This window comes from Selenomonas ruminantium AC2024 (genome assembly GCF_000687995.1).
Taxonomy (GTDB): domain Bacteria; phylum Bacillota; class Negativicutes; order Selenomonadales; family Selenomonadaceae; genus Selenomonas_A; species Selenomonas_A ruminantium_B.
On the sequence record NZ_JIAC01000001.1, the window covers coordinates 1 to 57,671 of the forward strand.

Consider the following 57,671-nt stretch of genomic DNA (forward strand, 5'->3'; position numbering starts at 1 on the left):
GAGACGTGCTTCTTCCTTGGCCAGTTCATTCAAGCGGCCAAAGTCCGTGGCGTTCTCCGCCATTTGCAGCTGCACCACCTTCAGTTCCCCTTCCTTACTGGCGATAATGCCTTCGATTTCCGCGTACTCCTTCTGCTCCTTGAATGTGAACTTGCGCTTGGCAGGCGGCGCCGTCTTTTCCTCGGCCGCCTGCTTTTCCTTCGGCTTCTTCACGGCAGGTTCTGCTATGGCTTCAGTCTGTGCAGTTTCCTCAGCCAGCCTTTCCTTGTAATAGGAATAGCCGCCCGCATACATGCGCAGATTGCCGTCAGCTTCATAGGCAAAGACTTTGTTTGCCAGCCTGTCCACAAAGAAACGGTCATGGGATACAAAGATGATAGCGCCATTGAAATCATCGATAAAACTCTCGAGCACCGCCATGGTTTCGATATCCAAATCGTTGGTCGGTTCGTCGAGCAACAAGACATTCGGTTCTTCCATCAATACCCGCAGCAGGTAAAGCCGCCGCTTCTCGCCACCGGACAGCCGCCCAATCGGCGTCCACTGCAAATCACCGGGGAATAAAAACCGCTCCATGAGCTGTGATGCCGAAATCCTCGTGCCATCTGCCAGCGTGATAAAATGCGCGGCTTCCTTCACATACTCGATGGCGCGCAGACGCTCGTCCATGTCCACCGCCCGCTGGGCAAAATAACCGATTTTGACCGTCTGCCCAATGGTCACTGTGCCAGACGTCGGCGCCAGCTGTCCGGCAATGATATTCAATAAGGTAGTCTTCCCTGTTCCATTAGAGCCCAGAATACCAACACGGTCGTTGCGCAATACCGTATAGGTAAAATCCTTGACAATCGTACGCCCGTCCACTTCATAATGCACATGGTCCAGTTCAATAACCGTGCGCCCTAAACGGCTGCCGGCCAAACCGATTTCCACCGTGCTGTTATCGATATTTACACTTTGCGCTTTGACTTCCTCATAGCGCTGAATGCGTGCCTTCTGTTTGGTTGAACGGGCCTGTGCTCCGCGGCGCAGCCATTTTAACTCATTGCGCAGGAAATTCTGCCGCTTGGCTTCCGTGGACTGCTCCCGTTCCAGACGCGCCGCCTTCTGTTCCAGATACTCCGAATAGTTCCCCGTATAAGTGTAGGCATTGCCTTGTCCAGTTCCAAAATCTCGTGGACGTATTATCGAGGAAATAGCGGTCATGGGTCACCATGAGGATGGCACCCTTAAAGGCCCGCAGATATTCTTCGAGCCAGCCAATGGTTTCACTGTCCAAGTGATTGGTCGGCTCGTCCAAAATCAGCAAATCACAGGGTTGAATGAGTGCCGTTGCCAAAGCCAGCCGCTTCTGCTCACCACCGGAGAGCGTACCTGCCTTGGCCGTATAATCGCGGATACCTAACTTCGTCAATACCGTCTTGGCCGCACCTTCAAGCTGCCAGCCGTCATACTCATCAATCACCGCCGTATAGCGCATGATTTCCTGCTGCGCTTCCTTGTCCTGCGGATTTTTCTCCACCGCCGCCATAGCCAGTTCATAGCCCCGCAAAGCCTGCATCAAAGGCGACATCCCGCGGAACACCTCCATGAGCACCGTATTTTCCGGTTCAAAGACCTTATCCTGCGCCAAATACTCAATCCGCAGACCGCGCATGGTGGTAATTTCTCCGGCATCCACAGGAATCAGTCCCGCCACCGCCTTCAAAAACGTACTCTTGCCCGTGCCGTTCACACCGACAATCCCGACCTTATCCCCGGCATCCATACTGAAATTCACGCCAGAAAACAAATTCTTCTCGCCATAACTTTTCGTAAATTTTTCTATAGTTATTATCATCGTTGAAACATCCTTACTTCAAAAGTCCGAAATGAAATAGCACTTGCCGACACGCAAGGCAAGTGCTATAATGTAAGCAAGTTAAGGGTGCCGCCCAGCGGTCAGCCCTCGCAGGTTAATATTTTACTTCAAACGATAACCGCTCATGCCGGCAAGCTAGGAGCGGTTATTTTTTCACTTCTACAACTATCATCCAAATCAATAGTAAAACTACGATTGTTTCAGCCATAGGCGCCGCCCCTTTCCAGAGGGCGAAACCGCTAAACAGCACCTGAATGTAATTATAGCAGGCGTTGGGCTGAAAAGCAATGCGAAGCGAGCGACAGGCGGGGACTGGCTGACAGGAGCGTTTGGCGCGGAACGTAAAGAACATATTTTTTATCAATCCAAAAATGGGCTGGAAAAGTCAACTGTCTGAGCACAGCGAGTTTTGACTTTTCCAGCCCTTAAATTATGGATAAAAAATATGTTCAGTTCCGCGCCTAAGCGGATGGCAGCCAGTCCTCGCCTGCCGCGTCTTGCACCTCGAACCCAATCGTGGTAATCAAATCAAAGGTATTTTTTCTGCACCTGCCGCAGTCTTACTTCCAGACATACCGCACCGATAACAATGCCCGCAATCAACCCAATCCAGTATCCATACGGCCCCATATCGGTATACTTTGCCAGTCCCCAACCCATAGGCAGGCCGATAATCCAAAACGAGAGCACAGCGAGCATAAAGGTCACATGAACATCCTTAAAACCTCTGAGCGCTCCCTGAAGCGGCGCATTGATGCTGTCGGCAAACTGCATAAAGACCGCGTAAATCAGAAACCCAGCTAGTATCGGCTGCACTTCAGTACTGCTGGTATAAAGAGCGGCGATTTCATCGCGGAACTGGGTTAAGAGCAGCGCCAATGTTCCAACGCTAAAAAAGGTCAGATAACGGCTGAGCTTGATGTACTGCCGGGCATCCGCCAATCGTTTTGCCCCGACCTCATAGCCCACCAAAATGGTCAAGGTCATGCTCACCGCCAGTGGCACCATATAGACAATGGTCGTAAAGTTCATAGCCGCCTGATGGGCCGCCACAATCGCCGTCCCATAAGCCGTCATAAAGAGCCCCACTGCCCAAAGATACTCTGCTCACAGAACATCGTCGCGCCAATGGGAATACCAACGCCCAGCTGTTTTTTCCATTCGGCCAGATGAATCCCCGGCAAGTGACGGAACACATGATAGTCCTTGAAGGGATGCATGCGGCTGACCACGATAATATTCAGGACAAGGTTTAACGTCAATGTTACCGCTGAACCAATCCCCGCACCGATACCGCCAAATGCCGGCAGCCCAAAGAGGCCATACATAAAGATATAATTTAACGTGATATTGGTCGGCACCGTACACATGGTCACGCACATCGTAAGCCGCGTATAACCATGGGCATCAATAAAGTTGCGCAGCACCGAGGAAATAAAGATGGGAATGATGCCTAGCGACAGGAACATCAGATAATGGCTCGTGATGTATTCCACCCGCGGCTCCAGATTCAGGAGCGGCAGAATATAGGGTACTGCAAGCCAGCCCAAGGACACAAAGCCCACGCCTAATGCCAAAGCCCAATAAAAGCCCTGCTTGACGATAAAGCCGATTTTTTCCTGCTTTCCCGCGCCATAAAGCTGCGAAATGGTTGGCGTCAGCCCCGAGATAATTCCTAAGAAACTGCCGAAAAAGGGCATAAAGAGATTAACCCCCACGGCTACACCCGCCAAATCCTGCTGGCTGATATGCCCGGCCATTACCGTATTAAAAAACCCTGTTGCCATTAAAGACAACTGGGTTATAAAGATGGGCAAAAGCACCACAAAGAATTGTCGTGCTTTTGCCTTGTAACCAAAGGTCTGTTTCATCAGTTTTCATCCTTAGACAGGCAACAGTTCTTATACTTCTTGCCGCTGCCACAGGGACAAGGGTCATTGCGGCCCGCCTTTTGACGGCGTACTTCCGCAAAGGGAATCACCTGACCCACACCACTCTTGGCGAAAAGTTCGCTGGGGGTGTGGCCTTTAAGCGGCCAAAGATGGGTTTCGTTATTGTAGGCAATGAGCAGAGGTACTACAGCCTTCATCTTGGCCTCGTCCTCCATCATGCCCAGCTGTTCCAGATATTCAGCAGCTTCCTGCATGGAACCGCCATTCTGCAACAGGATAAAGATTTCGCCCACAATATCCGCAGCCTTGAGCACATCACAGCCATGCTCCTTCATAAAGAACTGCGCCAAATCCTTGTACTCGTTGGTCGCATCAATATGATTATTGGCACCTGCTTCAAAAAGCTGTTTATAGCCAAATTCTGCATAGTCCAGATTGCTGTGCTTGCGCTGTTCGTCTTCCAGAGCGTTCTCATCAATCAGCGTATAGTACTTCACGCCCTGCGGCAGTGCCACAATGGTGTTCGTCCAGCAGGAAGCATTGAGCATCACGCCCACAAAGTCCTTGAAGGACAGGTTTTCCCGCTGGTCGGCTTCCAGCTGCCCGGCCACTTTGGTATAGAGGGTTTCATAATCCATATAACCATAGTAGAACAGATAACCGGCCGTCAGGCGGGTAATCTCCGTGTTCATGGTCGCAAGCGCCTCAAAGTTCGGAGAATCCAGCTTCTTGAATTCAGCCCGGATTTCCTTCGGCATGTACCAGATAAGTTTATCTCCATCCTTACCGCAGGATAAGAGGCCCAGTCCCCGCAGGTAATCCAGACGCACATCATCATCCCGCAACTTGGCACTCTTGCCCTTTTCGAGAATGAAATGCTGGAAGCATTCGTATTCTTCCAAAAGAATAGAGGGCAGCCAGATGCGGGCAAACTTCAAAATTTCCGGAGCCAGCTTCTCTGCCAATTCTGCCTTCTTGAGGGAGCTGGCGCCGCTGATGTTGAGGTTGTAGCGGATATCGTCGAGTTCCGCCTTAGTCATGGCGTTCAGCATGTCCTTCAGCGTGTTCTTTTCCGGCATCTTGTGACGATAGAGGGCCTTCTTGCGCTCCTCCATATCCGCTTCCATCATCTGGGCAAGAGTTTCTGCCTGGGTCAATTCTTTTTTCTGGTCTTCCATTGGTCTTTCTAAAATCCTTTCTATCCTTACGTCTTACAGGGTAATTTGTTCTCAGCCAAAGTAATCGGCAATGCCATCGGCAATGCCCTGGGCAGCTTTGCGAATGCCTTCTTCGCTGTCGAGCATTTTCTCTTCGCTCTCGTTGGAGATAAAGGCAACTTCCACCAGCGTAGCCGGCATATCGGTATGCTTCACCACATAGAAGTTGCTGCTCTGGGTGCCCCGGCTCTGGGTGCCCAGCTGGTCAACGATGCCAGCCCGAATCTTATCCGCCAGCTTGCGGGAGCGCTTGTCCCCCAGGGAATAATAATAGCCTGTGGTACCTTTCGCCGCATTGTTGGTAAAGGAATCCATATGAATGGAAACAAAGATATCGGCTTTCTTGACATTGGCCACATCACAGCGAGCCTGCAGTTCTTCAATGTCCGTAGCCTTGGCCCGCTTCTTGGAAACTTCGATATCGGCATTACGGGTCATATAGACCGTAGCGCCTTCTTTCACCAACAGGCGTTTGACTTCATTGGACACCCGCAGGGTCACGCTCTTTTCCATAACCCCCGTGGGGCCGATAGCACCGGAGTCGCTGCCGCCATGACCGGGGTCAATGACGATTATGCGGCCTTTCAAGCCGGTAATGCCTGCCAGTTCGCCATCCATGTCTTCCCCACCAGCAGGTTCCTGTTTTTCTGCAGGTTCGGGTTCAGGCTTGGTACTTGGTTTCGCCGGTTCTGTTTTCGGCGTGGACGGATGCGAGCCTGTTTTTGACATGTCAATTTGTGCGTCATCCGAATCGGTCAGATTGCCAAAGTCCATGACAATGCGGCCGGGTGTTTTGCCACTACTCAAGGCAAAGACATTGTAGTTGTTTTTGCCCACCTTAGTCTCTACCACCACACGAACAGTTTTGGGGTCAAATTGGGCGATTTTTACGCCCCCTACAAAGCGGTTGTCAATATGGATGTGTTTGTCCACCTTCGGCGACAGCCAGGCATTTTCTATATCCACCACCACACGGTCAGGGCCGGACAGCACCATTTTTTTGTATTTTACGGGCTTGGTGGCATCGATGACAATACGAGTCTTATCCCCGTTAAAACTGTCACGGATGCCAGTGATTTCGGCCATGCCGCTGATACGCTCACTGAATGCCTCATCAGCAGCCGAAGCCGCGGAGAGGGGCAGGAGCAGACATAAAGTTGTCAACAGCAGTAAATGTATATAGAAGAAAATACGTTTCATAGAATCCCTCCATTACAGGACACATATACTCTATTATCAACTTTATTGCGTGAAAATGCAAGGGCTGGGGAGGATTTTAATGGAGATTTAAGATAGAACATCTTCACACACTGCTTTGAGACAACGAGAATGGGGAAATTTTCCTTATCGTAAAAAGTCCGCTGACAAAAAGTGTCAACGGACTTTTAGTAAATTGCAGTTTGTCGATGTTATTGCGAGATTACTTTTAGTTGTTACAGCTCAATTTGGGCGGAGGTGGTAATACTTTTCGCCGTTGCACTAAATGACCCACAAGTAAATGTATGGACCTTTTAGTTACCTGCGCCGGGCAAGACCGGCGGCGCGTATGTTCAGCCCAGTGTTTAGTCTGTGCCGTTTGTGGGCCAGTCCTCACTTCGTTCGGACAGTCGTTCCACGCCGAAAAGCATCACCACCTCCACCCTAAGCAATGCTCGTATAAGACGGTATTTTCGCGGTGACAAGCAGCAAGTACATCGATGTTCTTGTAACGGGAACAACGAGTTCTCGCCGATTGCATAATCCATAGTTTGAGGCGGACGGGAAGTGATTTTTCTGTCAGGAGCGACTGCCTGAACGAAGTGAAGGCCGGCCCCTGTAGGATGCAGCTAAGCAAATACGCTGAAAGCAGCGCCGTTGGCCTGCCCGGCGCAGGTAACTGGACAGTTCTCTTTTACGAGGGGGTCGTTTAGCGGAAAACAGAAAAATTACTTCCCGTTCGCCCCTGACAACGTATGAACTGGATACCTTTATCACGAGTTCCCCGATAAACTAACGTCTTGCTTTTGGCTTGCCGAGAATTTCTGACCAGATAACTGCCTGTTGCAAATTACTTAACGTCACCGTATTCTGCGGAGCCTGTGCTTGTTCGACTCGCTGGGATTCTGCACGTTTCTCTGCCTGTTCCCGCTGCTTTTTCTTGCGGCGCAGCATTTCCTGATAGCGTTCCTGCTGTGCACGAATCGCCTCCTGTGTTTCCACTTCTGCCGTTGTCTGAATGTCAGGCAGCGGCGGAGCGCCTCTCAGTTCCGGAATTTCGATTTTTATGCGCTCCTGTTTAGGCTGCGGAATATCCGGCAGGGGGCGCTGGGGGAAATCCGGTATCCGGCGTTTGGGCACCGGCTTTTTCTTGTCCTTGCGGTCAGAAAAGATGGCAAAGAGAATAAAGAGGACTATGACCCAAAAGGAGTCCATAAGTACCCCTCCTTATTTTACCGGTGCCGACGGCGCCTGCAATTTGCTGCCCGCACTGCTCGTGCTGATGGCATTGCGCATATCCGTGTCGGCCTGCACATTGTTGAGGTTGTAGTAGTCCATAACCCCGAGCTTGCCTTCCCGCAAAGCCTGTGCCATAGCATGCGGCACTTCGGCCTGTGCTTCGACAACCTTGGCTTCCATTTCCTGCGTGTAAGCCTTCATTTCCTGCTCTTTAGCTACAGCCATCGCGCGGCGTTCTTCGGCTTTAGCCTGCGCGATGCGCTTGTCGGCTTCGGCCTGGTCAGTCTGCAGTTCTGCACCGATGTTGCGGCCTACATCCACGTCAGCGATATCAATGGAGAGGATTTCAAAGGCCGTACCGGCGTCGAGGCCCTTCCCCAACACTGTCTTGGAAATATCATCCGGGTTAGCCAGCACATCATTGTGGCTTTCGGAAGAACCTACAGTTGTGACGATACCTTCGCCAACACGGGCGATAATCGTCGGTTCACCAGCACCACCGACCAGACGGTCAATATTAGCGCGCACGGTAACACGTGCCTTGATTTTAAGTTCGATACCGTTTTTGGCCACAGCGGAAACCACCGGCGTTTCGATAACCTTCGGATTAACGCTCATCTGCACGGCTTCGAGCACATCACGGCCAGCCAAATCAATGGCGGCAGAGCGTTCAAAGGGCAGGGGAATCTGCGCACGGTGAGCCGCGATAAGGGCATCCACGACCTTATCCACGTTACCACCCGCCAAGTAATGAGCTTCGAGCTGATTAACGGCCACATCAAGACCAGCTTTATTGGCCTTAATCAGCGGCAGGATAATCTTGTTAGGCGGTACGCGGCGCATGCGCATACCAACCAAAGTCATAATGCCCACCCGCACATTGGCTGCCAAAGCAGAAATCCAGAGTCCGATGGGGACAAAGTGCAGGAACACCATGATAAATGCAATAATCAGGACTAACAAAAAACCTGTTCCAATCAAACCACTCATAAATGCAAAACCTCCTTAAATCTGTCGCACAACTACCCGGTTTCCTTCGACGGCCACAACTTGAACCTGTACACCTTTCGGCACAAAAGCCCCTTCGGAAACCACATCCACAGGTTTGCCATTCAGCCGCACACTGCCAGAAGGACGCAGCTCCGTGAGCACTTCACCCACAGCTCCCAGCAGTGACTCCCGCGGTGCCGCACTGACAAAGCCGCGTTCCGAACGCGATTCATCCTTCAGCACCACCTTATTCCAAAGTTTACTCGAAGGCAAACGCTTAACGATAAGTGCAAAAATCACAATCGCTGCCACAAAGGAAATCAGCATGGCATAGAGCGCATGAATATCTCCGCCCAGTGCCAGCACCACGCTGTAGAGCATAGCGGCAACACCCAGGCCAGCCAAAAGCCCCACCGTAGGCAGCAACATTTCCACGATAATACAGAGAATACCGCCCATAAATATGGCAATCTGATACAGGGACACCAGCCCTTTCACATACTGACTGCCCCAAAAGACACCAGCGGCTACCAGCCCCAGCAAGATACCTGCTCCCAAGCCACCAGTCTTTATCTCCACCATAATGGCCAGAAACATAATCGCCAGCAAAAGCATCTGCACCACCGGCATACCTACCACCATATCCATATACTCACCCCCTAAGAAATATTTCCACACCGCCTGCATAAAGTCCTGCCTAGGCGAAGCTACTGCATCGTACTAAGCTCATGGAGACTGGTGATGTTTTCCGCAGCTTTTGACAAGCCTGTCTATGGCGAAGGAAAAGCATCACTAGTCTCCACGAGCGCCTTAGCACCTCTATGTAACATACAACCTAAGCCCGTGGGGGCTGGCGGTGTTTTTCCGTAGCGTTTGACAAGCCTGTCTCAGCGGAGGAAAAATACTGCCAGCCCCCACGGGCGCCTTAGCACTATGATGTTATCCCTGCAGGAAGCTCTTCACGATTGTATTAACCATCTTCCCATCAGCGCGCCCCTTAACCTTCGGCATCAGCACGCCCATAACCTTGCCCATATCCTTCGGCGTAGCAGCTCCGGTCTGTTCCACCGCAGCCTTCACGAGTTCACGCACTTCGTCTTCGGAAAGCTGAGCCGGCAGATAAGGCAGGAGCACATCGATTTCCGCCTGCGTCTTTTCCACCAAATCCTCACGGCCACCCTTCTGGAATTCTTCGATGGAATCACGGCGCATTTTTACTTCCTTGCTGATAACCGCGATTACATCTTCCTCGCCAAGTTCCTTCTGTCCGTCAATTTCCTGCTGGCGGATAGCACCGCGCACCATACGGATAACGGCCAGACGTTCCTTTTCCTTATTCTTCATGGCTTCTTTCATGTCAGCAGTAAGCTGTTCCTTTAACGACATTTTCTAATCCTCCTGTAATATAAATCCATATAACAAAAAGACACCTGAAAATCTTACGACTTGCAGGTGTCCCGCGCAAATTATCTGAACTTGCGTTTACGAGCTGCTTCAGATTTCTTCTTGCGGCGAACGCTCGGTTTCTCGTAATGTTCACGTTTTCTCACTTCAGCCAGAGTACCAGCTTTCTGGGACATACGCTTGAAGCGGCGGAGAGCACTATCGATTGATTCGTTTTTACCAACTTTAATTTCGTTTGCCATCTATTTTTCCCCCCCTCCACTTAACATGGGAGTTTGTGTTTCTAAAACTACACCACGATATTATACAATAAAGGTAGCGAGCCTGTCAACACAAATCCGCACAAATCGTTAGCCTGGGGGCCATTGCAGGGAGCGACCGCCTAAGAGATGGAAATGCAGATGTTTTACGGTCTGACCGCCTTCATCGCCCGTATTGGCAACTACACGGAAACCGGATTCCGCTACACCTAACTCGCGTGCAATCTGCGGAATCACATCGACCAGAATATGTGCTGCCAGTTCCTTATCTTCAGCCTTTAATGCTGCCACGCTTTCCACGTGTTTTTTCGGAATCACGAGCACATGCACAGGGGCCTGCGGTTCCAAATCCTTGAATGCCAGCACGGTCTCGTCTTCATAGACTACCGTAGACGGAATCTCCTTGCCCGCAATCTTGCAAAAAATACAATCTGCCATCATTAACACCTCCTTCACAATCGCATATTATACATTATTCGTCATAAATTGGAAAACACCTGCAAGGATGCAAAAAATATTTTCTCACTGTTTATTTTGTCACCGTCATTCCCCCGTTTTGAATTACAAAATGAATCGTCTCCGAAACAACGGACTCATTCCGCGCAGTCGTGAAACGGAATGCAAACGCGTAGGTCCCATTTGCAAGCGGCTCGTCTCGCAAAACAGGCTCACCTGCCAACTGGAACGTCGTGCCTTTCACTTCCTCTCCCTCGTCATTGAAGAACAGCGGGATGATTTGGTCGCCAGCTTTCAAGTTCAGGTTTTGCCTATCCATCCAGCCATTTTTCAAAACGCGGTGAATGCTGAGTATCTCATATTCGCCCTTCGTGAAATCATAGCCAGCGGTTAGATAACACTTCTGCCCGTTAAGCAGAATGTAGGAATAGTAAAGATTATAATCCTGCTGCTGTTCGCTGAGATAGAAAGACAGGACATGACCGTTCAAGGCTGGCCACTTCCCGTCAAAATTCTCCTGGAATACGCCGCGCTCCCAATCGGCCTTCATTTTATCATCACTGCCCAGATAAATCTCTCTTCCCTGCGCATCATAGGAACAGAGCAGAAAATCGGCCTGACTGATGGCATTGGCATCTTCCGGCGAAAGGGCGATAGTGGCCATATTGTTCTCATTAAGAACAATATGCGCATGTTTTATCTTCTCGACATCAAAATAAAACCAGGGTGTACCATCGCCGCTGCCGGAAAGCATATCGTGATAGAGCTTGGCGAACGCCTTGCTGACTCCTGTCAGGGACGAGTAAATCTGCCACGAATCCAAACCGCCATAGAGGCTGTAATAGCCGGACAATCCCATACCATATTTACGATAGGGCCCCGCCGTCTTGCATACCACAGCTTTATCCAGCGCCTCCACGAAAGCAGGAGCTGTGCTAAGCTCGGCCATGCCGTCCGCCAAAGAGCCCAAATCCACCATATTGGTATAGTCTTCGCTGTCATTCGGCCCATAATTTTCCACGCCGCCAGCCACCCGGTCATACGTGGTGAAAAAATGACGCGGATTTCCCTGGGACAGTTTCAATGCTTCCTGCCCCATTTTTTCGTAAGCATCATTCAGAGCGGGCATTTGCCCCAAATCAATCAGGGATAAGGTTGCCATATCATCCGCTTCATGGCGCTCGCAATGCGGCAGGTAGGTTTCACAGATGACCGTCCCGAGCTTTTTCCCGTCCATGCCCGGGTCTTTCGCTAAAGCTCCTACCCAGCCGACATAGTCCGTGCCTGTTCCCGGCATGAGTTCTTCCGAAGCCGCCATGTAACGCGCAAAGCCGTACATGGTGTTCGCGGTCTCGATGCTCGCCATCAGGCAGGTGTCAAACAGCACGAGCTCAAAAGCCGGCTTCTTCGGATTATTTTCTTCTACACTCTGCAGTGCCTGCCGTAAATCATTCAGAGTGAGTGTCGTTTCATATTTTTCATCAAAGCAGCAGCCGCCTAAACTGCCACCGCCATGGTCCCAAAAGACGAGCATCCGATGGTCCGCAGGGTAACGCTCCTTGCTGAAGCGCAGAAAGGCCTCCAGTGTTTCTTCATCCCCCATGCTGGCATCCTGCAGTCGTTCTACCTCATGAAAACCACTGCTGTCATAAACATAACGGGCCAATTCATTTTCCGGTATGCCTGCGGTCTGCCATTTTTTTGCACCACCGGTCTGAATGACGAACTTCACATTTTCCGGAAGTGGTATGCTTTGCAAGGCCTTCAGGTCAGCTGAGGCAAAACCACTCTCTGACTCCAAATCCGAGCCACACATATAGATGGAAACGACCCAGTTGCCCTGTGTGAACTTTATCCCGGAACAGCCTGCAACCAGCCCACCCAACAGTACAATAAAAAGCAGCAGGCGGCACAAGGTCTTCTTGCTCATCCTCTCATCCCCTTCTTCATTTTTCCTGTTCTGACACACGCTATCCCCAGTCAGCATCATCAAGCGGTTCAAGCTTTTACCGTAATGACTTCTTCGCCAGCCATTGGCAATTTCCTCCTGTGCCATCCCTCTGCCGCTCATTTTTCTGCCTGCGGCTACAGAGCAACTTTATACAAACAAAGACCCCGAAGCCCTTTTCATTGGGTTTCGAGGTCTTTTCATTTTTAAGATACCAATGGTATTTGTAAATAGATGGTCGTTCCCTTGCCCAGCTCACTTTCGAGCCGGATTTCAATGTCATGCTGCTGGGCAATCCAACTGGCTATGGAAAGCCCCAGCCCGGTTCCGCTGACGCCCTGGGCCTTGGTACGGGAAGTATCCACCCGATAGAACCGTTCAAAGACCTTCTGCTGGTCTTTCTTGTCAATGCCAATGCCGTTATCGGCCAGCGCCACTTGCATGAACAGCCCGTCCTCATTTTCCACCCGTTCGGACTTCACCGTGATACGGCCGCCCTGGGGCGTATACTTCGTGCTGTTATCCAGGAAGATGCGGAACATCTGCCGCACGGTCACCAAATCGCCATACATCATACCGTCATCATTTTGCAACAGCTCCACGCTGTGATTCTTGGTCACGAGCTGCATCTTCCGCATGATGTCTTCCAAGAGCTCACTGAGTTCGATATTTTCCTTATGCAGTACCTGACGGTTCTGGTCAGCCCGGGCCAGAAACAGGAGCTTTTCAATCAACTGCTGCATGTTCTCGGCTTCGGAGCGGATGGACGAAATGCCCTCATCCAGTACCGCTTCATCCGCACGTCCCCAACGGGACAGCAAATCCGAATACCCCAGGATAACCGTCACCGGCGTGCGCAGTTCATGGGAGGCATCCGACACAAAGCGCTTCTGCTGCTCAAAGCCCCCCTCCAACCTATCCAGCATGTGGTTGAAGGTCTGCGCCAATTCGGAAAGCTCATCCCGAGCAGGCGGCACCACAATGCGCTTGTCCATATTTTCCACTTCGATTTTCCGAGCCGTAGCCGTCATCTCGCGAATGGGCTGCAAAATGCGGCGGCTCACAAAGAATCCTGCCAACAGCGCCAGAAAGAAGCCCAAAATCGTCATCAGGAACAGAATTTTCTGCAGGGTTTCCAAAAAATGCTTCTCCGCGGTGATGGTGCGGAAGAAGTGCATATTATAAACCTGTCCGCGGTATTCCACGTCCATGCGCGCATGGTAAAGTGTGGCATTGTGAAGCTGCACCACCTGCATATTCTTGTTGGCCCAGAAGGGCGGATTTTTTTCCGTATGTTCCTCGATGCGCCGCAGTGGCGGGTAATGGCTGTCGTTTTCGTAAACGATTTTTCCCCGGCTGTCGGTTATGCGCAATACCACACCGGGCAGAACCAAATCATCGCGGCCAAAATCCATATCCAGCGAACGGCCCTGCTCCATGACATCCAACACATGATTCATGCTGATTTCCAATTCCACTTCCGCCTGATGGTAGAAGGAGAAGAATACGCCCAACCCCGTCAGTGTACTGGTGAGAATCAGCACCAGCAGCAGTACCGCCGCATAAAAGCAGGTAATCTTGGTGGAGATTTGGGCATAGCGCAGACGCGCAAACATCAGTTTCGGATGCCGCAGCCAGGCCTTAATCCCTGACAGCATAGCCTATGCCCCGCACCGTATAGATGTATTTTTCCTGATAGCGTTCATCGATTTTCGAGCGGAGGTAACGGATATAAACATCCACCACATTGGTGTCCCCATTGTAATCATAGCCCCATACCGCCTGCAGAATCTGTTCACGGGACAGAACATTGCGCTTGTTGCGCAGCAAAAATTCCAACAGGGCATATTCCTTTTTGGTGAGCTGCACAAACTCACCCTTGACCCGCACTTCATAGCGGCTCGGAATCATGATGAGGTCCTTGATGGCCAGACGCTCGTTCTCATCCCCTTCGCTGGGATTCTCCTTGTAATGGCTGCGCAGAGCACGGCGGATGCGGGCCAGAAGTTCCTGCATGTCGAAGGGTTTGGTGATGTAATCATCCGCGCCCAAGTCCAGTCCCGACACCATATCGGACACATCATCGCGAGCCGTCAACATGATGATGGGCACGTCCGAAGTCTCCCGCACTTTGCGGCAAACTTCCATCCCATCCATTTCCGGCAACATCACATCCAAGAGTACCAGGTCAAAGCCACCCTTTAAGATTCTATCCAGGGCATGACGGCCGTTATCCTCAAGAGCCGTGTCATAGCCTTCATGTTCGAGTTCAATCTGCAAAAAACGGGCAATACGGTGTTCATCTTCTACGATAAAAATTTTCGGATTCGCCATACAAAGTCCCCTCCTGTAAGTTAAACATACATATATAATATAACGAAGGGCAAGGTTTGAAAAGCCTTGCCTTGTAATTATAATGGAAATTTAATGTTGTACTTTCGCTGCGGCCTTGGCCAAAAACTTCTCCTTGGCTACCGCAAAACGCTCATGGCTGCCTACGCCAATTTCTCCCTGGTCATCATAGGCCCGCACGGTGAAGATAATCTTGCGCCCTTCCACAGCCGTAACCTCAGCTTCCGCCCGCACGGTTAGTCCCACAGGCGTCGCTGCGGTATGCGCCACATGAAGGCTGATGCCCACGGTGGTCCAGCCCTCCGGCACCAGAGCTTCCACTGCCTCCGTAGCCGCCTTTTCCATCAGGCAGGTCATGGCCGGTGTCGCATAAACCGGCAGGCTGCCGCTGCCCATGGCCCGGGCGGTTTTTTCCTCTGTAACTTCCTCAGAAACCGTATTTTTAAGTCCCACTTGCACAGCCGTTAATTCCATCTTTATACTCCTTTCTCTCCGAGAAACATTTCTCGGAACAGACGAATCAGATGTTCACTGGAGGATGAGAGCGTGCGGTTCTTCAGCCAGGCAATTACCGTATGGGTACTCATCTCCGGCTCAATCAGCTTTTTATATATGAGATTGCCGTCAGTCAAAAGGGTCTTGGAGGACACCGGCAAAAGCGCCATGCCCATCCCCATCTTGGCCAGCAGCAAGTCCTGTACGATACTGTCGCTGACGCAGACAATGTTGGGCTCAAAGCCCAGCTTGCGGCAGTTGGCAATGAATACCGACTGCCAGCGCAGCGGAATGATGATGGGCTGGTCTTTGAGCTCTTTAAGTTCCACCTTATCGCTGGCGGCGCCGATTTCCTGCTCCTTGTTCATGATGAGCACCAGCGGCTCATTGGGCAGCACAATGGACTCGTAAACCTTGGAATCCACCTGCGTGCGGGTAATGCCGATTTCAATCACGCGGTTATCCAGCAGTTCCAGAATGCGCGCCCCTTCCGCTTCCCAAATCTGATAGGTCACATTGGGATAGCGGGAATGAAATTCAGAAATAAGTTCCGGCAAAAGTAAAGCCCCGGACGTAGTGATGGTACCCAGGCGAACAGAACCGGCTATGCCCGAGCCGATTTCCGTAATCTCCCGGACGGTACCATCCACCATGCCCAGAATGTGCTCCACGCGGGAGTACATGACCCGGCCCGCATCGGTCAGGCGGATACGGCGGCTGCCCCGTTCAAAAAGCTGTACTCCCAGAGAAGTTTCCAGCCGTTTCATCTGCCGCGATAAAGCGGGCTGGGCAATATCCAGCCGCTGGGCCGCATGACTGATATTTCCTTCCTCCACAATGGCGTAAAACGCCCGCATATCCTTGATATCCATTTCCTGCCTCTTTCTCAAATCTATATGCAAAACTTCATAGCTAGTATAACCATTTAGGTTTATTATAACTTTTTTGACAAATAAGAGCAATGTTTTTCCAAAAAAGTAATAAAAACAAAAGAGGCTTATTCAGCCTCTTAACTGTTTTGCAATATGACATAATTTTCCGGATGCATCCCCGGGGTGGCCGTGACCTTGATATCCATGGCAAATTCCGCCGCCAGATTCATGAGCAACTGATTGTGGCGAAGTTCCTCCGCCACAGATTCATGGACTTCGATTTCATAGCCGTCCTCTGCATGGGATTTATGCTCCATGCGGCGGATGTCTCCGGCAATGCGGATGCTGACCGTCTCCGGCGATTCCACCCGCCCACGCCCATGACAGATAGGACATTCGCTGTAAATGATGCTATCCAGATTCTGCCGAGATTTCTTGCGGGTGATTTCCACCAGCCCCAAACTCGTGATATCCACGATATTGGTCTTGGTGGGGTCAAACTTGGCCAGTTCCCGCAAATGAGCGAGCAGCTGTTCCTTATGCTCGTCCTTTTCCATATCGATAAAATCCACGATGATGATGCCGCCGATATCCCGGAGGCGCAGCTGGCGCATGATTTCTTCCGCCGCCTCCTGATTGGTGGCATAGACTGTTTCCCCCAGATTGGTGCTGCCCGTGTACTTGCCGGTGTTCACATCAATCACCGTCAGCGCCTCTGTCTTGTCGATGACCAGGAAGCCCCCGGACTTCAGTTCCACAGTACGCCCGCCCAGATTATCCAGCTCTTCTTCGATGCCGTAATGCTTAAAGAGCGGTTCCCGGCTGTCATAATACCGGATTTTCTCCGTAAGTTCCGGGGACAGCAGCTGCACAAAATCCCGCACCCGCTGATAGACGGCCTGATTGTCAATCCACATGGCCTCCACTTCCGGCGTCAGATTATCCCGCACAACACGGATAATCAAATCTGCATCCCGGTAAAGGAGATTGGCCCCCTTGCTCTTCATCTTGAAGCGAGCCATCATGGAATGCCAGAGCTTTTCCAGATATTCCACATCTTCCTGCAAGGACTCTTCCGTAGCCCCTGCCGCTACCGTGCGGATGATAAGGCCCATCCCTTCCGGGCAAATGCGGGAGGCAATATCATGCAGCCGGTTGCGCTCCGCTTCCTCCTCAATCCGCCGGGACATGCCAATATAAGCCGCCGTCGGCAAAAGCACCACATTGCGCCCGGGCAGGGTAATATGCGTAGTCGCCCGCGGCCCCTTCGAGCCGATAGCGTCCTTAATAATCTGCACCGGCAGCTGCTGACCGATATGAATCTTCTGCGGATGAGGAAGTGTCTGCTTCACATCCGCAGGCATTCCATCCCCGATATACATAAACGCATTCTTGCCCGTCCCAATATCCACAAACGCCGCCTGCATCCCCGGCAGGACATTCTGCACCTGTCCTTTATAAATATTGCCAACAAGATGCGAATGTGTGGCCCGCTCCACTTCTATCGAAGAAAGCTTGCCATCTTCAAGAATCGCCAGTTTCGTTTCTTCGGGTACAACCGTTACTAGAATAGATTTCATCAAATCACCTCCCCCATTTTTATAATATCGAACTAACTATACAAGTTCCACGAGCCTTTTCCCATTAGCCAGCATGGCTGTCCGACAGATTTTCGCCTCTGCAGGATTGGCTGGTAAGCTGAACTGTTCAGCAAGAACATGAATTACTTCACTCGGCTTCACGCTGCCGCTGTCCGTAATCGCAATATCAATATCCAGAACCAACGTATTCCCCTCAAGCGAAACTTTCACTGGCTGTTTCATATATTTCTTCAGTTCAATATCGCGCTTCTTTTTCGGCGTAACGCGCTGGAACTGAACTTCCTTCGCTTCATTGTACCGCTTCACCGCCGCCTGGGCAAGGGCCAAGTCTCCCCGCAGCGGCATATAAGCTGCGTATCTTGCCTCATCGGCCTGCGCCATCATGGCCTTCTGCTTGGTCTTGACCTCGCGCAGTTCCTTGAGTTCAATCCCCGGCGGCAGCTGGGCTTTGAGCTTGTCAAAGACCTCCGGCTGGCAGACGGGCTTTAAGAGTTCAAATTCCATATACTCCGCCTCACTGGTCACGCCTAAAGACAAGGCCGAAGCAAAGGCGACCTTCATATGATGGTTGAAGCCCTCGGAATACGCCATCGGCAGGCCGGAACGCTTGAACGCACGGATAAAGATATTGGCATAATCCAGATGGGATACGTAGCGCAAATCTTCGCCCTTGGTGATTTCCGCACGGTATTTATAGAGCGTGCGGGGACGGCCGGAATCCTTAGGGTCACGATGGACTTTAGCGGGCAGTTCCGGCGACTGATAGTTCCGCTCTGCTTCTTCCTTGGCATAATCCATCACATGTACGCCAAGATTCGGGCAGATGCCGCAGGCCGAGCACTTGCCACGGCGGCAGTCCTCGGTGAGGGCCGCCTGCATGGCCTTATGCCACTCACGCAGCAGGAACTCCGTATTGACGCCCGGCGAGGTAATCGCCCAGGGCAGTGCCTCGTTAAAGTTGCGGGTGCGCTGGCTGTAATACTTACCATCAATGCCGCATTTTTCCATCGCCTTAAGCCATGTTTCATGCTGGTACAAATCCGTCCAGCCGTCGAACTTGGCCCCATCCTGCCATGCCTGATAGAGCACTTTTGCTAAGCGGCGGTCACCACGGGCAAACACACCTTCGATAACAGACAGACGCGCATCATGGTAATTAAAGGTAATCGCGCGATCGGTGATGTGCTCCTTCAAGAGTTCCTGACGGCGCTGGAATTCTTCAATGGGCAGCTGACCGAACCACTGGAACGGCGTATAGGGTTTCGGCACGAAGCAGGAAACAGACACCGTGACCTTGACGCCCCGCTTGCCCTTGATTTCCGTATAGAGGTCAACGACTTTCTTCGCGAGCTTGGCAATGCCGATAACATCCTCGTCGGTTTCTGTCGGCAGTCCCATCATAAAGTAGAGCTTGACCTGCTTCCAGCCCTGCTTGAAGGCCGAAGCGCAGGCATTCATAAGGTTTTCCTCAGTTACACCTTTATTGATGACATCGCGCAGTCTCTGCGTACCTGCTTCGGGTGCAAAGGTCAGGCCGGACTTGCGCACCTGCTGCATTTTATGCGCCAAATCAATGGAGAAGCTGTCAATGCGCAGGGACGGCAGGGAGAAACTCACTTCCTCGTCCTTAAAGCCGAGCATCAAATCATCCACCAGACGGCCCAGGCAGGAATAATCCGCCGAGGACAGCGAAGTCAGACTCATTTCGTTGTAACCGGTGCTGTCGACTAAGTTTCTGGCCATCTTCTTGAGATTTTCTTCGGTACGTTCACGCGCCGGACGATAGCAGATACCCGCCTGACAGAAACGGCAGCCACGGGAGCAGCCACGGAAGAGTTCGAGCATGGCGCGGTTATGGACAATATCCATGGACGGCACCAAGGGGTGCTCCACGCTCATGGTCTCATCCATATTCTTGCAGACACGTTTATAGATAAGGGTCTTGGCGTTTTCATGCAGCGGTTCAAGCTTTTCATAGTCGCCATCTGCCGTATATTTCGGCTCGTAGAAGGACGGCACATAGATGCCGTCAATCACCAGCAGACGTTCGAGGAAACCTCGACGTCCGCCAATGCGCCCTGCCTTTTTCCACTCGATAAAAGTCTTGGAAACCTCCACAATGGCATCCTCTGCTTCACCGACGATAAAGAAGTCAAAGAAGTCCGCAATGGGCTCTACGTTGTAAACGCAGGGGCCGCCGCCCACGATAAAGGGCATATCCTCGCCGCGGTCTTTGCTCCAAAGGGGAATCCCTGAGAGGTCCAGCATATTGAGCACGTTGGAGTAAATCATCTCATACTGCAGGGAAAAGCCGAAGAAATCAAACTTAGAAAGCTCGTGCTTCGTTTCCAGCGAGAACAGCGGGATATTGCGGCTGCGCATCTCCGCTTCCATATCCGTCCAGGGCGCATAGACACGCTCGGCGGCAATGTTCGCTTCCTTGTTCAGGATTTCATAGAGAATCGCCAGTCCCAAGTTACTCATGCCCACTTCATAGACATCCGGCAGCGCCAATGCAAAGGTGCAGTCAACCTTATCCCAATCCTTCACCTGTGCATTCCATTCACCACCCGTATAGCGGGACGGCTTCAGCACCGACTGGAGCACCTCATGATTGAGTTGTACCATTTCGTTAAATTCCTCCATACATCTTTTACACATTCAGTTCAAATACAGAGCCTTCCCCTAGAGGGGAAGGTGGCAGCCGCAGGCTGACGGATGAGGTGTACAGATATCCTGCCTTTTGACCTCATCCACCGCTCCGCGGTCCCCCTTCCCCTCCAGGGGAAGGCTTTTTAGTTACTAGAATTCTAATTTCTTTTTTCTAAGCTGTATATTCAGTAATATCGCTATCGCCATGATATTGGTAGTCAGTGAACTTACCCCGTAACTCATAAGCGGCAGGGGAATCCCCGTAACCGGCATGATGCCCAAGGTCATGCCCACATTGACCAGCACATGGAAGGCCAGCATGGACGTGATGCCCACCGCCAGCAGGCGGCCGAACATATCGCTGGCATCCTTGGCAATCTGCGCGCCACGCCAAAGTACCACGAGGTACAAGAGCAGCAGGCATACAACGCCAATAAAGCCCAGTTCCTCACCGACCACGGCAAAGATAAAGTCCGTGTGGTTCTCCGGCAAAAAGTCCAGCTGACTCTGCGTGCCTTCGAAAAGACCTTTACCAAAGAGCATACCGGAACCGATGGCAATCTTGGACTGGATGATATGATAGCCCGAGCCCAGCGGATCCACATTCGGGTCCATAAAGACCATAATGCGCATCTTCTGATAGTCCTTCAAAAAATGCCAGAGCAGCGGCATCATGGCAATGCCTGTCGCAAAGAGTCCGCCGAGCAGCCTAAGGTTAATGCCGCTGACAAAGACCATGCCTAAGAAAATCGCCATAAACACCAACGAGGTCCCAAGGTCCGGCTGTTTCAAGACCAGCAGGAAGGGCAGGCCCACATAGGCCGCCACGGGCAGCAGCTCATGGAGATTGTTGAGTTTCCCCACCCGATCCTCCAGCATCGTAGCCAGAGATACGATCATGATGATTTTGGAAAACTCCGAAGGCTGGATGCTGATTGGCCCGATGGATATCCACCGCTGCGCACCCAAGGCCGACTGGCCCACCAGCATAACCGCCACCAGCATGATGAGATTGAAGATGTAGAGCTTGTTGCCATAGCCCTGCAACATCTTATAGTCAAAGTTCATCAGAAAAGCCGCCATAGCGATATTTACCGCCGCAAAGAGGCCCTGCCGGGCCACGAACCAATACCGCTCGTCACCGGGGGTATTGATGTGCGTGGCACTGCCGATAATCACCAGACTCATGATGATGATACCGGCCGTTGCCGCCAGCAGAGTTAAGTCCGTGCGGCGTAAGATCGTTTTGGTCATGATTGTTTATCTTCTCTCAATGCTCGCCCTTGTCATGCTTCATACGGCTGACGGGGATATTGGCTACCAGAGCTACAGAATCATCATCATTAGCCAGAGAGATATCCATATCCTGCTGATTGATTTCCATATAATTGGAGATAACTTTAATGATGTCATTCTTCAGATTGTCCATAACCTCCGGGGAAATATTGGCACGGTCATGGATAAGTACCACCTTCAGGCGATCCCGGGCAATCTTACCGGTTTCTTCTTTTTTGCCAAAAATTTTCATCAATGCGTCCAACATATTACCCCTCCTCTCAGCGTTTGAACATGCGTTTTAAGCGTTTCCACCAGCCGCCGTCTTTGTGGAATTCCATAAAGGGAATATCCTCACCGAGCATACGGCCTACAATGTTGCGGTATGCCTGACCGGCTTCGCTATCGTTCATGGTCACGCAGGGTTCCCCCTTGTTGGTGCTGGTAACGACCTTGAGGTCATCCGGCACCTGACCAATGCAGTCGAGCGAGAGGATGTCATTAATGGCTTCCATGTCGAGCATATCGCCGTCTTCTACCATCTGCGGACGAATACGGTTGACAATGAGTTTGATATTATCCTTGTCCGCACGGCCCAGTTCACCGATAATCTTATCGGCATCACGTACCGCCGAAATCTCCGGCATGGTGACAACCAGTGCCGTATCCGCAGCGGCAATAGCCGTCTTGAATCCCTGTTCAATACCTGCCGGGCAGTCGATGATGATGTAGTCAAATTCCTTGCGCAAATCATCGCAGAGCTTTACGAGCTGTTCCGGATTTACGGCCATCTTGTCCTTAACCTGGGACGTGGGCAACAGGAACAGATTGTCGTACTTCTTATGGCGCACCAGGGCTTTCTTATAAGCCACGCGGCCTTCCGTTACGTCAATCAGGTCATACATGATGCGGTTTTCCAGACCTAAGAGAAGGTCGAGATTACGCAGGCCCGTATCGGTATCCACCAATACTACCTTTTTGCCCCGCATGGCAAGTCCCATACCCAAGTTAGCCGTTGTCGTAGTCTTACCAACACCGCCTTTGCCAGATGTTACTACATAGATTTCACTCATACTGTCTTATCCTGCCTTTCTATTGGTTCGATTACGATTTGACCGTCTTTTATCGAAGCGCGTTCGGCGCGGTCAGTCTTTTCCATCTCGTCCGGGGAGCGGGCGATGAGGTTTGAGATTCTAATCTGTGTGGGCATCAGATGGTCGGCGATAATAAATGCCGTACTGTCCCCATAGGCTCCGGCATGCACCATTCCCCGGCAGGTGCCGCGGATATCAATGCTGCCACCGGCGATAATCTGGGCGCCGGGATTTACGTTGCCGCAGACCAGCACCGAAGATTTGGTACGGATTTCCTGGCCGCCCCGCAGCGTCCTGTTGATGACCACCATCTCCTGCGGCTTTAATTCCTCAGGCTGGCTGCTAGTCTGTGCTGGCGCGGGTGCAGGCTGGGCCGGAACTTCTTTTGCTTCCGGCGTTTCCTCCGGTTCGGGCTTCTGCGTACGGCAGATAAGACCGTACTCATGGAAGAGCCTCTGCAGCTCATCCCGCTCGCTGCCCATGAACACATCCCGGGGAATCAGCACCAAGGTGCCCCGCAAAAAGAAGGTGGTACCGGATTCCAGTTTCTTTTTCAGGTTCTCCCGCACATCTTCAAAGGATGCCTCTGGGGCAAAGCTCAGCTGTAATCCAAGGGAAGTTCCCTTGATTTTTACAATATCTTCACTCATGGCTGCCCTCGTTTCTCTATAATATAGTCTTGCTTACTTGATTATTGTTTTTTCTGCCCGTCTGCTGGCTGTGCCGGCTGAGGCTTGTTTAGGCCGAACCAGGCCTCTAAGATTTTGCGGCCGATTGGCACTGCGGACTGGGAACCGAAGCCGCCCTGTTCCACGATAACCGCTACCACGATATCGGGATTCGCAAAGGGCCCATAGGCCACAAACCAGCCGTGGTCGCGGCCATGCGGGTTTTCCGCCGTACCGGTCTTACCGGCAATCTCAATGGGAAAGCCCTTGAAAATGCTGGCCGCCGTACCGTATTTGGTAACTTCGTGGAGGCCGGTCTGCACCAGCTGAATGTCTGCGGCCGGCACGTCCAGCGTTCCCAGAAGTTCCGGCTTGAATTCCCGCACCGTCTTGCCATCCGGCCCTACAATGCGATTGACCAGATGGGGCTTGTAACGCTTGCCGTCAGCGGCAATTTCCCCCATGACCATGGCCGCCTGCAACGGCGTTACCAGATTGAAGCCCTGACCGATGGCGGCGTCGAAGGTTTCCGACAGATACCAGTCGCCATCCTCAAAGTTCTTCTCCTTGTAGCGGCGGTTGGCCACGAGGCCATCCGACTCATAGGGCAGGTCAATGCCGGTAATCTTGCCCAGTCCGAACATGCGGGCGTATTTTTCCAATCGGTCAATGCCCAGACGATTGCCCATTTCATAGAAATAGACGTTATCGGAGTGCGCCATGGCCTGCTGGAAGTTGATAAGGCCCAGAGCTTCGCCTTCGGCGTTGCCCTTGGGGATAATCCAGTGATGACCGCTGTCCATGATGAGCTCGGACGGTGTAACCACACCTTCGGTCAGGGCCGCCGTACCTGTGATAATCTTGAACGTAGACCCCGGCGGATATTCACCGGTGATGGCCTTGTTGTCCATGGGATGGTAGGGATTGTTGTTGAGCTTGTTCCAATCCTTCGAGGAAATCCCATGGGCAAAGAGGTTGGGGTCAAAGGCAGGACGGCTCACCATGGCCAGAATCTCACCGGTCTGTGGATTCATGCACACCACAGCCGCCGCATTAGCATGAATGAGCTTTAACTGCTCATCCACAGCCTTTTCGGCTGCCGTCTGGAGATTCTTGTCAATGGTGAGATAGAGGTCATCCCCCGGCGTCGGTGGCTTGTTGCCGATAATCTGCACAGGCTTGCCCGTAACATCTACTTCCACCTGCTGACCACCGTTTTCACCGCGCAGTTCCTTGTCGTAGATTTTTTCCAGACCGAACTTGCCGATGATATCGCCGCTCTTGTAGCCCTCATCCTTTTTCTTTTCGAGCTCCATGTCATTGATTTCGCTGACATAGCCATAGGTATGAGCCGCTTCTTCCTTATTCATGTAGTCGCGGATAGGCTGTACCTCGATGATGACACCGGGGTAATTATTCTTTTGTTCCTCGATAATGGTCACAATATCGGGGGTGACATCCGCCTTAATCCGAATGGGGTCAAAGCCCGTATGGGCCTCGATTTTCTTGTTGATTTCCTCCACCGGCACCTTCAACAGTTCCGACAGACGGCTAATCACCACCGGGTCAATCTTGGTCATCACCGGCATCAGCGAAACCGCAAAGCCCGGACGGTTCTGTACCAAAAGCTCACCGTTGCGGTCAAAAAAGGTTCCGCGGGGAGCCATGGTAGGAATGATGCGGATGCGGTTGCCCTCAGCCAAGCGGGCGTAATAATCACCCTCGTAAATCTGCAGGTAGCCGGCCCGGCCGATAAGCACAGCCACTACGAGCACCGACAGCCAGCCTAGGACATTGAGCCGGCCGCCAAATTCGTCATTTTCGACCAAAAAGTATCTCTCCCATAAAAAAGGCACCCGCAGGTGCCTTAATCAGTTTGTTTCTTTTGTGCTGAGTTTCTTATCCAATTGATAGGTCAAAAAGTGAACCGGATAGGCAAACGCCAGCTGGTAAATCAGCATGGGCAGAAGCATGACCTGCACATTGCTGATTGGATTAAAGCGATACCCTAATAATACCATAAGTAACGCCAAAATAAAATAGTTTAACGCAGTAATGCCTAAAGATGCGAACACCGGCAGGAAAAACTGCTCCTTATAAACACGATTCGCAAAACGGCCGCACAGATTTCCCAGCAGCATATAGGTAAAGGCATGCACGCCGAAAAAAGTTCCTGTGGACAAATCCGTCAAAAGACCTGTGGCAAAGCCCATCAAGGTGCCCTTCTCCATGCCCTTCAAAAAAGCGAAGGATGTGGTCAAAAGCAGCATGAAGTTGGGGCTGATGCCATGGTAGGCAATCAGAGGGAAAAATGAAGTCTGCAGAACATACAGGGCCACTGCAAAGGCGGCCAGTTTGCCGAAATTGTTCATTTCTGCCCCTCCGCCTTCTGATCAGCGATGCGCTCGCCCGTTACGGGGTCCGTTTCCGTTCCTGGCGTCTGCACAGGAGGTTTGATGGGTTCCGGCGGTGCTTCACGCGAAGCCGTAATCACCATCACATCTTCCAGTTTCTGGAAGTCCACGGCCGATTCTAACACGCCGATTTTGAGGAGGCCGCCATCATCATTTTTGAGGCTGCTGACCAGCCCCACGATGATGCCTTTGGGATAGATACCCCCAAAGCCTGAGGTGACGATGACATCCCCTTCCACCACATCGGCATTCTTGGGAATGTTCACCATCTGCGGCATGGTGGGATTGTCCATATCGCCCTGCACGATGCCAGTGACTCTCGACTCCGCCCGCTGCACGATGGTGCCCACAGAAGAACGCGGGTCCAAAATCAGCTGCACCTTGGAGGAATTTGGGCCAGCTTCTACCACTCGGCCTACCAATCCCTGCGGCGTCACCACCGGCATATCATTCTGAATGCCGTTTAGCGTTCCTCTATCAATGACAATCATGCTGGACCATGTCTCGGACTCACGGCCGATGACTCTGGCTGCCACCAAATCAAACTGACGGGCAGAATGCTGATAGCCCATCATGGTCCGCAGTCGTTCATTTTCTGCCAGCGCTTCATTGGCCTGCAGGTTGATGCCCCGCAGCTGCTCCACTTCATTTCGGAGCATCTTGTTCTGCTCATAGAGCGTGGAAACTTCCCAGACAACGCTCGTAACATAGCGAATTTCATTCGCCACCCAATCCGTTGCCTGCTGGAAGGGAGACAGGACCAGCGAAACAGCCTGACTGCTCACCGGCGCCTGAAAACGTCCCCGGGCAGCAAAAAATATGATGCAAAAGAGGCTGACCACGACAAACACCATGGCCCAGCCCTTGCGTCCGTCTTCCTTATCTCTTCTTACACGATTACTCATTTTTTATCAGCTTCTCAGCTTTTTGCCAGTCATAACCACGCGCTTCAAGAGCTCGATGTTTTCCAGGGAACGGCCCGTGCCTTCGCCTACGCAGGAGAGAGCATCCTCAGATACCAGTACCGGCATGCCCGTCTCATGGGACAGAAGCTTGTCGAGGTTGGTTAAGAGGGCGCCGCCACCGGTCATCATGATGCCGTGGTCCATAACGTCAGCTGCCAGTTCAGGCGGAGTCTTTTCCAGCGTGCCCTTAACCGCATCGATAATCTTGTAGATGGGGTCATTGAGTGCTTCACGGATTTCCTTAGCCTGAATCGTGAGCGTCTTGGGCAGACCAGATACGAGGTCGCGGCCACGGATATCCATGGTCTTGTCAGCTTCCGGCGTAACGATAGCCGTACCAACGGTCATCTTGATTTCTTCAGCTGTGCGCTCACCAATCATCAGATTGTACATGCGCTTGATGTACTGCACAATGGCGCTGTCCATTTCGTCACCGCCGACGCGGATGGAGCAGCTCGTAACGATACCGCCCAGAGAGATAACAGCGATTTCCGTCGTGCCGCCGCCGATATCTACAACCATGCTGCCGGTAGCTTCTTCTACAGGCAGACCGGCACCGATAGCTGCTGCCATCGGTTCTTCAATCAGATATGCTTCACGGGCACCAGCCTGCTGCGCAGCATCGATTACGGCACGCTTTTCCACTTCCGTAACACCGGAGGGAACGCCAACTACCACGCGGGGACGTACAAAAGACTTCGTGTTCATGGCCTTGCGGATGAAATACTTGAGCATAGCCTGCGTTACATCAAAGTCTGCGATAACGCCGTCCTTCATGGGGCGGATTGCCACAATATTGCCCGGAGTACGGCCAATCATCTGCTTTGCTTCCTCGCCTACAGCCAGAACCTCCCCCGTATCACTCTTGATTGCTACTACAGAGGGCTCCCGCAGCACAATGCCTCTGCCCTTTACATGCACCAGCGTGTTAGCCGTGCCCAGGTCAATACCCATATCGTGCGAAAAACCGCCAAACAGACTCCACATTTTGTCAAAAAACTCCCTTCGAAAAAACCATCTATCTACGCCGCAAGCTAAGCAGCGCATATATTCTTCAAAAACAAAATAGCTATCTTATTGTATCACAAGATAGCTATTTTGATAACAGGCAAACGATTATTTTTTCAATAAAATTTCGATTAGAAACTTATCCTTGGAGCAGGCCCTTCTCCTTGAGACTGATGAAGCGATCCCTGCCCAGCACCACATGGTCGAGCACGGGAATGTCCATAATCTTCCCCGCCTTCACGAGCCGTTCCGTCACCGCAATATCCTCACGGCTAGGTGTAGGGTCGCCGCTGGGATGATTGTGCAGCAGAATCATGGCGGCTGCCGCATGGTCGATAGCCGCCCGGAACACCTCCCGGGGATGAACCACTGAGGCCGAGAGACTGCCCACCGAAACCTCCGGCATACTGATGACATGATTCTTGGTGTTTAGGAGCAACACCGCAAAGTGCTCCTTCTGCTCGAAGCGGTAATGGGGCATGGCATAACGCGCCACATCCTCCGGCCCCGTAATCATTTGAATCTTGGCCGACTGTTGGACAGCCAGCCGCCGTGCAAGCTCAATGGCCGCCTGCAACGTGGCAGCCTTGACCTTGCCCACGCCGTCAATCTTTGCCAGTTCGGCTACCGAGATATGTACCATCCCCACTAAGCCCTGCTCCTTGATGCGGGCCAGAATTTCCTCGGCAATGCGCAGGACGGATTTTTTCCGTGTGCCGCTGCGCAGCAGGATGGCCAGCAGTTCTGCATTGCTCAGCCCGCTCGGCCCATAGGCCAGCAGTTTCTCCCGCGGACGTTCCTCAGGGGGTAAATCCCTCACCATAATCGCCATACAAATTTACGCCTGCCTTTCGCGCAAGCCGTACAGTCGCATTGAGGGGCAGTCCCACCACATTGCTGTAGGAGCCATGAATGCCTACGATGAATTCCGCCGCCGCCCCCTGAATGGCATAAGCGCCGGCTTTGTCCATGGGTTCACCGCTCTTCACATAGCGCTCGATTTCCGTATCTGCCAGCTGGGCAAACTCCACATCCGTCTTTACGACATCCGTAAAAAGATGCCCATTATACACCCAGGCAATGCCGGTGAGCACCTGATGCGTTCTGCCGGAAAACTCCTTCAGCATGCGGATGGCATCCTCGCGGCTGTCCGGTTTCCCGTAAGTATGCCCGTCCAATGCTACCACCGTATCTGCGCCCAATACAGCATGATTGGGATAAAGCCGGGCCACAGCCTGCGCTTTTGCCGCAGCATTTTTTTCCACCATTTCAGCAGGACTTATTCCATCTCCGCTGAGTTCCTCCGCGGCGCTGATACGAATTTCAAAACGGGCATTTATCTGCTGGAGAAGTTCTTTTCGCCGTGGCGACCCCGAAGCCAGAATAAACATAAACCAAGTCTCCTTTCTCTTAGTAACGACGGAACAGAATCAGGGCGATGACAATGCCCAGAATGCTCATGAGGTTGGGTGCAAAGGCCAGCCCAAGTGTCAGCTGAATCACATAGAGATTAATCGTAAAGGCTGACGTGTCAAATACTGGGAAGGTATTCACCAGATAAGGCATCACGCCGCTTAAGGCTTCCACGCCAGTCAGCAGCTGCCCCAAAATACCGCCTAAAATCGCACCGATTACCACAAAGAGTATGGCCATGCCATAGCCATGTCCGCCAAATTTTGCCACCCAAAACTCCTCCTTCAAAGTACAACCATTCGTGTCTGCTGCAAAAATTCCTGCTAGTAAAGACATTTTTTATAAAATAAGGCCCATAAATTCCACCGGAATTTACAGGCCCAAATCCGGTCAAATCAGATACCGGATATAAACATACACCGTTGACAATACAATCGTCAAGAGCATAATCGGAAAACCAATCTTGAAATAATTGATAAAGGTGATTTTGACGCCCCGCTCAGCAGCCAGACCGGCTACGATGAGGTTAGCCGAAGCACCGACCAGCGTGCCGTTGCCGCCGAGGCAGGCACCCAGTGCCAGACTCCACCAGATGGGTTCCAGATTGCTGACGCCCATAGCGCCCATGTTCTGAATCAGCGGAATCATGGTGGCGACAAAGGGGATATTATCCAGTACCGAGGAAACGATGGCGCTAAGCCAGAGCACGAGCAGCGAAGTAGCCGTCACATCCCCGCCAGTGAGTTCTACTGCCTGGCTGGCCATGCTGCCGATAATGCCCGTTTCGATAAGACCGCCTACTGCGATAAAGAGACCGATAAAGAAGAAAATCGTTGCCCACTCCACAGCCTTCATGGAGCTTTCCACCAGATGGTGGCTGCCGCCCGCCAGCAGCAGGAGCAGGAAGCCGCCCGTCAGCGCAATCATGGAAGATTCCACATGCGTGATGGAATGGGTGAAGAAGCCTAAGATGACCAGCGTCAGCACAAACAGGGACTTCTTGAGCAGACGGCGGTCTTTCAGCGCCTTATGCTCATCCATCTGCATCAAATCCGCCTGCAGTTCCGGCTTGGTATGCAAGCCCTTCTTGTAAATGATTTCCACGAGGAAGATAACGATAATCAGATTAAGAATGGCAATCGGCGCCAGATTTTCGATAAAGGCCATAAAGGTCAATTCCTTTACCGCGCTGCCAATCATGATATTCGGCGGGTCACCGATAAGCGTTGCCGTACCGCCGATATTGGAAGCAATAATCTGCGTGAGCAGGAAGGGATTCGCCTTCAGATGCAGCTTCTGGGTAATGCTGAAGGTTACCGGCACCATCAACAGCACCGTGGTCACATTATCCAGGAACGCGGAGAATACCGCCGTAATCAGCGCCAGATAGATGAGGATGCGCTTCGGTTCAGCCTTGGCCACCTTGGCGGCCTTGATGGCCACATAGTCAAAGAGGCCCGTATGGCTGGTAACGCCCACCAGCACCATCATGCCCACCAAAAGCCCCAACGTATTAAAATCAATATGATGAAGCGCTGTCTCCTGGGATAAAATCCCCAACAGAATCATCGACGTAGCACCCAGCATGGCTGCCACTGTGCGGTGAATCTTCTCCGACACAATTACCATGTACATGAAAACAAAAATAACCCCCGCTAATACTTCCATTATGTTCCTCCCTTAAATTTGTACCTCTTAGTGCACAACAACATTATTTTTACCGCGAATCAGCTTGGCCTCATAGAGAGCACTATCGGCCCGCTTGAACAAGCTGTCCGGCGTATCATCCGTAGCAGCTGTCACCACGCCAATACTGGTGGTGACCACTGCACCATCCGGCAGCAGAGCCTGCTCATTGATGAGTTCTCCAATGCGCTGAGCAATCTCCCTGGCCCGGTCATTCGTGGTTCCCGGCAGGATGACGAAAAATTCATCCCCGCCCCAGCGTCCGGGGAAATCCGTTCCCCGCCGCGTATTCTTATGCAAAATCCTGGCAATGGACTTCAAGGTATCATCCCCAACGGCATGGCCATAAGTGTCATTGATAATCTTGAAATCGTCCACATCCATCATCAGTACCGAAAGCGGCTCCTGATATTCTCTGGTCTGCTGCAGCAGCGTTTTCAGATTGGCTTCCGTTTCCCCGCGATTAAAGAGTCCCGTCAGCCTGTCTATTTGCGCCAGATGGGTAAGCTGGCGGTTGGATTCCTCCAATTCCTTGGTGGTGGTTTCAATGAAATGCACCAGCCGCGCCATCAAGGAGCGATGGCCTTTCAATTTCGGCCGCGACGGCACCACATTGGACTGTCGTCCCATGCAGAACCCCTCGCGCATGGCAATGGTCACCAGTGTCATATTGGACACCATGATTTCACCGCTGCTGTTGCGCATGAACTCCCCATAGGCATAGAAACCTGCCGACGGAGCCAAATGCTTGCAAATCGCCAGTTCCTTCTCCGTATCACTGCCCAACAGCATCCAGCGCGCCACACAGCTCACCACAAAGATTGCCTCCGGCTTGAAGCTCGCCATCTTCTCCTGCAGGGCCATGGCGTTATCAATGATGTCCCCGGGGTCACCGTAGGCCAGCCGCAACTGTTCGCCCACATGCAAATCCGCGCCGAACATCATACTGCCGTCATCGCGGCAACGGCGGGGATGACGCGCCAGAATCGTACCATGACGCTCGAAATAAAAGGGAAAGGTCAGTGCCTCCACCAAAAAGTCATCGGTGTTCCGAATGGCCAGATAGCGCTCGAAAACCTCCAGCGGCGAACGGCCATCCAGTTCCTGCAGACAGTAATCCCCCTCCATCTTCGTCACCGTCATGGTGCGTCCCAAAGGCTTCCAGCCAAAACTGGAACTGCCCTGCACATGGAGCGTTTTCCCGCTGAACACAGCCACAACCACGCCATGATGGAGCTGCGCCGAGTGGGTAAACACCAGACCATTCTTCCCCAGACTGCCATCATCTGCCAGTCCGCCGAAGAAAAAAATCTTCCGCCGGGCTGCGGACAGCTGCTTGAAAAAGGGATTGATATCCAAGTGGAAGCCGGAAGAGATAATCTCTACCGCCGCCGCATCCCTGTCTGCCTGTAAAATGCTCAACAGCTCTCGCCCTGCGCTGCTGCTCTTCTTTGCCCCAAAATCGTAGGCAAAGACGCGCACCGTAGATTCTTCAAAGAGGGTAAAATTAACTGCCACACCTTGATCCAGAAGCTGGCCATTGACAATTTCCCCGCTGGATACGGAGCCAATCACCTGTGCTTCGGGGAACACAGCCTGTATAGCCTTTTGAATTCCCTCCAGCATGGCTTTCTTCGTCGGGTCCATAAACACCGATACCAACACGCCGGAAAGATGCTTTAACTGGCGGCTTGTCTCCCGCACTTCCTCCACACAAGCCTGCAATTCTTTAATTGTATGTATGGCATAGGGTATTTGCTTCATCTGTTCATATACCTTCTTATTGGGTCAGCCGGCAGTCTGGCCGCCGACGGTTTATTCCTGTTCGCTCTTCTTATCCCGCAGGAACAACTTCAAAAGCTCTTCCTGGGGAGATTTTCCTTCGTTGATGATGGCATTGACCGTTGCACAAATTGGTAATTCCAAGTGGTACTCCCGGGCAATATCCATCAATGCCGTCACCGTATACACCCCTTCGGCCAATTTGCCAAAGTTCTTCCCCTTGACAAATTCCTCGCCAAAACGGCGGTTATTGCTGAACGGGGAAAAGAGAGTGGCTTCATAATCCCCTAAATGGGAGAGGCCATACACCGTCATACGGTCGCCCCCCATCTTTTCAATAAGACGGGATAGTTCCTTGGTGCCCCGGGCCATCAATGCCCCTTTGAGGCTGCTGTATCCGAGGCCGTCTAACATACCAGCGGCCAGTCCCATGACATTTTTCGCAGCCGCACCGATTTCCGTTCCCAGCAAATCCTCGCCGTAATAGAAGCGGATTAACGGGCTGGCAAAAGCATTGACGATTTCCCGGGTCAGCTGCATTTCCTTGGCGGCAATGACCATACAGTTGGGAATCTCCCGTACAAAATCCTGCACATGGCCGGGGCCTACCCATACTGCCACCTGCTTGTCCGTGCCCAGTTCTTCCGCCACCACAGTGGTAAGGCGCTTGCCGGTGCTGATTTCCAGCCCCTTCATGCACAGGACAAACTTCTTCGCATCCAGCTGGGGCAGAGCCTTTAACTGGCGGCAGAACTCCCGCAGTTTCTGGGCACTGATGGAGATAATCAAAATATCGGCAAAAGCCACCGCCGCTGCCAAATCATCCGTAAGCTCCACCGTCTCCGGCAAGGTCAGATATTCATTCTGCCGCGTTTCCTGCAGCGCCTGCAGATGCTTAGAACCCTTGCGGCCCCATAGCATCACCTGATGGCCAATACGCTGGGCATACCAGGCGTGAAAAGACCCCCAGCGGCCGCAGCCTAACACTGCAATTTTCATTTATCTGCCTCCCGTTGACTCCCGAAATTTCCTGTCAAATCCTTGACGACCTCGCTGGCGATAATAAGACCTGCCACCGAGGGCACAAAGGACATGCTGCCCGGCGCGGTCCGTCCGGCACTGCCCTTCTTCTCCGCTTCGCCATCTTCCGGCAGCATGATTTGGCGAGGCTCCTCGGTGGAATAAACCACCTTGAGCTTTTTCACGCCCTCTTGCTTTAATTTGCGGCGCATCACGCGGGCCAGCGGGTCAACACTGGTCTTGTAGATATCGGACACCACAAAGCGCGTGGGGTCAAACTTATTGCCCGCTCCCATACTGGCAATCAATGGCAGCTGGCGCTTCTGACATTCCACCGCCAGACTCACCTTGCCTGCCACCGTATCAATGGCATCCACCACATAATCATAGTCACCAATAAAAAAACTGTCGGCATTATCCGGCAGATAAAAATCATTGATTTCATTTACCTTAGCTGCAGGATTGATATCCATAATACGTTCCCGCATAACTGCAGTCTTTGACTTGCCCACGGTAGATGTCAGAGAATGAAGCTGCCGGTTGATATTGGTAAGACTGATTTTATCATTATCCACCAGCACGAGATGCCCCACTCCAGCCCGGGCCAGCCCTTCGGCTACGAAGGAGCCTACGCCGCCTACGCCAAAGACAGCGACAGTGGCAGACGCCAGCCTTGCCAGCCCTTCCCGTCCCAAGAGCAGCTCGGAACGGGAAAATCTATGTACATTACTCAATGCTGTAACCTTTCCTCTCTTATTGCTTGTCCTTATCCGGCAAATCCGTCAGCTTAAAGGCCGGAATCGCAAAAGGCTGTGACGGCTTCTCTTCCTTTTTATCTTTGTTCATGAAGGCCGGCACCTCCATCTGGAAAGTTTCCTTCTGCAAGGTTTCCTTCTTAATGGCACTTTCCGGCACCTTTACAGTCGGAGCCTTCATTACTACACTATCCGCAAAGTCCGTGGCAATGATGGTGGCCTGTACGGCCCCCTTCATGGTATTATCTTCCACTGTACCCAAAATGATATTTACTTCCGGATCCGTATGCTTCACAATATAGCGGGTAGCTTCATCCACATCATAAAGACTCAGCGTGCTGTCTCCGGTGAGATTGAGGATAATGCCGCGCGCACCAGTCAGCCCCTTGTCAATGAGCGGACTTTCTGCGGCAATCTTCACCGCATCCACAGCACTGCGCTCGCTGACACCAATCCCCAGCAGTGCATCACTGCTCTCACTCTGACGGAAGATGGTCGTAACATCCGCAAAGTCCACATTGATGACACCCGTGGTCAGAATGAGTTCTGCCACACAGTTAATGGCCTGCTTCAAAATATTATCTGCACATTCAAAAGCCTTCACCAAAGACATCTTGCGATTCTCCGGCAGCTTGGACAGATTGTCATTTTCCACAGCAATCAGCGCATCCATCTGGGACTGCATCTTGGTAATGCCTTCCTGGGCCACCTTCTTCTTGCGGTTGCCCTCAAAAGCGAAGGGAACCGTCACCACGCCAACGGAGAGAATTCCCATCTCCTTCGCCAGCCGGGCTACAATCGGTGCAGCCCCGGTGCCGGTGCCGCCCCCCATGCCTGCCGTAACGAAAACCAAATCCGCCCCATTCATGGCAGCCTGCAATTTTGCCGCATCATTCTTGGCAGCCTGTTCACCAATCTGAATATTGCCGCCAGTTCCCCGTCCACGGGTCAGGTTCTCACCAATCTGAATGCAGTTCACGCCACCAACCTGTGCCGTAATCTGCAGCTGCTTGGCATCCGTATTCACCGCATAAAGCTCAATATCCAATTCATTGTGCTGGCCCATGCGCATAAGAACACTGTTGCCGCCACCGCCAACGCCAAATACCTTTATCTTAACTTTTGGTTTCACCAATGTTTCATCTGTGGTCATTGAGTATTCCCCTCTCTAAGGCTCATATCTCACTTGTAATTCGTCATAGCCAAGGCAGATTCCTGCCCCCCACTAGTGAAAATTTTACCATAACCCGGCCTTATCTGCAAATAATAAAAGAGCAGGGCCGTAGATGCCCTGCTCCTCTCCTCAACTTTTCTATCCCCAGATCAGCTAAAGAGAAATACTGCCAAACACGCCAATACTAGTTTCACGCTGTCTAGCTTCACTGCTCCACACTCCTTACCGCGCTTCCAGCAAAAATTTTCTGCGTCTAGCACTAGTGCAAACCGTTACCTTGATTATACACTCGCAGCATGGAAATAGCAATATATTTTACGCCACCAAACTTCTGTTTCCCGACAGGATTTCCCCCGTCTGCTGACTGCTGTTTTTCTTCTCATACCAGCGAATTTCCAGCTGCATTTTCTCGGTCTTTGATTTATAATCCTTAAGCCGCTGGCCCTGAATCGTGATATAGGTAGACAGGCAGACTACCAGCATAATCAAAGCCACATTGACCACAACTGCAAAATGAATAACTTGATTTAACATTTTTCTGCCTCCATTACAAGTAAATTCTCATACATGTATCCGCTTCAAAAACTGGCTGTCTACACCATCGCTGGGGCGGATATCGTACCCCAACTTGGCCATCTCCTGCAGCTTCACCAAGGCCAGATTGATGTTGCAGTTCATCTTCCGTGCCAGCGTAACCTCATCACAGCCCTCTTTAAGCTCTGCATAAACGCTGTCCGTATCCATCAGAAGATGGGCAGCAAAGGCATTGGCCTCATACTCCGTACGGCTGTTCAAGCGGAACAACTCAAACTCCTGCAGCTGCCCCTGCCCGGCCAAATCCCGATGCAGCTGGTCATGGCCAATCTCATGGGCCATGACCATATTCTGCCAGATATCATCCAAATTGGAATTGAGGATGATGAACCGATGATGCCACTTGCAAAAGTACATGCCCAGCAGGTTGACAAAATTATCATTATAAAGCACCTTGATATTCAATTCTTTGGCGATGCGCCTCATATCCCGGCTGCCGACCTGCCTGACAATTTCCCGTGCCCGATTATGGCACCACTCTGCGTCCATCTGCTCACCCCTTCGAGTTTCTGCTGCCGTACTTCCTGTTTTCCTTTTTTGCCAGCCAATATGCTTCCTGCAGGGACTGCATCACAGCATCGCGATCTTCCTCCGTAAGTTCCCCACCGGCAAAGAGTCCGGATAATTCACTGACAAGGGCGGTGGCCTGCTTTATGCCCCTGTCACCATATTTCCGGCCGGCTCTGCTGACAAAATCTTCATTCTCCGTATACAGGTAATTCACATCTACCCCAAAAACCTCTGCCAGTTTGGTGTATCGTTCCCTGTCTTTCGGATAGCGGCCATCTAATTCATAGGAAATGTAGGTACGTCGGGTTACGCCAATAGCTTTGGCTACCGCTTCCTGGCTCATTCCCTTCTGATTCCGTAGCTGCCTTAATTTTTCTGCGAACTTCATAACGGCTTCCTCTCAAATTCAGTGAAATCAATTTACACAAAAAGTGTAACACAGAAATTCAATTTACACAAGACCTTTTTGTCATTTTTATACGAAAAAAGCACCCCGCAGGGTGCTCTTGGCTTAACTGGCAACGCCCTATCCTCCCAGTCCGTCTCCAGACAAGTACTTTCGGCGTATGAGTGCTTAACTACTGTGTTCGGTATGGGAACAGGTGGAACCACTCAGCTATCGTCACCAGATATTCTTTTGAGTATATATGCTACACTCAAAACTATACAGAAGAAATATGTATTGAACATTTTATTTTTCGTTGAAAGATAAGCCCTCGATTTATTAGTATTGGTCCGCTGCATGCCTTACGGCACTTCCACTCCCAACCTATCTACCTTGTCTTCTTCAAGGAATCTTACTGGATTACTCCATGAGATACTTCATCTCGGGACAGGCTTCACGCTTAGATGCTTTCAGCGTTTATCCCTTCCGGACGCAGCTACCCAGCTATGCTTCTGGCGAAACAACTGGTACACCGGCGGTCCGTCCACTCCGGTCCTCTCGTACTAGGAGCAGCTTCCCTCATGTATCTTACGCCCGCGATGGATATGGACCGAACTGTCTCACGACGTTCTGAACCCAGCTCACGTACCACTTTAATGGGCGAACAGCCCAACCCTTGGGACCTGCTTCAGCCCCAGGATGTGATGAGCCGACATCGAGGTGCCAAACCTCCCCGTCGATATGGACTCTTGGGAGAGATTAGCCTGTTATCCCCAGGGTAGCTTTTATCCGTTGAGCGATGGCAATTCCACTCTCATTCCACCGGATCACTAAGCCCTACTTTCGTACCTGCTCGTCGTGTATGACTCGCAGTCAAGCTCCCTTCTGCCTTTATACTCTTCGCGCGATTTCTGTCCGCGCTGAGGGAACCTTTGGACGCCTCCGTTACTCTTTCGGAGGCGACCGCCCCAGTCAAACTGTCCGCCTGCCACTGTCCCCGAGTTCGTTACTCTCAGGGTTAGATTCCTAACACGCAAAGGCTGGTATCCCAACATTGACTCCCCATCATCTGGCGACAATGGTTCTCCGTCTCCCAGCTATCCTGTACGTTACATGCCAAAAATCAATGACAGGCTGCAGTAAAGCTCCATGGGGTCTTTCTGTCCAGTCGCGGGTAACCTGCATCTTCACAGGTATTTCAATTTCACCGGGTCCCTCGTTGAGACAGTGCCCAAGTCGTTACACCTTTCGTGCGGGTCGGAACTTACCCGACAAGGAATTTCGCTACCTTAGGACCGTTATAGTTACGGCCGCCGTTTACTGGGGCTTCAATTCCGAGCTTCACCTTGCGGCTAACCCGTCCTCTTAACCTTCCAGCACCGGGCAGGTGTCAGCACCTATACGTCAGATTTCTCTTTAGCAGGCACCTGTGTTTGTGGTAAACAGTCGCTTGGGCTTCTCTTCTGTCGCCGGCTCCAGCTCCAAGAGTTAATCTCTTCACCAGCTCCGGCCATCCTTCTCCCGAAGTTACGGATGCATTTTGCCGAGTTCCTTAACGAGGGTTTTCCCGCGCACCTTAGGATTCTCTCCCCGCCTACCTGTGTCGGTTTTGGTACGGGTACATGTCGTCTCGTTAGAAGCTTTTCTTGGCAGTGTAGTACGTCTGAATTTGACTTGTACCGAAGTACGCGTCTATCTATCGGTTCTCAGCCTTACAGTGTGGGGATTTGCCTCCACACCAGCCTACCGCCTTCGACTGGCATTTCCAATCGCCAGCTCAGACTCCTTGCTGCGTCACTCCATCCTCAAACAACTTCATGCAGTACAGGAATTTTCGCCTGTTGTCCATCGCCTACGCTTGCTGCCTCGGCTTAGGTCCCGACTTACCCTGGGACGACGAGCGTTGCCCAGGATCCCTTAGGCTTTCGGTGGGCCAGATTCTCACTGGCCGTTTCGCTACTCATACCGGCATTCTCACTTCCATACGCTCCAGCTGTCCTTCCGGTCAACCTTCAACGCCCATGGAACGCTCCCCTACCCATGCTTGCGCATGCCGCGACTTCGGTTCTGTACTTGAGCCCCGGATATTTTCGGCGCAGGGCCTCTCGACCAGTGAGCTATTACGCACTCTTTAAATGGTGGCTGCTTCTGAGCCAACATCCTGGTTGTTTAGGAAGTCCTACATCCTTTTCCACTTAGTACAGCATTGGGGACCTTAGTCGGCGGTCTGGGCTGTTTCCCTCTTGAATACGGGTCTTATCACTCGCATTCTGACTCCCAGGTTCTTCTCATAAAGCCATTCGCAGTTTGACTGGAGTTGGTATCCATTACAGACCCGCGTCCGATCAGTGCTCTACCGTCTTTATGTGTCGCCTGAGGCTAGCCCTAAAGCTATTTCGGGGAGAACCAGCTATCTCCACGTTCGATTGGCATTTCACCCCTATGCACAGCTCATCCCAAAGTTTTTCAACACTCACGGGTTCGGTCCTCCACTCATTTTTACCTGAGCTTCAACCTGGCCATGCATAGATCACTGTGGTTTCGGGTCTAATCCATGTAACTTTCGCCCTATTAAGACTCGCTTTCGCTTCGGCTCCGTGTCTTCCACTTAACCTCGCTACATAAATTAACTCGCCGGTTCATTCTTCAATAGGCACGCCGTCGCTCGTATAAAGAGCTTCGACTGCTTGTAGACATACGGTTTCAGGTTCTATTTCACTCCCCTCCCGGGGTTCTTTTCACCTTTCCCTCACGGTACTATGCGCTATCGGTCGTTTCGTAGTATTTTGCCTTGGATGGTGGTCCACCCTGCTTCCCACAAGGTTTCACGTGTCTCGTGGTACTCTGGATACCGGCCCGTTGGAATTTCTTTCGTTTACGGGGGTTTCACCTTCTGCGCCGCTCCTTCCCAGAAGCTTCAACTAGAAATTCTTCCCTTTATGCCGGTCCTCAACCCCGGTCGTCCGAAGACGTCCGGTTTGGGCTCTTCCCTGTTCGCTCGCCGCTACTGAGGGAATCTCTTTTGATTACTTTTCCTCCGGTTACTTAGATGTTTCAGTTCACCGGGTGTGCCTCCTAGAAACTAGGTAGTACGACATGACTCGTACCGGGTTGCCCCATTCGGATATTCATGGCTCACAGCCTACTTGCGGCTCCCCATGACTTTTCGCAGCTTATCGCGTCCTTCATCGGCTCGAAACGCCTAGGCATCCACCATATGCCCTTTGTAGCTTAACTTTCGTTTTGCCATAAAGTATCATATTGTTCTATGATGTCTATGCTTTTGAATCCTAAAATGTTCGTTCAACCTCTGTTTACACTGTCGTGTAGACCTTTGGTTAAAATTGATACATTTTAATTTCTTCTGTGTAGTTTTCAGTGTACATATCTGAGAGATTATTCTCTCAAAACTAGACAATGCAAACGCTATCTCTAGCAAAGCAGATGCTCCGACCTAAGATATTAAATCCTTAGAAAGGAGGTGATCCAGCCGCACCTTCCGATACGGCTACCTTGTTACGACTTCACCCCAGTCATCGCCCCCACCTTAGACGGCTATATCCTTGCGGTTTACCCACCGGCTTCGGGTGTGAATGACTTCCGTGGTGTGACGGGCGGTGTGTACAAGGCCCGGGAACGTATTCACCGCTGTATGCTGACCAGCGATTACTAGCGATTCCGACTTCATGCAGGCGGGTTGCAGCCTGCAATCCGAACTGGGAGATGGTTTATGGGGTTCGCTTGCCCTCGCGGGGTCGCTGCTCTCTGTCCATCCCATTGTAGTACGTGTGTAGCCCAGGACATAAGGGGCATGATGACTTGACGTCATCCCCGCCTTCCTCCGCGTTGTCCGCGGCAGTCTCATTTGAGTTCCCACCTTTACGTGCTGGCAACAAATGATAGGGGTTGCGCTCGTTGCGGGACTTAACCCAACATCTCACGACACGAGCTGACGACAGCCATGCACCACCTGTTTTCGTGTCCCCGAAGGGAGGGATCTATCTCTAGATCTTTCACTCAATGTCAAGCCCTGGTAAGGTTCTTCGCGTTGCGTCGAATTAAACCACATACTCCACCGCTTGTGCGGGCCCCCGTCAATTCCTTTGAGTTTCAGTCTTGCGACCGTACTCCCCAGGCGGAATGCTTATTGCGTTAACTCCGGCACAGAAGGGGTCGATACCTCCTACACCTAGCATTCATCGTTTACGGCGTGGACTACCAGGGTATCTAATCCTGTTCGCTCCCCACGCTTTCGAGCCTCAGCGTCAGTTACAGTCCAGAAAGCCGCCTTCGCCACTGGTGTTCCTCCTAATATCTACGCATTTCACCGCTACACTAGGAATTCCGCTTTCCTCTCCTGCACTCAAGAAAGACAGTTTCAATCCCATCACGGGGTTGAGCCCCGCACTTTTAAGACTGACTTGCCTTCCCGCCTGCGCTCCCTTTACGCCCAATAATTCCGGACAACGCTCGCCACCTACGTATTACCGCGGCTGCTGGCACGTAGTTAGCCGTGGCTTCCTCGACGGGTACCGTCATTGCGAAAAACTATTCGCATTTCGCACGTTCGTCCCCGTCAACAGAGCTTTACGAGCCGAAACCCTTCTTCACTCACGCGGCGTTGCTCCGTCAGGCTTTCGCCCATTGCGGAAGATTCCCCACTGCTGCCTCCCGTAGGAGTCTGGACCGTGTCTCAGTTCCAATGTGGCCGTTCATCCTCTCAGACCGGCTACTGATCGTCGCCTTGGTAGGCCGTTACCCCACCAACTAGCTAATCAGACGCAGACCCATCGCAAAGCGATAGCTTACAAGTAGAGGCCATCTTTAATATCATCTCCATGCGGAAACGATACAACATTCGGTATTAGCAGTCCTTTCGGACTGTTGTCCCCATCTTTGCGGCAGGTTGTCTACGCGTTACTCACCCGTTTGCCACTCGACTCATCTAAGCAAGCTTAAATTCGTCTCGTTCGACTTGCATGTGTTAAGCACGCCGCCAGCGTTCGTCCTGAGCCAGGATCAAACTCTCCATAAAATTTATGAAGAACTTAATCAAGCTCTCAATTATCTATTAAAGAAATTGCCGATTGCTATGTTGTTCATACCAATCGATGTTTTAATAAGAAGTTTTCACTTCTTAAACATCTGGCTTTAATCATGTTGCATGATTATTTGCATTGTTTAGTTTTCAAAGAACAATCTGTGTCGCCGTTTCAAGCGACTTGTTTATCTTATCGCATTCAGTATAGCTTGTCAAGAACTTTTTTGATTCTTTTTTATAAGCTCTTCGGCACTTCACAGTAGCTTGCCAATCAAGGCTTGCAAAGCTGTTTTGTTGCCGTGTCTGTCAGCGACTTGTATTATATTACACGAGTCGCACTCTATTGTCAACACCTTTTTGAAAAAAAGATGAAAAAGTTAATCACGAGATGCTTTCACCCTCAAAAAAAAAGGAAGCGTCACTGACCTTCAACATTTCAGCAACGCTTCCTGCACCATCAAATTTTTACGCTTCCAATGGCTGACCTTCTACATCCCGGTCATCTTTTTTCAGGATGCAGCAGGCGTACAAGGTTGCCACCAAGACAATCCCGGCAATCGTCAGGAACGTGCTCTGATAGCCGATGCTGTCACGCAGGCTGCCCAGCGGTACGGAGAAGATGATACCACCAACAGACGCTGCAATCTGGAAACCAACCATATAGAGGGTCGCCGATACACGCGTATCAAAGTGCAATGTGAAATAGCGGAAGATTGCCAGCACGAAGAGTGCCGTTTCTGGAGCATGCAAAAGTTTGATCAGGCCAATTCCGAGCGGAGTCGAAGCCAAACCGCAGCCGCCGATACGACAGATCATGATAAGGCAGCTCAAGAGCAGTGCACTGCGCACGCCGATTTTCTTCATCAGCACCGGCACCAGACCCATCATCAGGAATTCTAAGAATACCTGCACCGAGTTCAAAATGCCATAAGCCTGCTGTCCCTCTTCCGGGGTAGCAAAGAACCGCGTGAAAAATTCCGGGAACATCTGCTGGTCAAATACGGTATAGAAAGTCCAGCTTAAGATAACAAAAATAATGATTTTCCAAACATCAAAGATGCCAAAGACCTGAATGATTTCCTTAAGCGAGGGAGATTTAACCGCCTTATCGCGTTCCTCGCTATTCTCATAGGCAGTGATATTTGCTTCCTTATTTTCCGGCTTCATGAGCAGCAGCACCGCCAAGAGGACTGCCGATACCGCTGAACCGGTCCAGAATACCAGATAGGGATTAATCGTAAAGAGGAAACCTGCGGCAAGTGCCGACATGGCATAACCAAAAGAACCCCAGGCACGGGCCTGTCCATACTCGAAACTATAACGGCGGCTGAGTCTTTCCGTCACCGCTTCAAACACCGGGCAAGCGGCCAGGTACGCTACAGCCAGATACACAGCACCAACCATGGCACCGACATAGAAGTTGCTTTCCAGCATGGGCACATACACCCAGGTAAAGAACGGTGCCAGCAGTACCTGACAGCCAACCATCGCAATGAGCAGGTGTTTTTTCAACCCGAGCTTATCCTGCAGCGAACCATAGACAAACATCAGTACCAACGCCACAGCCGAACCAAACGTGTAAATCGTGCCGACCTGAGCTCCCGAAAAGCCCTGTTTCGTCGTCAGCCAAATCTGGAAGAAAGACCACCAAATCCCCCAGCCGGCAAAGAATAAGAGAATTTCCAGCGAACCCGTCCGATAAAACGGATTCCGTAAAGCTTTCGTAAAAATGTTTTGCATGATTATCGTCCCCTTCAGGTTTCCCTCAATCAATACTGATTACTTTCGCTCTCCAGCCGCCATGCTTTGGCCTGATTATCTGCCTGCGTCAGCAAACGGCATTGCACATCATTTTGCCAGTAAACGCGTTCCGTAAACGTAAGTTCTCCATCACCGACAAACAGCTCAACCGAACTTTTATCGAGGAAAAGCTGCAACTTCAGTGGCTGTGTAGAACGCAGGACTGCCGCCCGCTCGCCATCTTTTGTGTTGCGGCTGACTACGAAGCGTCCCCCGGCTTCGAGACTCAGCTGCAAATTCTTTCCCCCGTCGGTCAGCAGGAGCAGTACGCCTTCAGCCTTTTCCGTAAAGGTAAGTTCCAGTTCTGCCGTCCGGCCCAGCTTATAATCACGTTCCACTTCCAGCGCGCCATCAAGCAGCACTTCCTGCCGCAGGCCCGTAAGCTCTCGTATCGGTTTCTGCAGAACGCGGCCATCTTTTACTGACAGTTCACGCGGCAGCGTCAAGGCTCCGGCCCAGCCATCTTCAATTTCCGGCATGGGCGAATCCCAGGCATTCATCCAGGCAATCATAACGCGTCGGCCGTCCGGCGTCAACATCGTTTGCGTCGCATAGAAGTCATGACCGTTGTCGATTTCCACAAAACCATCATGTTGCAGTTTCTTATCCTTGACATTGCCCATGAGATAGCCCGTCTGATTCAAATTGCGGAAGCGGTCACCGTCAGCTTCCAGCCCCTGCGGGGACATCAGCAGGATATCCTTGCCATCGAGATGGAAGAAATCGGGGCATTCCCACATATAACCTTCCGTTTCCTTGGAAACCGCTTTGCAAAGTTCCGTTGCCGGTTCCCAGTGCAATAAATCTTTGGAGCTGTAGATAAGCGCCCGGCCCAGGCCATCCTCGCCCTGGCTGCCCAGCACCATGTAGAAGGTATCGCCTTCCTGCCAAACCTTCGGGTCACGGAAATGCTTCGTATTCCCGGCTGGTGTTCTAAGCACCGGATTGGCACCGTACTTGGTAAAGTGAATGCCGTCCTCACTCCAGGCCACGCGCTGGTCCTGATAAAAATCTTCGGGGTCAACAGCATTCGGCGTATGATGGCCTGTGTAAATCAACCAGAGCTTATCGTCATAAACCACCGCACTGCCAGAGAAACAGCCGTTTTCATTTTCATCCGGAGCAAGTGCCACCGGCAAAGTCTCCCAGTGAACCAAGTCGCGGCTGCGGGCATGGCCCCAGTGCATCGGCCCCCACTCAGCTGCATAAGGATAATACTGATAAAATATATGATACCAGCCCTTGAAGAACGAAAAACCGTTCGGGTCATTCATCCAGCCGCCCGGGGTCATCACATGATACCCCAGTCGGTATCGCTGATTCGTAATTGTTATAGGTTCCTTCATAAACATGCGCTCCCTTGTCTCGTTGAGATTCTTTTCCTTTTGAACCGGTTCATTGAACCGGTTCAAAAATTATTTTAGACTTATTTGCGTCGATTGTCAATGGGTTCGTAATTTATTTTTTTATAATTGTATTCTGATAATTTTGTCTACAGAGCCATGTTAAGGCCGGGCAAGCACTTCCCTAACACGTCTCTCCGGAAATCAAAGTCGGCGGCAGCACCCAGGACAAATCATCCTGTTTGCCATTGATGATGCTCACGATTTTTTGCGCCGCCACCTTGGCTAGTTCGTCAATGGGCTGGCGTACAGCCGTCAGTTTACGGATGCCGTTCTGCGTAAGAACGGTACCATCATAGGCCACGAGCTTCAACTGTTCCGGCACCTTTATTCCGCGCCGTACCGCAACCTGCAGACAGCTCATCACCGATACATCCGAGCCTAAGATGCCATCTACATCCGAAAAATCGTCGAAGATTTTTTCTGCCAGCAGCAGCGGTTCTTCAAAGCCAAAACTATTCCACGGCAGGGATACGATATCCGTCTGCACGCCATGGGCATGCATGACCTCATTGAAGGCCTGATGGTATTCTCCGGCCGGCGTCTTTACCATCTGCGAACCGGAAATTTCCACGATATGATGGCAGTCATGCTGCAAAAAAGCCTCGGCCGCGAGTCTGCCTCCCAGCATATGGTCGGTATGCACGATGGGAATATCCGGGCTCAGATAACGGTCAAAGGCGATAATCGGCTGCTTCAGCCCCTGATAGAGCGAAGTGTCCAGCGAATGTGCCCCCATGATAATGCCGTCCATGTTCTGCCGCTGCAGCATCTCGATAAAAACATGTTCCGCATTCTCTTTTTGCTGCGTGCAGCAAAGCATGGTCTTATAGCCCAAATGATACAGGGATTCCTCCAGCCCTTCCACCAATTCTGCAAAGAAGGGATGCGCCACGGTCGGCACAATAACACCGACCGTCATCGTGCGCTTGAGTGACAGGTTGCGGGCCATTTCACTGGGGACATACTGCAATTTTTCCACAGCCGCCTGGACTTTCTGACGGATTGCCGGTGAACCATAATCAGGATGATTGAGCACCATGGAAACCGTCCCTACAGAAACGCCAGCCTCCTGCGCTACATCACGGATTTTAGCCAAACCTTGCACCTCCCGCTTCTCAGTTCATCAGCAATACGATAATAACGCCGGGCACACCTAACACACCGGCAATCAGTGCCTTGAGGAAGGTAATGTCCACCCCGGCCCCAAAGAGATTGACCACCCACAGGAGCACTGCACCGACAATGCTGTTGGTAATCATCTTCCACAATATCTTCATCGGCAGGGCGATAATCTTGCCAATCAGGCACAGAGCGATAAGCCCCACCGCAAAAGCTGCAATAATTTCCATTTAGATTTCCCTCCGGTTTTCCATCGCCTTGGACAGGGTCACTTCATCCGCATACTCCAAATCGCCGCCGATTGGCAGGCCATGGGCGATACGGGTAACCTTTACCCCCATAGGCTTCAACAGTTTGGCTAAGTACATAGCCGTGGCCTCCCCCTCCACGTTGGGATTGGTGGCCATAATCACTTCCTTGACCTCGTCACCGGTCAAGCGTCCCAATAATTCCTTGATGCGTATCTGGTCAGGCCCGACCCCTTCCAAGGGAGACAGGGCACCATGAAGCACATGGTAAACACCGCGGTAATCCCGCATGCGTTCCATAGCCGCTACATCCTGCGGCTGTTCCACCACACAGATAACGGAGTGGTCGCGTTCTTCCGCTGCACAAATGGCACAGGGATTCTGGTCGCTGAGATTGAAGCAGGTATTGCAATAGCCGATTTTCTCTTTGGCCTCGATAATGGCTGTTGCCAGCTTCTTTGCCTGCTCTGCGTCCATATCCAGCACATGATAAGCAAGGCGCACTGCCGTTTTGTTACCAATGCCCGGCAGTGCGCGAAAATGCTCTATTAACTTTGCCAGCGGAGCAATATACTGCACGTCTGCTCCTTAGAAAAGTCCCGGCGGGAGGCCAAGACCGCTGGTGAGTTTACCCATTTCCGAAGCCATCATGTCATCCACTTTCTTCGTGGCTTCATTGAATGCAGCAGAGATGAGGTCCTGCAGCATTTCTACATCTTCGGGGTCTACAGCAGCCGGGTCAATCACGAGATTTACCACCTGCTTTTCACCGTTCATGGTGATTTTTACGGCACCGCCGCCAGAGGTTACATCTACCGTCTTGCGCTTCAGCTCGTCCTGCATCTTCTTCATGTCGTTCTGCATCTTCTGGACTTTCTTCATCATGCCGGCCATATTGCCCATGTTGCCCATTCCACCAAACATATTATTAACTCCTCTCAAAGGTGATTTTCAACTTCTCTTAGACTACCAAAATTAGTCCTATCCGTCAACAAACTTATTTATCGTCCTCGATTTCTACCACATGGTCACCAAAAATCTCAAAGGCCTTTTCCAGCGGTGCTCGTTCCTCCGGCGGCATGGAATCCAAATCCACATGGATGGTGGGTTCCTCCGGTGGCAGGGGCGGAGCCGTTTTCTTCTTCGCAGGCTGGGGCGGCGGCATTATCGGCATATCTTCCCCGCTGCAATGGAGCCGCAGCGGACGACCAGTCAACTCCTGCAACAGCCCTTCCAGCACACTGCGGTAATTGCGCATAGCCAAATCGGCCATCAGCACACCCTTGAACTTCACAAAGAACTGCGTATCGCTCATGCCCGCAAACTGCCCCTGATTCATGCAGGCAAAGACCGGCATCTTATTCCGTTCCTTCAATGTCTTTAAGAGATTATCCCAGACTTCCGCATCACTGGCCGTAATGGGCACAGCCGGTTCCGGTGGCATGACAGGTGCCGGCGCCGCTGCAGGCCGCGAAGCTGCCACGGGACGCGGGCTGGCGGGGGCACTGGCAGCAGCTGCCCCGCCAGAGGTCACAGCCGGACGGGCTGCGAGCTGTGCCGCCATCTGTGAAAGCTTTGCCTCCAACTGCGCCAGCCGGCCATCATCAGCCGCTGCCGTATTTCCTGCCTGCGGCACCGCACCGCTGACCGCAGGATTACACAGAGACATCAGCGCCACTTCCACCGTAATCCGCGGCTGAGGCGACCATTTGAGTTCCGTCAGTGCCTCATGGAGCCGCTTAATCATGGCCATAATTTCCTCACCGCTAAAGAATTTGCCCTGCTCCTGCAGGACTTCATCCGGCTCGGCATACAAATCCATCTGCGCCAGCGTCCCCGTGGCCTGATAAATCATCAGACTGCGCAAATGCAGCGATAACTCCGTCAATACCTGCTTCAAATCCTTGCCGTCCCGCAAGAGGTCAGCGAGCACAGCCAAAGCCGTCTGACTCTTATGGGCATAGATGGCTTCCGTCAGCTTATAAATCCAGTCGTGGCCGATAAGCCCCAGCGTCTGCCGTACCCGCGCCGCCGTAAGTTCCCCGTCAGCCAGTGCCGAGCATTGGTCGAGCAGGGACAGCGCATCACGCAGACCGCCATCAGCCTGAATGGCAATCATGCTCAAGGCTTCGTCTTCCGCCTGAAGCCCCATTTCGGACACAACCTTTTCCAGCCGCCCGCGAATCTCCTCCACCGTAATCCGCTTGAAATCATACCGCTGACAGCGGGACTGAATGGTAGGCGGCACCTTATGCGCTTCCGTGGTGGCCAGAATGAACACCACATGCGCAGGCGGCTCCTCCAAGGTTTTCAAGAGCGCATTAAAGGCCTCCGTAGTCAGCATATGCACTTCGTCGATGATGTAGACCTTATACCGCCCATCCACCGGCGCAAACTTCACCGTTTCCCGCAGGTCACGGATTTCATCAATACCACGGTTGGAGGCCGCATCGATTTCAAACACATCCATCGACGAACCGTCATTGATTTTTTTGCAGGCCGGACACTGGCCGCAGGGTTCCGGCGTCGGACCGTGCTCGCAGTTGAGCGCCTTGGCCAGAATTTTAGCTGTACTGGTCTTACCGGTGCCCCGTGGCCCGGAAAAGAGATAGGCATGACCAATCCGCCCGGTATTTATCGCATTGGAAAGGGTTCTGCTGATATGTTCCTGTCCCACCAAATCCCCGAAGGTACCGGGACGCCATTTACGGTAAAGTGCAATATAGGCCATAATTCTCTCCCACTCGAAATTACATACAAAAAAAGACCGCCTTGCGGCAGTCCCTGCAATGCATTCTTTTTCACGTCGAGCCGCAGTCCTCAGGCGACCTCGCGGCACATGAAGCACCCCGCTTATCGCTGCTTCCTTCCGGACCTGACGAGGTTCACAGGACTTCATTGCGCAAGACCCAAGCACTGCAACCCGACCTGAAAAAGAATATAAAAATGGCGGAGAGTGAGAGATTCGAACTCTCGATACAGCGTTCACCGTATACACGCTTTCCAGGCGTGCTCCTTCAACCACTCGGACAACTCTCCACAATGCTCTACTTAAAAAGCTATTAAATTGTTCTCCCTTTCGGGATGCCGTTTTTGCCGCTTTCGTTCAACGACAAGAATTATTATATACATATACGCCATGCCTGTCAACACTTTTTTTGAAAAAAAGCAAAAAAAATTAACGGCGGGTGAATCCGCCGTCTAAAAGAACTCATCTGTAGCCATAACCACCTGAAAGGAACCTACCGAACTATGCACCCGCAAACGCAGCTGATGGCTGCCATGGGGACTCACATTTTTCCCAAAGCGGGGCAGTTCCAAATCCGTCTCAATCTTCCGTTCGCCCAGTGACACACTGAACATCCCATTGAGCACATTGATAAATTCCTCAAGGCTGTCCTTGGCCAGTTCGTCCATCTCCGGAATTTCTTCCTCACTGTAGCGTTCCGCCAGTTTCAGATAAACCGGCTCGCTGGCAATCAGCCCCGCGGCAAAATTGATATCGCCGCTGAGCCGCTGGGAAGTGGCATAGCAAGGCTGCTCTTCATCTTCTGTGCAGGGCACCCGCTCCACCACGGCTTCCGTATGCAGCATTGTTTTCATGGCTGCCATGAACATTTCCATATAATCTACATAGTAATCCATCTGCGCGGGATGAATTTTGCCCATAGCCCGCAGCACCGCCGTCCGCACCGGATTGATATCCATATCATCCTCAGACAGCAGTTTGGCGGCCGATGATTCATCCTGCTCAGCCTCCACTAAAATCCGCCGCATTTCCTCCAGTTCATACTTGTCCCGGTTAAAAAGGCATTGGACTATGCTAAAATTACTGGCCATTCGCAGCGACCTTCCTTCGCACCGTTTCCACGGCCTTCTTAATCTGCTCACTCGTATATGGTTTCTGAATAAAATCCATGGCGCCCATCTTCAGCGTGGTCATAAGCTTCTGCGGCGTGCCTGCCGAAGACAGCATCACCACCGGCAGGTCGGGATTGACTTCCTTGATAACTTGCAGCGCCTCAATGCCGCCCACTTCCGGCATGACAATGTCCAGGAACACACAGTCAATCTGCTCCTGCAGATTGAGCATCACCGCCTCTTTGCCGTTCTGGGCTTCCAGAACCTCACAATCCAAAGTCTCCAGCTCCTGCCGCAGCTTCTTGCGCAAGAGCTTCGAATCATCCGTAATCAGTACCCGTAGTTTTCTATCCAAAGTGTCCGCCTCCCAAGCGAATAATACAATTAATCGTTTAACTTAACTGTAATATTCGCCAAGGGAAATTTATATTCCTTCAAAATAAAAGTGACGAGACGAAAAAACTCGGCGGTTCTAACATCTCGTCACCTGTGGTGATTATTTTACGTCCATACACTCCAGCTTAGCAATCAGCTTATCCAACGAGGTCGAATAGTACGGACGCTCCCCCTGTTCATATTGTTCCAAATAGGCTTGACATTCATTGATTATCGTCTTCTCGTTTTTACTCACAATAGTCGCATACAAAAGAGCTGCTGATGTATCAACTCGATATCTTTCCAAAAACACTTTAGTAACTGGAATTATCTTTGCATAATGTAATCCATGACGATTGCCAGTTCTTGTGGCAGGCCGTGGCGGCAGTGGAAAATACTGACTCTTCGGCGCATTGCCAACTATGTTAGAACGAAACGGGACGGCAAACATTCTCTTCTTCCCTGCATATTTCAATCTCATAACCAATAAGCATGGGCGATTATGCTTCTCAAGGACTTCCGGGTCTATCTTCCTAAATTCGTCAAGCAAAGTACTTTTTACCGAAACTATCTTCATATTTTACATTTGCTCCCTCTCAGAACAATGAAAAAGAGGGAACCACCAAGGCGGCTTCCCTCTTCATACACGTAGGCGATATTCTACATTCAAGCCCCGTCGCCTGCGGAGGCCATACATACATATCCATTATACTCTAGCCGTAATGGACGGCCAGCATCTCTGCTTACTTGTATCTTATCATAAACAACTTCACAATGCAATATTTTTAATCCACCAACCACCGCGAAGTTGCAGGGGATTGTTGTATTACCGCTTCATGTTAATCAGTGTCTCTAACATCTCATCACCTACGGTGATGACTTTGGAATTAGACTGGAAACCACGCTGGGTGATAATCATATCAGAAAATTCGTTGGCAATGTCTACGTTGGACATTTCAAGAGCAGACGGGGTTATCGTTACGCCCAAATCCGTAGCCGTCTTAACATTGGGCGTACCAGAATTGTTTGATTCTTGATAAAGACTACTGCCAGTCTTAGTCAGACCAGATGCATTTGTAAATTGTGCAACGGCTATCTGTGCTTCTGCTTGACTTACGCCATTAGTGTAAACACCAGTAATAATCCCAGAAGAATCTACAGAAACACTTTTCAACGTACCAGCAGCATTACCATCACAAGTTCCGTTTACAGTATTGTTACCAGCATATTGCGTTAATTGACTCAAATCTACTGTCACAGACTGTGATCCGGTAGAACCGTTGGTCAGCGTCAGATTTAAAGTCCCTGCCCCATCACTATATTTTCCATCGGTAGTAAACTGTAATGTAGTATCAGACATGGCTACTGTAGTGATACTACCATCAGGTTCATTAATCTTAGTAGCTCCTGAACCATCTAAATTAACTTGAACAGTCCATTGGTTACCATTAATACTATCAGTCTTTGTTTTCGTAAAATAAACAACAATAGAATGAGCATTTCCAAGTGTATCATAAACATTTAGTGTTGTAGTCAATGGCATACTATATCCCAAAGTATAGGAACCACTCGTCTTGGTTGAAATTGTTCCATCACTCATAGTGATACTAATGGCATCAATAGTACTAGTATATTGATCTCCAACCTGATACGGAGTTGTATCAGAGCTAGTCACTTTTATAATACTTCCATTATCATCCCCAAGCGAAAGACTAGATGCAGTAAGACCTTTCGCTGGCACCAGAGATACTGCGCTCGATGTCGTCGACCAGGAATCTTGCACCGAACTGTCTCCCGACTGAACTTTCCCACTCATTGAATTAATACTCGATGATACGTTAGGTGAAATATTAGAAACCAATGCTGTTGGTAGAGAATCAATTGTTGTTAAGTTTGCACTTACAGGATTTCCTAAAGTGTATGAAGCAACATTATTAGCTGCAATGGTAGAACCATCACTAAGTGTTATAGTCCCCGAACCAGATGTAGTGCTTATAGCCGTTACCGTAACACTAGTAGGGAACGTAGCATTTGCACTATAAGTAGTTGCCGAACTATTAGACACGGTTAGCTTATCACCATTACTTAAAATAGAGGTATACAGCGACATGCTATTATTGGTTAATGTACCTCCACTAGCTAGAATAAGGTTTTTCCCTGTAATACTACTAACAGTATCAGTAATGGCTGTCCCTAAATTGTAACTGGTTGCTGTAGATGATGTCGGAACTTTAATAGTATCTTTATTCCCCAAGGTCACGATATAATCCTGTCCACTATTATTCGTTAATGTGGCTGTATCTGATAATGTAGCAGTTTTAGTACTTGGCACATATGTTTGAATAGCATTAGAACTGGTCGGCATACCATTTCCGACTTTATAAGGTTTTGTAGATGCTATAGGAACAGAAATAACATCCCCATTAGCTAAATTAACTGTAGTAGGACCAAATAAATTATACTTTGTTCCCACAGCGTATTTACCTTTAGCCGAAGAAATAGTCAGACCATTAGAGAAATCAACATCTAAATTAGTGATTTTCGATGTATACGTGCCGCCACAAGACCAACTATCTGTATTTGTCGAATCAATTAGAATAGTATTACCTTTTGAATCCTTAAGTTTTATTTCTTGAATTGTCTCCTCAGATGCATCCAAATTATTTGCATATACCGCAGAGGTTGTAGCCGTAGCTGCCATGGATTTACCTGCTTCAACCTGTATGCTCGTAACCGCTCCATTTGTGCTCAAAACACCATTATTAGCCATCCATCCTTGTACCATCATTCCACTACCAGGTAATACATAATTACCAGCAGCATCGAATTCAAATGCACCATCACGGGTATAATAAGTTTCATTGCCATTTTTTACAACAAACAACCCATTTCCCGACAAACATAAGTCTGTATTTTTTCCCGTAGATTGAATTGAACCATCTGTGAACAATGTATCAATACTAGCAACCGCTACGCCCAAACCAATTTGTTTTGGATTTGTCCCCCCCAAATTTTCCGTCGGTGCTGCTGCACCTGACTGAGTCTGACTCAATGTATCAGCAAATGTGACCCTTCCAGATTTAAAGCCTGTTGTATTGACATTGGCAATATTATTGCCGATTACATCCATTCTGGTCTGATGTCCCTTTAATCCCGAAACGCCTGAAAAAAGTGAACGCATCATAATAAATCACTCTTCCTTTCCCAATTAGTGTGCCATCTTAGTGATAATTGCCGTTCCACACTTGCTATGGCAAAGACCACTAAGACGGCACACCGCCTTACAATATGGCGGCACTGTCGATGTTGGTGAAAATGTTTTCCTTGGCAGAGGCTTCGTCTACGGCGGTGATGACGGTGCGGTTCTTGACGCTGACCACCAGTGCTGTCTCTTTCATGAGGATGAGGGCGTCTTTGGCTCCTTTTTCCGCCATGCGGTCAACGGTTGCTCGAAGTTTTGACTTGTCATCTTCCGTCAGTTCCACGCCTCTAAGCTTCATGCGCTTTTCCGCGTGGGCCGAAAATTTAACTTCCTCTGCCGCCCGCAGGTTGCGGGCAAATGCTGTGTCCTTTGCTTCCGACTGTCCCTGTCTTTTGCCGATTGGTGCCATTCCTTGCTCGGCTATACTTGGTACTTTAGTGATTGCTTTCATGTCTATACTCCATCTTCTGCTATATCTAAAAAAGTATAGTTTTCTAGAAGATAAATTTAGGCTTAAGAAATACGTTTTTTCGCCGATAAACATAATAGATTCAATAAAAAAAAGTTCAATCTAAAAAAGTATACCTTTCTAGATTGAACGAATCTTAGGCCCCACCCTGTTGCAGTCTGTGCAGCAAGTGGGCTTTTTTTATGCAGTTTTACGTTTCGGGATGTTCTCGCTTATTTTTCAGCAGCTTGCACTTGCAATAGAATGTGGACAGCGGCATGCCGCAGTTCCTGGCTGCCACCTTGGCAGTACACCTCCCTGTCTGCCATCTTCGCCGCTGCCGGAAAAATTCTTTCGTCAGCTTCCTTTTCGGTCTACCAAAGCGCACACCCCGCTTTTTCGCCTCCACAATTCCCTCGGCCTGACGCTGGCGGATATTAAGGCGCTCATTTTCCGCCACGAAAGAGAGCACCTGCAGCACCAAGTCGCTGACAAAGGTTCCCAAAAGATTTTTCTCCCGCCGGGTATCTAAGAGGGGCATATCCAGCACCACGATGTCGGCGCCGATTTTTTTCGTGATATGCCGCCACTCCTCAATAATCTCCTGATAATTGCGCCCCAGCCTGTCAATGGACTTAATGTACACCAAGGAATCCCCATCCAAATGACAAAGCAGTTTCTGGTACTTCGGCCGCAAAAAATCTTTGCCGGAAATCTTGTCCATGTAAATATTCTGTCCTTGCACTCCTTTCTCCTTCAATGCAGTGAGTTGACGGTCAAAGCACTGCTCACGGGTACTGACCCGCACATAACCATAAATTTTTCTCATCCTCATACCTCCCAAGGATATATTCTACTTATAATTTAGGCTAAGGAGAGTTTTTTTTTCGCTAATTTATTGTTACAATATAAAGGAGAAAATGCAAAGGAGCGATTTCCATGAACGATAGCGAACTAACCCATTTTGACGAACAAGGGCAGGCCATTATGGTAGATGTGAGCGGCAAGACGGAAACCCACCGCACAGCAGTGGCTTCGGGGCTTATCAAAGTCAGCCAGCCGGTGTTTGAAGCCATCCGGCAGGGCACTGCCGCCAAGGGTGATGTGCTGGGCGTAGCCCGGATTGCGGGGATTATGGCGGCCAAGAACACCAGTTCCGTCATCCCCCTGTGCCATCCTCTGCCGCTTTCTAAGTGTAGCATTGATTTTGAGCTGCTCGAAGCAGAATGTGCCGTCAAGGCCATAGCCACGGTAAAAGTCACGGGGCTGACCGGCGTGGAAATGGAGGCTCTCCATGCCGTAAGCGTTGCCCTTTTAACCATCTACGATATGTGCAAGGCCATTGACAAGCGCATGGAAATCAGCGATATTCATTTGGATAAGAAAAGTGGCGGCAAAAGCGGCGAGTTTGTCCGCTAAACTGTCAAAAATAAAATGTATCCCCTCAGCAATCTGTGTTAAAATAGGAGGTATCATCGTCCAAGGAGGCTAACCATGCTTGTCTATATTTTGGCGGCTGCAGGGCTGGTGCTCTTGCTGCTCCTGTACCGCTATCTGAACAATAAAAAAATCTTCGCCTGCTTCTGCCTGACCTTGCTTTTGGCCGGGGGCATTGCCTATAAATTCTGGCCCGCGCCGGAACCTGTTCCTGCTCCCATCAGCGAGCAGGAACGCTACGAACTCATGCAGCAGCAGCAGATATTTGCCGCCTGGTACAGCGACTACCAAAAGGATTTGGAGGAACTCGACCGCAACTGGCAGTGGTATCACCACATCATCGAAAACTTCAAAGAGGACAACATCAGCATCCAGACCACCTTCGTCCGTCTGAAACAACTTGACCAGGACAGCCAAAAGCTCCGGGACAGAATTGCCCTCCATGCGCCTCCAGTGGCACTCAATGATGGCTGCTATGACCTCCTGACCGAAGTAGTCAACAAAACCAATGCCTACGCCGAAGCCCAGTACCGGGCCATCGCCTTGACAAGAGCCGCCGCTGACCCGGCCAACCTCAAAACCGACGACCAGGCCCAGCAGAGCAAAATGCTGCAGACCATCATGATACGAGAATCTCCGGTAGGCCTCTACACCGCCAAAGAAATCACCGCGATTCGGCAGTATCTTGATATTCCCGAAGAAAAAAGCAAATAAAAAGAGGGCTGCTAAATGCCCCTCTTAAATGCCAAAAGTCCGTTGACGTCAAATTCGTCAACGGACTTTTTAACTTACAATTTATCTAGCCAGCGCCGCCCGCCGTCTAGCACGAAGCTTATACCAAACCATCGGCGCAATCAGCATGGGCACTCCGGTGAAGAAGGCTGCCTGCAAATCCGGCATAAACACCATGATGACAAGGCAGATAACCTGCGACCAAATGCCAAAGAGCGTCACATACGGGAAGAACGGCGTCTTGTACTTGAGACTGTCCACCGTACCAGCGGCCATCATGGCCTTGCGGCTGCGATACTGACTCCAGCAGATGGAAATCCAGGCAATTGCGCCCGTGAAGCCCGACACCGCGAGCAAGTAGGTGTAAATCACCGAATCGGGATTGAATGCGTAAAGCATGATAACCGCCCAGCAAGCACAAATCGAAATCCAAATGGCGTGCGAGGGCATGCCGTTTTTATTGAGATTGCCAAACGCCTTGGGTGCCATATCCATTTTCGCCAAAGCGTGCATGGCGCGCGCCGCACCATAAAGCCCCGAGTTGGAGCAGGAGATGGCCGCCGTCAAAATGACGAAAGCAAAGAATGCACCAAAGCCCGTTAAGCCATAATGATTCACCGCCGCCGCAAAGACGCTTTCCTCCAAGGAAGCCTTGTCCCACGGCAGGATGGAAACGAGCAGCGTAATCGGAATGATGTAGAGCGCGATAATGCGCCACGTTACATTGCGCACCGCAATGGGGATGCTCTTGGCCGGTTCCTTGCACTCGCCCGCCGCCAGGCCGATAATTTCCGTGCCCTGGAAGTTTACGAGAATAATCACC

The 57,671-nt window shown here is 51.0% G+C and carries 50 protein-coding genes, 1 tRNA gene, 3 rRNA genes and 2 pseudogenes (1 of these 56 running past the window's edge); 2 read left to right on the plus strand and 54 right to left on the minus strand.

Annotated elements, in window-relative coordinates; translation table 11 throughout:
- The 53 genes and pseudogenes from P157_RS15835 to P157_RS0100265 all read right to left on the minus strand — a co-directional run.
- Positions 1-1,840: pseudogene (locus P157_RS15835) on the minus strand (ABC-F family ATP-binding cassette domain-containing protein); the annotation flags it as partial.
- Between the two features lie 549 nt (positions 1,841-2,389).
- Positions 2,390-3,732 (minus strand): annotated as a pseudogene (locus P157_RS13415) (MATE family efflux transporter).
- Positions 3,732-4,931, minus strand: coding sequence for a YecA family protein (locus tag P157_RS0100015; RefSeq protein ID WP_026759204.1), 1,200 nt, complete (start codon positions 4,929-4,931; stop codon positions 3,732-3,734). Before P157_RS0100015 ends, P157_RS13415 begins: the two are co-directional and overlap by 1 nt.
- A 51-nt stretch (positions 4,932-4,982) precedes the next feature.
- On the minus strand, positions 4,983-6,170 hold the full coding sequence (locus tag P157_RS0100020) for an N-acetylmuramoyl-L-alanine amidase (RefSeq protein ID WP_026759205.1): 1,188 nt from the start codon (positions 6,168-6,170) through the stop codon (positions 4,983-4,985).
- 789 nt (positions 6,171-6,959) lie between these two features.
- The gene (locus P157_RS0100025) at positions 6,960-7,382 is read right to left on the minus strand and encodes a hypothetical protein (RefSeq protein ID WP_026759206.1); all 423 of its coding nucleotides are present in this window, start codon (positions 7,380-7,382) and stop codon (positions 6,960-6,962) included.
- Between the two features lie 12 nt (positions 7,383-7,394).
- A complete protein-coding gene (gene floA, locus P157_RS0100030; protein WP_026759207.1) occupies positions 7,395-8,396 on the minus strand; it encodes a flotillin-like protein FloA in 1,002 nt (333 codons plus the stop codon).
- Between the two features lie 15 nt (positions 8,397-8,411).
- Positions 8,412-9,044 (minus strand): NfeD family protein, encoded by a 633-nt coding sequence (locus P157_RS0100035; RefSeq protein WP_026759208.1) that lies wholly within the window; start codon positions 9,042-9,044, stop codon positions 8,412-8,414.
- Positions 9,045-9,335: 291 nt separating this feature from the next.
- Positions 9,336-9,782: a GatB/YqeY domain-containing protein gene (locus P157_RS0100040; protein WP_026759209.1), complete on the minus strand. Its 447-nt coding sequence runs from the start codon at positions 9,780-9,782 to the stop codon at positions 9,336-9,338.
- 80 nt (positions 9,783-9,862) lie between these two features.
- Positions 9,863-10,042 (minus strand): 30S ribosomal protein S21, encoded by a 180-nt coding sequence (gene rpsU / locus P157_RS0100045; RefSeq protein WP_014425320.1) that lies wholly within the window; start codon positions 10,040-10,042, stop codon positions 9,863-9,865.
- Between the two features lie 108 nt (positions 10,043-10,150).
- Positions 10,151-10,498, minus strand: a complete 348-nt coding sequence (locus tag P157_RS0100050; RefSeq protein WP_026759210.1) for a histidine triad nucleotide-binding protein — start codon at positions 10,496-10,498, stop codon at positions 10,151-10,153.
- A gap of 91 nt (positions 10,499-10,589) precedes the next feature.
- Positions 10,590-12,572: a clostripain-related cysteine peptidase gene (locus P157_RS13420; protein WP_051598401.1), complete on the minus strand. Its 1,983-nt coding sequence runs from the start codon at positions 12,570-12,572 to the stop codon at positions 10,590-10,592.
- A 98-nt stretch (positions 12,573-12,670) separates the two neighbouring features.
- A complete protein-coding gene (locus P157_RS0100060) occupies positions 12,671-14,080 on the minus strand; it encodes a sensor histidine kinase (protein ID WP_026759211.1) in 1,410 nt (469 codons plus the stop codon).
- Positions 14,081-14,105: 25 nt separating this feature from the next.
- Entirely contained in the window at positions 14,106-14,798 is a 693-nt protein-coding gene (locus tag P157_RS0100065; RefSeq protein ID WP_026759212.1) for a response regulator transcription factor, read from the minus strand.
- Between the two features lie 90 nt (positions 14,799-14,888).
- Positions 14,889-15,290 carry a thioesterase family protein gene (locus tag P157_RS0100070; RefSeq protein ID WP_026759213.1) on the minus strand — a complete coding sequence of 134 codons (402 nt, stop codon included), beginning with the start codon at positions 15,288-15,290 and terminating at the stop codon, positions 14,889-14,891.
- Positions 15,291-15,292: 2 nt separating this feature from the next.
- The gene (locus P157_RS0100075) at positions 15,293-16,183 is read right to left on the minus strand and encodes a LysR family transcriptional regulator (RefSeq protein ID WP_026759214.1); all 891 of its coding nucleotides are present in this window, start codon (positions 16,181-16,183) and stop codon (positions 15,293-15,295) included.
- Positions 16,184-16,320: 137 nt separating this feature from the next.
- The gene (locus P157_RS0100080; protein WP_026759215.1) at positions 16,321-17,763 is read right to left on the minus strand and encodes an Rne/Rng family ribonuclease; all 1,443 of its coding nucleotides are present in this window, start codon (positions 17,761-17,763) and stop codon (positions 16,321-16,323) included.
- A 36-nt stretch (positions 17,764-17,799) separates the two neighbouring features.
- Positions 17,800-20,412, minus strand: a complete 2,613-nt coding sequence (locus tag P157_RS0100085) for a TIGR03960 family B12-binding radical SAM protein (protein WP_026759216.1) — start codon at positions 20,410-20,412, stop codon at positions 17,800-17,802.
- A gap of 174 nt (positions 20,413-20,586) precedes the next feature.
- Positions 20,587-21,690 carry a rod shape-determining protein RodA gene (gene rodA, locus P157_RS0100090; protein WP_037368027.1) on the minus strand — a complete coding sequence of 368 codons (1,104 nt, stop codon included), beginning with the start codon at positions 21,688-21,690 and terminating at the stop codon, positions 20,587-20,589.
- Positions 21,691-21,706: 16 nt separating this feature from the next.
- Complete coding sequence (gene minE, locus P157_RS0100095; protein WP_026759218.1) at positions 21,707-21,979, minus strand: cell division topological specificity factor MinE; 273 nt, start codon at positions 21,977-21,979, stop codon at positions 21,707-21,709.
- A 13-nt stretch (positions 21,980-21,992) separates the two neighbouring features.
- Positions 21,993-22,784, minus strand: a complete 792-nt coding sequence (minD, locus tag P157_RS0100100; RefSeq protein WP_026759219.1) for a septum site-determining protein MinD — start codon at positions 22,782-22,784, stop codon at positions 21,993-21,995.
- The gene (minC, locus tag P157_RS0100105; protein ID WP_026759220.1) at positions 22,781-23,455 is read right to left on the minus strand and encodes a septum site-determining protein MinC; all 675 of its coding nucleotides are present in this window, start codon (positions 23,453-23,455) and stop codon (positions 22,781-22,783) included. The genes minD and minC overlap by 4 nt, the downstream gene beginning before the upstream one ends.
- A 41-nt stretch (positions 23,456-23,496) precedes the next feature.
- Positions 23,497-25,302 carry a penicillin-binding protein 2 gene (gene mrdA / locus P157_RS0100110; protein WP_026759221.1) on the minus strand — a complete coding sequence of 602 codons (1,806 nt, stop codon included), beginning with the start codon at positions 25,300-25,302 and terminating at the stop codon, positions 23,497-23,499.
- A gap of 42 nt (positions 25,303-25,344) precedes the next feature.
- Entirely contained in the window at positions 25,345-25,845 is a 501-nt protein-coding gene (mreD, locus tag P157_RS0100115; RefSeq protein ID WP_026759222.1) for a rod shape-determining protein MreD, read from the minus strand.
- Positions 25,842-26,792 carry a rod shape-determining protein MreC gene (gene mreC / locus P157_RS0100120; RefSeq protein ID WP_026759223.1) on the minus strand — a complete coding sequence of 317 codons (951 nt, stop codon included), beginning with the start codon at positions 26,790-26,792 and terminating at the stop codon, positions 25,842-25,844. The genes mreD and mreC overlap by 4 nt, the downstream gene beginning before the upstream one ends.
- Before the next feature lie 6 nt (positions 26,793-26,798).
- Entirely contained in the window at positions 26,799-27,839 is a 1,041-nt protein-coding gene (locus tag P157_RS0100125) for a rod shape-determining protein (protein ID WP_026759224.1), read from the minus strand.
- A gap of 160 nt (positions 27,840-27,999) precedes the next feature.
- The gene (gene radC / locus P157_RS0100130) at positions 28,000-28,692 is read right to left on the minus strand and encodes a RadC family protein (protein WP_026759225.1); all 693 of its coding nucleotides are present in this window, start codon (positions 28,690-28,692) and stop codon (positions 28,000-28,002) included.
- Complete coding sequence (locus P157_RS0100135; protein ID WP_026759226.1) at positions 28,661-29,251, minus strand: Maf family protein; 591 nt, start codon at positions 29,249-29,251, stop codon at positions 28,661-28,663. The genes radC and P157_RS0100135 overlap by 32 nt, the downstream gene beginning before the upstream one ends.
- Positions 29,252-29,270: 19 nt before the next feature.
- The gene (locus P157_RS0100140) at positions 29,271-29,543 is read right to left on the minus strand and encodes a DUF4321 domain-containing protein (RefSeq protein WP_026759227.1); all 273 of its coding nucleotides are present in this window, start codon (positions 29,541-29,543) and stop codon (positions 29,271-29,273) included.
- 120 nt (positions 29,544-29,663) lie between these two features.
- Positions 29,664-30,941: an SLC13 family permease gene (locus tag P157_RS0100145; RefSeq protein ID WP_026759228.1), complete on the minus strand. Its 1,278-nt coding sequence runs from the start codon at positions 30,939-30,941 to the stop codon at positions 29,664-29,666.
- A 27-nt stretch (positions 30,942-30,968) separates the two neighbouring features.
- Positions 30,969-32,723, minus strand: coding sequence for a diguanylate cyclase (locus tag P157_RS0100150; protein ID WP_026759229.1), 1,755 nt, complete (start codon positions 32,721-32,723; stop codon positions 30,969-30,971).
- A 51-nt stretch (positions 32,724-32,774) separates the two neighbouring features.
- On the minus strand, positions 32,775-33,740 hold the full coding sequence (locus P157_RS0100155; RefSeq protein ID WP_026759230.1) for an NAD(P)H-dependent glycerol-3-phosphate dehydrogenase: 966 nt from the start codon (positions 33,738-33,740) through the stop codon (positions 32,775-32,777).
- Complete coding sequence (locus P157_RS0100160) at positions 33,737-34,495, minus strand: tRNA threonylcarbamoyladenosine dehydratase (protein ID WP_026759231.1); 759 nt, start codon at positions 34,493-34,495, stop codon at positions 33,737-33,739. Before P157_RS0100160 ends, P157_RS0100155 begins: the two co-directional genes overlap by 4 nt.
- A 19-nt stretch (positions 34,496-34,514) precedes the next feature.
- On the minus strand, positions 34,515-35,669 hold the full coding sequence (gene ftsZ / locus P157_RS0100165; RefSeq protein ID WP_026759232.1) for a cell division protein FtsZ: 1,155 nt from the start codon (positions 35,667-35,669) through the stop codon (positions 34,515-34,517).
- Positions 35,670-36,005: 336 nt separating this feature from the next.
- Entirely contained in the window at positions 36,006-36,224 is a 219-nt protein-coding gene (locus tag P157_RS0100170) for a hypothetical protein (protein ID WP_026759233.1), read from the minus strand.
- Between the two features lie 27 nt (positions 36,225-36,251).
- Positions 36,252-36,773 carry an ImmA/IrrE family metallo-endopeptidase gene (locus tag P157_RS0100175; protein WP_026759234.1) on the minus strand — a complete coding sequence of 174 codons (522 nt, stop codon included), beginning with the start codon at positions 36,771-36,773 and terminating at the stop codon, positions 36,252-36,254.
- Between the two features lie 4 nt (positions 36,774-36,777).
- Complete coding sequence (locus tag P157_RS0100180) at positions 36,778-37,182, minus strand: helix-turn-helix transcriptional regulator (RefSeq protein ID WP_026759235.1); 405 nt, start codon at positions 37,180-37,182, stop codon at positions 36,778-36,780.
- A gap of 125 nt (positions 37,183-37,307) precedes the next feature.
- Positions 37,308-37,424: ribosomal RNA gene (gene rrf / locus P157_RS0100185) — 5S ribosomal RNA — on the minus strand.
- 74 nt (positions 37,425-37,498) lie between these two features.
- Positions 37,499-40,416, minus strand: a 23S ribosomal RNA gene (locus tag P157_RS0100190).
- Positions 40,417-40,653: 237 nt separating this feature from the next.
- A 16S ribosomal RNA gene (locus P157_RS13425) occupies positions 40,654-42,214 on the minus strand.
- Together the 16S, 23S and 5S rRNA genes form the textbook arrangement of a ribosomal RNA operon.
- Before the next feature lie 471 nt (positions 42,215-42,685).
- A complete protein-coding gene (locus tag P157_RS0100200) occupies positions 42,686-43,960 on the minus strand; it encodes an oligosaccharide MFS transporter (RefSeq protein ID WP_026759236.1) in 1,275 nt (424 codons plus the stop codon).
- 29 nt (positions 43,961-43,989) lie between these two features.
- Positions 43,990-45,366, minus strand: coding sequence for a glycoside hydrolase family 32 protein (locus P157_RS0100205; protein WP_026759237.1), 1,377 nt, complete (start codon positions 45,364-45,366; stop codon positions 43,990-43,992).
- A 181-nt stretch (positions 45,367-45,547) separates the two neighbouring features.
- Positions 45,548-46,522 carry a LacI family DNA-binding transcriptional regulator gene (locus P157_RS0100210; protein WP_026759238.1) on the minus strand — a complete coding sequence of 325 codons (975 nt, stop codon included), beginning with the start codon at positions 46,520-46,522 and terminating at the stop codon, positions 45,548-45,550.
- A 19-nt stretch (positions 46,523-46,541) separates the two neighbouring features.
- On the minus strand, positions 46,542-46,775 hold the full coding sequence (locus P157_RS0100215) for a pro-sigmaK processing inhibitor BofA family protein (RefSeq protein ID WP_026759239.1): 234 nt from the start codon (positions 46,773-46,775) through the stop codon (positions 46,542-46,544).
- Positions 46,776-47,372 carry a recombination mediator RecR gene (gene recR / locus P157_RS0100220; protein ID WP_026759240.1) on the minus strand — a complete coding sequence of 199 codons (597 nt, stop codon included), beginning with the start codon at positions 47,370-47,372 and terminating at the stop codon, positions 46,776-46,778. It abuts the gene before it with no gap.
- A gap of 9 nt (positions 47,373-47,381) precedes the next feature.
- Positions 47,382-47,717 carry a YbaB/EbfC family nucleoid-associated protein gene (locus P157_RS0100225; protein WP_026759241.1) on the minus strand — a complete coding sequence of 112 codons (336 nt, stop codon included), beginning with the start codon at positions 47,715-47,717 and terminating at the stop codon, positions 47,382-47,384.
- Positions 47,718-47,790: 73 nt separating this feature from the next.
- On the minus strand, positions 47,791-49,524 hold the full coding sequence (dnaX, locus tag P157_RS0100230; RefSeq protein WP_026759242.1) for a DNA polymerase III subunit gamma/tau: 1,734 nt from the start codon (positions 49,522-49,524) through the stop codon (positions 47,791-47,793).
- A 216-nt stretch (positions 49,525-49,740) separates the two neighbouring features.
- Positions 49,741-49,832: transfer RNA gene (locus P157_RS0100235), tRNA-Ser, on the minus strand.
- A 162-nt stretch (positions 49,833-49,994) separates the two neighbouring features.
- The gene (locus P157_RS13430; protein ID WP_155266668.1) at positions 49,995-50,570 is read right to left on the minus strand and encodes a hypothetical protein; all 576 of its coding nucleotides are present in this window, start codon (positions 50,568-50,570) and stop codon (positions 49,995-49,997) included.
- 52 nt (positions 50,571-50,622) lie between these two features.
- On the minus strand, positions 50,623-51,009 hold the full coding sequence (locus P157_RS0100245) for a response regulator (protein ID WP_026759243.1): 387 nt from the start codon (positions 51,007-51,009) through the stop codon (positions 50,623-50,625).
- Between the two features lie 141 nt (positions 51,010-51,150).
- The gene (locus P157_RS0100250) at positions 51,151-51,606 is read right to left on the minus strand and encodes a hypothetical protein (RefSeq protein ID WP_026759244.1); all 456 of its coding nucleotides are present in this window, start codon (positions 51,604-51,606) and stop codon (positions 51,151-51,153) included.
- 249 nt (positions 51,607-51,855) lie between these two features.
- Positions 51,856-54,213, minus strand: a complete 2,358-nt coding sequence (locus P157_RS15680) for a flagellar hook-basal body complex protein (protein ID WP_026759245.1) — start codon at positions 54,211-54,213, stop codon at positions 51,856-51,858.
- A 97-nt stretch (positions 54,214-54,310) separates the two neighbouring features.
- On the minus strand, positions 54,311-54,682 hold the full coding sequence (locus tag P157_RS0100260; RefSeq protein WP_026759246.1) for a TIGR02530 family flagellar biosynthesis protein: 372 nt from the start codon (positions 54,680-54,682) through the stop codon (positions 54,311-54,313).
- 208 nt (positions 54,683-54,890) lie between these two features.
- Positions 54,891-55,508, minus strand: a complete 618-nt coding sequence (locus tag P157_RS0100265; protein WP_026759247.1) for a recombinase family protein — start codon at positions 55,506-55,508, stop codon at positions 54,891-54,893.
- Positions 55,509-55,618: 110 nt separating this feature from the next.
- Between P157_RS0100265 and moaC the strand changes: the two genes are divergently transcribed.
- On the plus strand, positions 55,619-56,098 hold the full coding sequence (moaC, locus tag P157_RS0100270) for a cyclic pyranopterin monophosphate synthase MoaC (protein WP_037368030.1): 480 nt from the start codon (positions 55,619-55,621) through the stop codon (positions 56,096-56,098).
- Between the two features lie 75 nt (positions 56,099-56,173).
- Positions 56,174-56,830: a hypothetical protein gene (locus P157_RS0100275; RefSeq protein WP_026759249.1), complete on the plus strand. Its 657-nt coding sequence runs from the start codon at positions 56,174-56,176 to the stop codon at positions 56,828-56,830.
- Positions 56,831-56,911: 81 nt separating this feature from the next.
- Here P157_RS0100275 and P157_RS0100280 read toward each other — a convergent pair whose 3' ends face one another.
- A protein-coding gene (locus P157_RS0100280; RefSeq protein ID WP_026759250.1) for an amino acid permease crosses the window boundary here: on the minus strand, positions 56,912-57,671 show its 3' portion. The gene runs 608 nt beyond the window's last position; 760 of the gene's 1,368 nt are visible here — the last part of the coding sequence; the start codon falls outside the window, past its right edge — the gene reads right to left on this strand; its stop codon occupies positions 56,912-56,914.

Bases quoted from the DNA above. Each gene is read 5' to 3' on its own strand.
- mreD (WP_026759222.1), bottom strand. From the start codon at position 25,845: ATGAACAATTTCGGCAAACTGGCCGCCTTTGCAGTGGCCCTGTATGTT.
- P157_RS0100080 (WP_026759215.1), bottom strand. From the start codon at position 17,763: ATGAAATCTATTCTAGTAACGGTTGTACCCGAAGAAACGAAACTGGCG.
- P157_RS0100035 (WP_026759208.1), bottom strand. From the start codon at position 9,044: ATGGATATGGTGGTAGGTATGCCGGTGGTGCAGATGCTTTTGCTGGCG.
- P157_RS0100025 (WP_026759206.1), bottom strand. From the start codon at position 7,382: ATGGACTCCTTTTGGGTCATAGTCCTCTTTATTCTCTTTGCCATCTTT.
- dnaX (WP_026759242.1), bottom strand. From the start codon at position 49,524: ATGGCCTATATTGCACTTTACCGTAAATGGCGTCCCGGTACCTTCGGG.
- ftsZ (WP_026759232.1), bottom strand. From the start codon at position 35,669: ATGACCACAGATGAAACATTGGTGAAACCAAAAGTTAAGATAAAGGTA.
- P157_RS13420 (WP_051598401.1), bottom strand. From the start codon at position 12,572: ATGGCACAGGAGGAAATTGCCAATGGCTGGCGAAGAAGTCATTACGGT.
- P157_RS0100040 (WP_026759209.1), bottom strand. From the start codon at position 9,782: ATGTCGTTAAAGGAACAGCTTACTGCTGACATGAAAGAAGCCATGAAG.
- minE (WP_026759218.1), bottom strand. From the start codon at position 21,979: ATGTTGGACGCATTGATGAAAATTTTTGGCAAAAAAGAAGAAACCGGT.
- P157_RS0100155 (WP_026759230.1), bottom strand. From the start codon at position 33,740: ATGAAAATTGCAGTGTTAGGCTGCGGCCGCTGGGGGTCTTTTCACGCC.
- P157_RS0100170 (WP_026759233.1), bottom strand. From the start codon at position 36,224: ATGTTAAATCAAGTTATTCATTTTGCAGTTGTGGTCAATGTGGCTTTG.
- P157_RS0100265 (WP_026759247.1), bottom strand. From the start codon at position 55,508: ATGAGAAAAATTTATGGTTATGTGCGGGTCAGTACCCGTGAGCAGTGC.
- P157_RS0100075 (WP_026759214.1), bottom strand. From the start codon at position 16,183: ATGGATATCAAGGATATGCGGGCGTTTTACGCCATTGTGGAGGAAGGA.
- moaC (WP_037368030.1), top strand. From the start codon at position 55,619: ATGAACGATAGCGAACTAACCCATTTTGACGAACAAGGGCAGGCCATT.
- P157_RS0100180 (WP_026759235.1), bottom strand. From the start codon at position 37,182: ATGAAGTTCGCAGAAAAATTAAGGCAGCTACGGAATCAGAAGGGAATG.
- P157_RS0100250 (WP_026759244.1), bottom strand. From the start codon at position 51,606: ATGAAGATAGTTTCGGTAAAAAGTACTTTGCTTGACGAATTTAGGAAG.
- P157_RS0100020 (WP_026759205.1), bottom strand. From the start codon at position 6,170: ATGAAACGTATTTTCTTCTATATACATTTACTGCTGTTGACAACTTTA.
- P157_RS0100205 (WP_026759237.1), bottom strand. From the start codon at position 45,366: ATGAAGGAACCTATAACAATTACGAATCAGCGATACCGACTGGGGTAT.
- rpsU (WP_014425320.1), bottom strand. From the start codon at position 10,042: ATGGCAAACGAAATTAAAGTTGGTAAAAACGAATCAATCGATAGTGCT.
- P157_RS0100060 (WP_026759211.1), bottom strand. From the start codon at position 14,080: ATGTTTGCGCGTCTGCGCTATGCCCAAATCTCCACCAAGATTACCTGC.
- mreC (WP_026759223.1), bottom strand. From the start codon at position 26,792: ATGAGTAATCGTGTAAGAAGAGATAAGGAAGACGGACGCAAGGGCTGG.
- P157_RS0100145 (WP_026759228.1), bottom strand. From the start codon at position 30,941: ATGGAAGTATTAGCGGGGGTTATTTTTGTTTTCATGTACATGGTAATT.
- P157_RS0100275 (WP_026759249.1), top strand. From the start codon at position 56,174: ATGCTTGTCTATATTTTGGCGGCTGCAGGGCTGGTGCTCTTGCTGCTC.
- floA (WP_026759207.1), bottom strand. From the start codon at position 8,396: ATGAGTGGTTTGATTGGAACAGGTTTTTTGTTAGTCCTGATTATTGCA.
- minC (WP_026759220.1), bottom strand. From the start codon at position 23,455: ATGAGTGAAGATATTGTAAAAATCAAGGGAACTTCCCTTGGATTACAG.
- P157_RS15680 (WP_026759245.1), bottom strand. From the start codon at position 54,213: ATGATGCGTTCACTTTTTTCAGGCGTTTCGGGATTAAAGGGACATCAG.
- P157_RS0100260 (WP_026759246.1), bottom strand. From the start codon at position 54,682: ATGAAAGCAATCACTAAAGTACCAAGTATAGCCGAGCAAGGAATGGCA.
- P157_RS0100085 (WP_026759216.1), bottom strand. From the start codon at position 20,412: ATGGTACAACTCAATCATGAGGTGCTCCAGTCGGTGCTGAAGCCGTCC.
- P157_RS0100225 (WP_026759241.1), bottom strand. From the start codon at position 47,717: ATGTTTGGTGGAATGGGCAACATGGGCAATATGGCCGGCATGATGAAG.
- rodA (WP_037368027.1), bottom strand. From the start codon at position 21,690: ATGACCAAAACGATCTTACGCCGCACGGACTTAACTCTGCTGGCGGCA.
- P157_RS0100215 (WP_026759239.1), bottom strand. From the start codon at position 46,775: ATGGAAATTATTGCAGCTTTTGCGGTGGGGCTTATCGCTCTGTGCCTG.
- P157_RS0100070 (WP_026759213.1), bottom strand. From the start codon at position 15,290: ATGGAATTAACGGCTGTGCAAGTGGGACTTAAAAATACGGTTTCTGAG.
- radC (WP_026759225.1), bottom strand. From the start codon at position 28,692: ATGGCGATTATGGTGAGGGATTTACCCCCTGAGGAACGTCCGCGGGAG.
- P157_RS0100200 (WP_026759236.1), bottom strand. From the start codon at position 43,960: ATGCAAAACATTTTTACGAAAGCTTTACGGAATCCGTTTTATCGGACG.
- P157_RS0100150 (WP_026759229.1), bottom strand. From the start codon at position 32,723: ATGAAGCAAATACCCTATGCCATACATACAATTAAAGAATTGCAGGCT.
- P157_RS13430 (WP_155266668.1), bottom strand. From the start codon at position 50,570: ATGCGGCGGATTTTAGTGGAGGCTGAGCAGGATGAATCATCGGCCGCC.
- P157_RS0100135 (WP_026759226.1), bottom strand. From the start codon at position 29,251: ATGTTTATTCTGGCTTCGGGGTCGCCACGGCGAAAAGAACTTCTCCAG.
- P157_RS0100175 (WP_026759234.1), bottom strand. From the start codon at position 36,773: ATGGACGCAGAGTGGTGCCATAATCGGGCACGGGAAATTGTCAGGCAG.
- minD (WP_026759219.1), bottom strand. From the start codon at position 22,784: ATGAGTGAAATCTATGTAGTAACATCTGGCAAAGGCGGTGTTGGTAAG.
- P157_RS0100125 (WP_026759224.1), bottom strand. From the start codon at position 27,839: ATGTGGAGTCTGTTTGGCGGTTTTTCGCACGATATGGGTATTGACCTG.
- P157_RS0100065 (WP_026759212.1), bottom strand. From the start codon at position 14,798: ATGGCGAATCCGAAAATTTTTATCGTAGAAGATGAACACCGTATTGCC.
- P157_RS0100015 (WP_026759204.1), bottom strand. From the start codon at position 4,931: ATGGAAGACCAGAAAAAAGAATTGACCCAGGCAGAAACTCTTGCCCAG.
- P157_RS0100050 (WP_026759210.1), bottom strand. From the start codon at position 10,498: ATGGCAGATTGTATTTTTTGCAAGATTGCGGGCAAGGAGATTCCGTCT.